The organism is Kineosporia sp. NBRC 101731, from assembly GCF_030269305.1.
Taxonomy (GTDB): Bacteria; Actinomycetota; Actinomycetes; order Actinomycetales; family Kineosporiaceae; genus Kineosporia.
The window spans coordinates 516546-572851 of the sequence record NZ_BSTC01000002.1; the positions used below are offsets into that span (position 1 = coordinate 516546).

At 67.6% G+C, this 56306-nt stretch carries 57 protein-coding genes and 1 pseudogene (2 of these 58 cut by a window edge); 24 read left to right on the forward strand and 34 right to left on the reverse strand.

All coding sequences use genetic code 11. The features are described from left to right. Positions 1-169: the end of a cysteine desulfurase-like protein gene (locus QSK05_RS09470; protein WP_285596139.1), read on the forward strand. Its footprint begins 1037 nt before the window's first position; 169 of the gene's 1206 nt are visible here — the last part of the coding sequence; the start codon falls outside the window, past its left edge; it ends in the stop codon at positions 167-169. A gap of 61 nt (positions 170-230) precedes the next feature. Here QSK05_RS09470 and QSK05_RS09475 read toward each other — a convergent pair whose 3' ends face one another. Next, positions 231-893, reverse strand: coding sequence for a TetR/AcrR family transcriptional regulator (locus tag QSK05_RS09475; protein WP_285596500.1), 663 nt, complete (start codon positions 891-893; stop codon positions 231-233). A gap of 197 nt (positions 894-1090) precedes the next feature. Here QSK05_RS09475 and QSK05_RS09480 point away from each other — a divergent pair, with 197 nt between their 5' ends. Beyond that, positions 1091-2605 (forward strand): MFS transporter, encoded by a 1515-nt coding sequence (locus QSK05_RS09480; protein WP_285596141.1) that lies wholly within the window; start codon positions 1091-1093, stop codon positions 2603-2605. A gap of 106 nt (positions 2606-2711) precedes the next feature. Here the strand turns inward: QSK05_RS09480 and QSK05_RS09485 are convergent, their stop codons facing one another. After that, on the reverse strand, positions 2712-3563 hold the full coding sequence (locus tag QSK05_RS09485) for an alpha/beta fold hydrolase (RefSeq protein ID WP_285596143.1): 852 nt from the start codon (positions 3561-3563) through the stop codon (positions 2712-2714). Positions 3564-3645: 82 nt separating this feature from the next. On the opposite strand from QSK05_RS09485, the gene QSK05_RS09490 reads away from it, so the two are divergent. Next, on the forward strand, positions 3646-4230 hold the full coding sequence (locus QSK05_RS09490) for a DinB family protein (RefSeq protein ID WP_285596145.1): 585 nt from the start codon (positions 3646-3648) through the stop codon (positions 4228-4230). Between the two features lie 63 nt (positions 4231-4293). Here QSK05_RS09490 and QSK05_RS09495 read toward each other — a convergent pair whose 3' ends face one another. Beyond that, the gene (locus QSK05_RS09495) at positions 4294-4887 is read right to left on the reverse strand and encodes a TetR/AcrR family transcriptional regulator (protein ID WP_285596147.1); all 594 of its coding nucleotides are present in this window, start codon (positions 4885-4887) and stop codon (positions 4294-4296) included. Positions 4888-5017: 130 nt separating this feature from the next. Between QSK05_RS09495 and QSK05_RS09500 the strand changes: the two genes are divergently transcribed. Together QSK05_RS09500 and QSK05_RS09505 are read left to right on the forward strand one after the other, a co-directional pair. Next, entirely contained in the window at positions 5018-5773 is a 756-nt protein-coding gene (locus QSK05_RS09500) for an SDR family NAD(P)-dependent oxidoreductase (protein WP_285596149.1), read from the forward strand. A gap of 127 nt (positions 5774-5900) precedes the next feature. Next, complete coding sequence (locus tag QSK05_RS09505) at positions 5901-6998, forward strand: glycoside hydrolase family protein (RefSeq protein ID WP_285596151.1); 1098 nt, start codon at positions 5901-5903, stop codon at positions 6996-6998. Positions 6999-7080: 82 nt separating this feature from the next. Here QSK05_RS09505 and QSK05_RS09510 read toward each other — a convergent pair whose 3' ends face one another. The 11 genes from QSK05_RS09510 to QSK05_RS09560 all read right to left on the reverse strand — a co-directional run bounded on the left by QSK05_RS09510 (position 7081) and on the right by QSK05_RS09560 (position 14273). After that, complete coding sequence (locus tag QSK05_RS09510; RefSeq protein WP_352300742.1) at positions 7081-7422, reverse strand: hypothetical protein; 342 nt, start codon at positions 7420-7422, stop codon at positions 7081-7083. A 55-nt stretch (positions 7423-7477) separates the two neighbouring features. Continuing rightward, on the reverse strand, positions 7478-7642 hold the full coding sequence (locus tag QSK05_RS09515; protein ID WP_285596155.1) for a hypothetical protein: 165 nt from the start codon (positions 7640-7642) through the stop codon (positions 7478-7480). 23 nt (positions 7643-7665) lie between these two features. Further along, positions 7666-7821: a hypothetical protein gene (locus QSK05_RS09520; protein ID WP_285596159.1), complete on the reverse strand. Its 156-nt coding sequence runs from the start codon at positions 7819-7821 to the stop codon at positions 7666-7668. Between the two features lie 93 nt (positions 7822-7914). After that, entirely contained in the window at positions 7915-8127 is a 213-nt protein-coding gene (locus tag QSK05_RS09525) for a hypothetical protein (protein WP_285596161.1), read from the reverse strand. A 113-nt stretch (positions 8128-8240) separates the two neighbouring features. Then, the gene (locus tag QSK05_RS09530) at positions 8241-8981 is read right to left on the reverse strand and encodes a tyrosine-protein phosphatase (protein ID WP_285596164.1); all 741 of its coding nucleotides are present in this window, start codon (positions 8979-8981) and stop codon (positions 8241-8243) included. A gap of 47 nt (positions 8982-9028) precedes the next feature. Beyond that, entirely contained in the window at positions 9029-10618 is a 1590-nt protein-coding gene (locus QSK05_RS09535) for a methyl-accepting chemotaxis protein (RefSeq protein ID WP_285596166.1), read from the reverse strand. A 188-nt stretch (positions 10619-10806) separates the two neighbouring features. Beyond that, positions 10807-11550, reverse strand: a complete 744-nt coding sequence (locus QSK05_RS09540; protein WP_285596169.1) for a HAMP domain-containing protein — start codon at positions 11548-11550, stop codon at positions 10807-10809. A gap of 154 nt (positions 11551-11704) precedes the next feature. Next, entirely contained in the window at positions 11705-12514 is an 810-nt protein-coding gene (locus tag QSK05_RS09545) for an NAD-dependent epimerase/dehydratase family protein (protein WP_285596171.1), read from the reverse strand. A 161-nt stretch (positions 12515-12675) separates the two neighbouring features. Next, entirely contained in the window at positions 12676-13464 is a 789-nt protein-coding gene (locus QSK05_RS09550) for an alpha/beta hydrolase family protein (protein ID WP_285596173.1), read from the reverse strand. 177 nt (positions 13465-13641) lie between these two features. Next, positions 13642-14037, reverse strand: a complete 396-nt coding sequence (locus QSK05_RS09555; protein ID WP_285596175.1) for a hypothetical protein — start codon at positions 14035-14037, stop codon at positions 13642-13644. Further along, a complete protein-coding gene (locus tag QSK05_RS09560) occupies positions 14034-14273 on the reverse strand; it encodes a hypothetical protein (RefSeq protein ID WP_285596177.1) in 240 nt (79 codons plus the stop codon). The genes QSK05_RS09555 and QSK05_RS09560 overlap by 4 nt, the downstream gene beginning before the upstream one ends. Positions 14274-14540: 267 nt before the next feature. Here QSK05_RS09560 and QSK05_RS09565 point away from each other — a divergent pair, with 267 nt between their 5' ends. The 3 genes from QSK05_RS09565 to QSK05_RS09570 all read left to right on the forward strand — a co-directional run bounded on the left by QSK05_RS09565 (position 14541) and on the right by QSK05_RS09570 (position 16599). After that, positions 14541-15119: a Uma2 family endonuclease gene (locus tag QSK05_RS09565; protein ID WP_285596182.1), complete on the forward strand. Its 579-nt coding sequence runs from the start codon at positions 14541-14543 to the stop codon at positions 15117-15119. 554 nt (positions 15120-15673) lie between these two features. Further along, the gene (locus QSK05_RS36285) at positions 15674-16078 is read left to right on the forward strand and encodes a ricin-type beta-trefoil lectin domain protein (RefSeq protein WP_352300596.1); all 405 of its coding nucleotides are present in this window, start codon (positions 15674-15676) and stop codon (positions 16076-16078) included. 176 nt (positions 16079-16254) lie between these two features. Next, on the forward strand, positions 16255-16599 hold the full coding sequence (locus QSK05_RS09570; protein WP_285596184.1) for a hypothetical protein: 345 nt from the start codon (positions 16255-16257) through the stop codon (positions 16597-16599). Positions 16600-17098: 499 nt separating this feature from the next. On the opposite strand, the gene QSK05_RS09575 is transcribed toward QSK05_RS09570, so the two are convergent. Next, entirely contained in the window at positions 17099-17968 is an 870-nt protein-coding gene (locus tag QSK05_RS09575; protein ID WP_285596186.1) for a recombinase family protein, read from the reverse strand. Between the two features lie 139 nt (positions 17969-18107). On the opposite strand from QSK05_RS09575, the gene QSK05_RS09580 reads away from it, so the two are divergent. Then, positions 18108-18350 carry a helix-turn-helix domain-containing protein gene (locus QSK05_RS09580; RefSeq protein WP_285596189.1) on the forward strand — a complete coding sequence of 81 codons (243 nt, stop codon included), beginning with the start codon at positions 18108-18110 and terminating at the stop codon, positions 18348-18350. A 111-nt stretch (positions 18351-18461) separates the two neighbouring features. On the opposite strand, the gene QSK05_RS09585 is transcribed toward QSK05_RS09580, so the two are convergent. The 3 genes from QSK05_RS09585 to ychF form a co-directional block, all read right to left on the reverse strand. Further along, the gene (locus QSK05_RS09585) at positions 18462-19286 is read right to left on the reverse strand and encodes a hypothetical protein (RefSeq protein WP_285596191.1); all 825 of its coding nucleotides are present in this window, start codon (positions 19284-19286) and stop codon (positions 18462-18464) included. A 311-nt stretch (positions 19287-19597) separates the two neighbouring features. Beyond that, the gene (locus QSK05_RS09590) at positions 19598-19981 is read right to left on the reverse strand and encodes a hypothetical protein (protein ID WP_285596193.1); all 384 of its coding nucleotides are present in this window, start codon (positions 19979-19981) and stop codon (positions 19598-19600) included. Positions 19982-20325: 344 nt separating this feature from the next. Beyond that, positions 20326-21429, reverse strand: a complete 1104-nt coding sequence (ychF, locus tag QSK05_RS09595) for a redox-regulated ATPase YchF (RefSeq protein ID WP_285596195.1) — start codon at positions 21427-21429, stop codon at positions 20326-20328. 330 nt (positions 21430-21759) lie between these two features. On the opposite strand from ychF, the gene QSK05_RS09600 reads away from it, so the two are divergent. The 5 genes from QSK05_RS09600 to QSK05_RS09620 all read left to right on the forward strand — a co-directional run bounded on the left by QSK05_RS09600 (position 21760) and on the right by QSK05_RS09620 (position 27845). Further along, the gene (locus QSK05_RS09600; RefSeq protein WP_285596197.1) at positions 21760-22914 is read left to right on the forward strand and encodes a DNA recombination protein RmuC; all 1155 of its coding nucleotides are present in this window, start codon (positions 21760-21762) and stop codon (positions 22912-22914) included. A gap of 394 nt (positions 22915-23308) precedes the next feature. After that, positions 23309-23851 carry a biliverdin-producing heme oxygenase gene (locus tag QSK05_RS09605; RefSeq protein WP_285596199.1) on the forward strand — a complete coding sequence of 181 codons (543 nt, stop codon included), beginning with the start codon at positions 23309-23311 and terminating at the stop codon, positions 23849-23851. Further along, on the forward strand, positions 23848-26088 hold the full coding sequence (locus QSK05_RS09610; RefSeq protein WP_285596201.1) for an ATP-binding protein: 2241 nt from the start codon (positions 23848-23850) through the stop codon (positions 26086-26088). Before QSK05_RS09605 ends, QSK05_RS09610 begins: the two co-directional genes overlap by 4 nt. 23 nt (positions 26089-26111) lie before the next feature. Then, positions 26112-26537 carry a response regulator gene (locus QSK05_RS09615; protein WP_285596204.1) on the forward strand — a complete coding sequence of 142 codons (426 nt, stop codon included), beginning with the start codon at positions 26112-26114 and terminating at the stop codon, positions 26535-26537. Between the two features lie 189 nt (positions 26538-26726). Beyond that, the gene (locus QSK05_RS09620; RefSeq protein ID WP_285596206.1) at positions 26727-27845 is read left to right on the forward strand and encodes a nitroreductase/quinone reductase family protein; all 1119 of its coding nucleotides are present in this window, start codon (positions 26727-26729) and stop codon (positions 27843-27845) included. 108 nt (positions 27846-27953) lie between these two features. On the opposite strand, the gene fdhA is transcribed toward QSK05_RS09620, so the two are convergent. Together fdhA and QSK05_RS09630 are read right to left on the reverse strand one after the other, a co-directional pair. After that, the gene (gene fdhA / locus QSK05_RS09625; protein WP_285596208.1) at positions 27954-29171 is read right to left on the reverse strand and encodes a formaldehyde dehydrogenase, glutathione-independent; all 1218 of its coding nucleotides are present in this window, start codon (positions 29169-29171) and stop codon (positions 27954-27956) included. Positions 29172-29304: 133 nt separating this feature from the next. After that, positions 29305-30324: a 4-hydroxy-3-methylbut-2-enyl diphosphate reductase gene (locus QSK05_RS09630; protein WP_285596210.1), complete on the reverse strand. Its 1020-nt coding sequence runs from the start codon at positions 30322-30324 to the stop codon at positions 29305-29307. 54 nt (positions 30325-30378) lie between these two features. Here QSK05_RS09630 and xseA point away from each other — a divergent pair, with 54 nt between their 5' ends. Together xseA and QSK05_RS09640 are read left to right on the forward strand one after the other, a co-directional pair. Beyond that, positions 30379-31632: an exodeoxyribonuclease VII large subunit gene (gene xseA / locus QSK05_RS09635; RefSeq protein ID WP_285596212.1), complete on the forward strand. Its 1254-nt coding sequence runs from the start codon at positions 30379-30381 to the stop codon at positions 31630-31632. Beyond that, positions 31629-31919, forward strand: a complete 291-nt coding sequence (locus QSK05_RS09640; RefSeq protein WP_285596214.1) for an exodeoxyribonuclease VII small subunit — start codon at positions 31629-31631, stop codon at positions 31917-31919. The genes xseA and QSK05_RS09640 overlap by 4 nt, the downstream gene beginning before the upstream one ends. Here the strand turns inward: QSK05_RS09640 and QSK05_RS09645 are convergent. The 3 genes from QSK05_RS09645 to QSK05_RS09655 form a co-directional block, all read right to left on the reverse strand. After that, positions 31916-32470 carry a TetR/AcrR family transcriptional regulator gene (locus QSK05_RS09645; protein ID WP_285596217.1) on the reverse strand — a complete coding sequence of 185 codons (555 nt, stop codon included), beginning with the start codon at positions 32468-32470 and terminating at the stop codon, positions 31916-31918. The two genes, QSK05_RS09640 and QSK05_RS09645, sit on opposite strands and share 4 nt — an antisense overlap. Positions 32471-32472: 2 nt before the next feature. Then, positions 32473-33135 (reverse strand): lysophospholipid acyltransferase family protein, encoded by a 663-nt coding sequence (locus QSK05_RS09650; protein ID WP_285596219.1) that lies wholly within the window; start codon positions 33133-33135, stop codon positions 32473-32475. Between the two features lie 103 nt (positions 33136-33238). Further along, positions 33239-33868, reverse strand: a complete 630-nt coding sequence (locus QSK05_RS09655; RefSeq protein WP_285596222.1) for a DUF4245 domain-containing protein — start codon at positions 33866-33868, stop codon at positions 33239-33241. Between the two features lie 149 nt (positions 33869-34017). Between QSK05_RS09655 and QSK05_RS09660 the strand changes: the two genes are divergently transcribed. Further along, positions 34018-34938 carry a carbohydrate kinase family protein gene (locus tag QSK05_RS09660; protein WP_285596226.1) on the forward strand — a complete coding sequence of 307 codons (921 nt, stop codon included), beginning with the start codon at positions 34018-34020 and terminating at the stop codon, positions 34936-34938. 120 nt (positions 34939-35058) lie between these two features. Here QSK05_RS09660 and QSK05_RS09665 read toward each other — a convergent pair whose 3' ends face one another. Next, positions 35059-36753, reverse strand: coding sequence for a fumarate hydratase (locus tag QSK05_RS09665; RefSeq protein ID WP_285596228.1), 1695 nt, complete (start codon positions 36751-36753; stop codon positions 35059-35061). Between the two features lie 35 nt (positions 36754-36788). After that, positions 36789-37892 (reverse strand): hypothetical protein, encoded by a 1104-nt coding sequence (locus tag QSK05_RS09670; RefSeq protein ID WP_285596230.1) that lies wholly within the window; start codon positions 37890-37892, stop codon positions 36789-36791. Between the two features lie 519 nt (positions 37893-38411). Between QSK05_RS09670 and QSK05_RS09675 the strand changes: the two genes are divergently transcribed. The 3 genes from QSK05_RS09675 (at position 38412) to QSK05_RS09685 (ending at position 40772) form a co-directional block, all read left to right on the forward strand. Further along, on the forward strand, positions 38412-39029 hold the full coding sequence (locus tag QSK05_RS09675) for a carbonic anhydrase (protein ID WP_502879749.1): 618 nt from the start codon (positions 38412-38414) through the stop codon (positions 39027-39029). Between the two features lie 72 nt (positions 39030-39101). Further along, positions 39102-39260: a hypothetical protein gene (locus tag QSK05_RS09680; RefSeq protein WP_285596234.1), complete on the forward strand. Its 159-nt coding sequence runs from the start codon at positions 39102-39104 to the stop codon at positions 39258-39260. 120 nt (positions 39261-39380) lie between these two features. After that, positions 39381-40772: a class II fumarate hydratase gene (locus QSK05_RS09685; RefSeq protein ID WP_285596236.1), complete on the forward strand. Its 1392-nt coding sequence runs from the start codon at positions 39381-39383 to the stop codon at positions 40770-40772. A 207-nt stretch (positions 40773-40979) separates the two neighbouring features. Here QSK05_RS09685 and QSK05_RS36615 read toward each other — a convergent pair. The 4 genes and pseudogenes from QSK05_RS36615 to QSK05_RS09705 form a co-directional block, all read right to left on the reverse strand. Continuing rightward, a pseudogene (locus QSK05_RS36615) lies at positions 40980-41261 on the reverse strand (aggregation-promoting factor C-terminal-like domain-containing protein); the annotation flags it as partial. Positions 41262-42536: 1275 nt separating this feature from the next. After that, a complete protein-coding gene (locus QSK05_RS09695; RefSeq protein WP_285596240.1) occupies positions 42537-43253 on the reverse strand; it encodes an aggregation-promoting factor C-terminal-like domain-containing protein in 717 nt (238 codons plus the stop codon). Between the two features lie 443 nt (positions 43254-43696). After that, positions 43697-45037 carry an RNA 5'-3' helicase PhoH2 gene (phoH2, locus tag QSK05_RS09700; RefSeq protein ID WP_285596242.1) on the reverse strand — a complete coding sequence of 447 codons (1341 nt, stop codon included), beginning with the start codon at positions 45035-45037 and terminating at the stop codon, positions 43697-43699. A 328-nt stretch (positions 45038-45365) separates the two neighbouring features. Continuing rightward, positions 45366-46133: an isoprenyl transferase gene (locus QSK05_RS09705; RefSeq protein WP_231485385.1), complete on the reverse strand. Its 768-nt coding sequence runs from the start codon at positions 46131-46133 to the stop codon at positions 45366-45368. Between the two features lie 202 nt (positions 46134-46335). Here QSK05_RS09705 and trhA point away from each other — a divergent pair, with 202 nt between their 5' ends. Next, a complete protein-coding gene (gene trhA, locus QSK05_RS09710) occupies positions 46336-47109 on the forward strand; it encodes a PAQR family membrane homeostasis protein TrhA (RefSeq protein ID WP_285596245.1) in 774 nt (257 codons plus the stop codon). Positions 47110-47116: 7 nt separating this feature from the next. Here the strand turns inward: trhA and abmR are convergent, their stop codons facing one another. Further along, the gene (gene abmR, locus QSK05_RS09715; protein ID WP_285596248.1) at positions 47117-47632 is read right to left on the reverse strand and encodes an ATP-binding transcription factor AbmR; all 516 of its coding nucleotides are present in this window, start codon (positions 47630-47632) and stop codon (positions 47117-47119) included. 149 nt (positions 47633-47781) lie between these two features. Here abmR and QSK05_RS09720 point away from each other — a divergent pair, with 149 nt between their 5' ends. Next, positions 47782-48027, forward strand: coding sequence for a DUF397 domain-containing protein (locus QSK05_RS09720; protein ID WP_285596249.1), 246 nt, complete (start codon positions 47782-47784; stop codon positions 48025-48027). On the opposite strand, the gene QSK05_RS09725 is transcribed toward QSK05_RS09720, so the two are convergent. From QSK05_RS09725 to QSK05_RS09740, 4 genes are all read right to left on the reverse strand, one after another. Beyond that, complete coding sequence (locus tag QSK05_RS09725) at positions 48024-50132, reverse strand: thioredoxin domain-containing protein (RefSeq protein ID WP_285596251.1); 2109 nt, start codon at positions 50130-50132, stop codon at positions 48024-48026. The genes QSK05_RS09720 and QSK05_RS09725 overlap by 4 nt on opposite strands. A gap of 104 nt (positions 50133-50236) precedes the next feature. Then, positions 50237-51148 (reverse strand): glycosyltransferase family 2 protein, encoded by a 912-nt coding sequence (locus QSK05_RS09730; protein ID WP_285596253.1) that lies wholly within the window; start codon positions 51146-51148, stop codon positions 50237-50239. A gap of 5 nt (positions 51149-51153) precedes the next feature. Beyond that, positions 51154-51993, reverse strand: a complete 840-nt coding sequence (locus QSK05_RS09735; RefSeq protein ID WP_285596255.1) for a CDP-alcohol phosphatidyltransferase family protein — start codon at positions 51991-51993, stop codon at positions 51154-51156. Continuing rightward, entirely contained in the window at positions 51990-53747 is a 1758-nt protein-coding gene (locus tag QSK05_RS09740; protein WP_285596257.1) for a CDP-alcohol phosphatidyltransferase family protein, read from the reverse strand. The genes QSK05_RS09735 and QSK05_RS09740 overlap by 4 nt, the downstream gene beginning before the upstream one ends. A gap of 515 nt (positions 53748-54262) precedes the next feature. Between QSK05_RS09740 and QSK05_RS09745 the strand changes: the two genes are divergently transcribed. Next, a complete protein-coding gene (locus QSK05_RS09745) occupies positions 54263-55750 on the forward strand; it encodes a CDP-glycerol glycerophosphotransferase family protein (protein ID WP_285596259.1) in 1488 nt (495 codons plus the stop codon). Between the two features lie 16 nt (positions 55751-55766). Further along, positions 55767-56306, forward strand: the 5' portion of a protein-coding gene (locus tag QSK05_RS09750) for a glycerophosphodiester phosphodiesterase (protein WP_285596262.1). The gene runs 276 nt beyond the window's last position; 540 of the gene's 816 nt are visible here — the first part of the coding sequence; the start codon lies at positions 55767-55769; its stop codon lies off the right edge, out of view.

The window sequence follows — 56306 nt, forward strand, 5'->3', positions numbered from 1 at the left end:
CGCCGATCGCGGCGTCAACGTCCCGGCCGGTTCCTTCTACGCCTACGAACCGGCCCGGCACCTGGGACTGGGCCCGGCCGGCGGCCTTCGTATCAGCCTGAGCGCGTACAACAACGACGACGACGTGAACCGGCTGCTGGCCGGGATCCGCGAGTTCGTCAGCCGCTGAGCCGGCCCAGGTACGACGGCCCGGCCGGCGCTCTTACACAGAAGCTGGCTGTGGGGTGTGGCTAGCGCTTACCCGACGAGACATGGGCGCAACGCATGACCTCGAGAAAACCGTCGGTGTCGAGCTGGGTCGCCGGTAGCCGGTCACGTTCGGGGCAGGCCCGCAGACCTTCCAGGACGATTTCGAGCGGTCGCCGCCAGAGGTCGGGCTGCACCGCCCGGCAACCGTCCATCACCGGGCCGAGCATCAGCGGGATCATGCCCAGGTCGTAGGTGGTGACCTCGGGGCGGACGACCCCGGCCTCGCGGGCCCGCTCCACGATCCGGTCGAGCAGCGGCATCAGGTCGGCACGACAGGCCGTCATGGCATCGCTGGTGACGTTGTGCATCAGGAACTCCTTGAGCCCCCGGTTACCGGCCTGGAGCTCCAGCGACTGGGTGACGAAGGAGACGAGCCCCCGCCACGGGTCCGGGTTCTCGAGAGCCGCCCGGGCGATGCTCATCACCTGGTCCATCTCCTCCGCGAACAGGGCCTCGAGCAGCGAGTCCTTGTCGGGGAAGCGCCGGTAGACCGTGCCCACGGCGACATCGGCCGCCTCGGCGAGCTGGTCGTGGCTGACGCCGAGACCGTGCTGGGCGACCAGCGTGCGCGCAGCCTGGAGGATCCGCTGACGGTTGCGCTCGGCATCTTTCCGCAGCGGCCGACAGGTCTGCGCCCGGTCCATGACCACGGGGCCAGTGTACGTGGGACGGCCCGTTCAGGCGAGATAAGTGGAGAGTTCATTTCTAAGTTGACAGATCTCTCCACTTACCGGGTAAGGTCTCACTGTTCTCAAAGTCGAGATCCTTCTCCACTTATTCCGCGCGGCCGGCGAGTCCGCCTGCGGAACAGCCAGACTTTTCTTCCCAGAACAGGACCCTCATGGCGTCTGTAGAAAGCGTCGATCGCGCGGCCTCACAGGGCAGCGCACTCGACGGCGAACCGGATCCCCGCAGATGGTGGGCCCTCGGGATCATCGCCATCGCCCAGCTGATGGTCGTGCTCGACGCGTCCATCGTGAACATCGCCCTGCCCTCGGCCCAGGCCGACCTCAACATCAGTGACGCCAACCGCCAGTGGGTCGTCACCGCGTACACGCTGGCCTTCGGTGGCCTGCTGCTGCTCGGCGGTCGCATCGCCGACTACACCGGCCGCAAGCGGATCTTCCTGATCGGCCTGATCGGCTTCGCGGTCGCCTCGGCCCTCGGTGGCGCCGCGACCAACGACGTGATGCTGTTCGGCGCCCGCGCCCTCCAGGGTGTCTTCGCCGCTCTCCTTGCCCCGGCCGCACTTTCGCTGCTGCAGGTGAGCTTCACCGACGCCAAGGAACGCGCTCGCGCGTTCGGTGTCTACGGTGCGATCTCCGGTGGTGGCGCCGCGATCGGCCTGATCCTCGGCGGCGTGCTCACCGAGTACGTGAGCTGGCGCTGGTGCCTCTTCGTGAACGTCCCGATCGCCGTGCTCGCCGCGATCGCCGCGATCGGTGTGGTGCGCGAGAGCAAGGCCCACGGCGACACCCGTTACGACGTGCCCGGTGCGGTGCTGGTCAGTGGTGGCCTGGCCTCCCTGGTCTACGGCTTCACCCAGGCCGCCGAGGCGGAGGACGGCTGGACCGACACGAGCACCATCACCTGGCTGGCCGTCGCGGCCGTGCTGCTGATCGGTTTCGTGGTCTGGGAGACCCGTACCCGCCACCCGCTGCTGCCGCTGCGCGTCGTGCTCGACCGCAACCGGGGCGCCGCCTACGCGTCGTCGCTGCTGATCGGCGCCGGCCTGTTCGCGATGTTCCTGTTCCTGGCGTACTACTTCCAGCAGAACCTGGGCTACAGCGCGATCAAGTCGGGCTTCGCCTTCCTGCCCTTCAGCGTCGGCATCATCGTTTCGGCCACCGTGGCCAGCAGCCTGATGCCGAAGGTCAACCCGCGGATCCTGCTCGTGGTCGGCGGAGTGCTGGCCACGGCCGGGCTGGCGCTGCTCACCCGCATCGACCTCGACAGCAGCTGGCTCACGCTGGTCCTGCCGGCCGAGGTGCTGATCAGCCTGGGCATGGGCCTGTTCTTCGTGGTCTCGGCCAGCCTGGCGCTGACCAAGGTCGAGGAGCACGACGCCGGTGTCGCCAGCGCCATGCTGAACACCAGCCAGCAGATCGGTGGTGCGCTCGGTACCGCGCTCCTGAACACGCTTTTCGCGAGCGCCGTGACGAGCTGGATGACCGACAACGCCGGTTCCGGAAACGGCAACGTGCAGCAGCTGGCCAGTGAGGCTGCGATCCACGGTTACCACGTGGCGTTCTGGGTCGGCTCGGCCTTCATCGCGACGGCCACGATCATCACGCTGCTCATGGTCAACGCCCGTAGCAGCGACCTCAGCAACGAAGGCGCCGTGCACGTCGGTTAGCGCAGGTCGGTTCGTGCATGTCGGTTGGTGCATGGCCACGAAGCCTTCACCGCACGAGGCCGGATGGATCGATGACGCGGGTGAGCCCCTCCGGGGGCCACCCGCGTCATCCAGTTTGCCGGTCCACCTCGGCGGTGAAGGCCAGCAGGACATCGGCGAGCGGGCCGGTGACGGCCGCCGGCAGTGCGTGCCCCAGGCCGGGAATCGTGACCAGTCGCGCGCCGGCGATGGTCTCGGCGATGTGCGCGGCGTGCGGGGGCGGGTTGATCGGGTCGTTCGGGGCCTCCACCACCAGGGTGGGAGCCTTCACGGTGACCAGTTCCGGCCCCCGGTCGAGGCCTTCCTGATCGGCCCGGGCGTGGGCGGTCGACGACCGCTCGTGGCCGGTGTGATCGATGATCGCCTGTTCCAGCCGCCGGAACTCGTTCTCGTCGAACGGGATCATCGGGCCGTTGAGCAGCCGCCAGTGCTCGACCCGGAAGGCCATCTCGTCCGCCGGGCCGCGCTCGTCGCCCAGATGCCCCCAGAGCTCGAGCAGTTCCGAGCTCGGCCCGGGAAGTTCGCCCGTGTCCCAGGCGCTGAGCGCTGCGGTGGCGAAAACGCTCGCGCTGAGCACTCTTTCCGGGTGGTCGAGCAGTACCAGCTGCACCAGGGTGCCACCCAGGGACATGCCGACGAGATGCGCCTTCTCCAGTCCGAGCCCGTCGAGCACGCCCACCACGTCGGTCGCCAGATCGGTCAGCGCGTAGGGATGCTCGTCGAAGGCCCAGGTCGAGCGGCCGGTGTCACGGTGGTCGTACCGGATCACCCGGTGGCTCGCCGCCAGCCGGTCGACCAGCGAGTCCGGCCAGCCGACACCACTGGCGTTGGCCCCCATCACCAGCACGATCGGCGTACCCGAGCCCCGTTCGTCCACCCACAGCTCGTAGTCCGGCGTGACCTGCACCCGATGCTCCATGCGTTTCACGCTAACAACGGTGGGCGGCGAGGGCACGTGTAAAACCCGCCTCCCCCGGGGCCGGCCCTGTCACGATGGCCGCATGACCGGGGACACGAAGAGCCAATTACGTGAGTACCTGCAGGAGACACGGGACGCACTGATGTGGAAGCTGGAGGGCCTGTCGGAGTACGACCTCCGGCGCCCCCTGGTACCGACCGGCACGAATCTGCTGGGACTTCTCAAACACGTGGCCGTGGTGGAAGCCGGATACTTCGGCAGCGTTTTCGGGCGGCCCTTCGCCGACGAGCCGTTCGCCTGCCTGGCGGACGATGCCGCACCCGACGCCGACCTGTACGCCACGGCCGACGAGACGCCGGACCAGCTCCGCGACCTCTACCGCCGGGTGCAGGCACATTCCGACGCCACGATCGAGGCCCTCGATCTCGACGCGACCGGCACCGTGCCCTGGTGGCGGCCCGGGAGTAACACCGTCACCCTGCACCGGATCCTGATCCACATGATCTACGAGACCGGCCGGCACGCGGGCCAGGCCGACATCGTGCGGGAGCTCATCGACGGCTCGGCCGGGCGCCTCCCGAGCAAGACCAACCTGCCCGACGTCACCACCGCGGAACGGGCGGCCCGGCGCGACCGGATCGAGCAGATCGCCCAAAGCTTCGCCTGACCTGCACGATTGAGGACGACGACCAGCTCGGGACTGTTCGTCGTCCTCAATCTTCGGTTCTTCTCAGTTCTTGACCACACCGCTCAGCGGCCACCACTGCGGAAGCATCTGCACGTAGATCCGCATGAAGTCGTCGATGCCGAGCTCGGGGCGTTCCAGCCAGCCCGCGATCGCACCGACGGTGCCGTCGGCCACCAGACGAGCGGCGATGTCGGCGGCCACCTCGTCGGGGATACCGCTGACCGGCACCTCCACGCGCACGCGGGCGAGCGCCAGCAGCAACTGGCTCGACTCCAGGAAGTGCGACCCCAGCATCGAGCGCAGACCGACCTCCGAGGTGTACGCAAGGTCACGCCGGTAGATGTCGACGTTCTTCTCGATATGCCTCATCACCCCGACGGTCACCTCGGTCACCACCTCGCCCAGGTCCCTGCCGGTCTCGTCCAGCAGGGCCTGACGCAGCTCGTCGAGGTCCGACAGCAGGGCCTGACGCAGCAGCTCGTCCGGCGAGGAGGCGTGCTCGTAGAACGTCGATCGGTGGACGCCCGCCTCCCTGGCCAGCTCGGACACGCTCACCTGCGTGACGGGGCGCTCCTGGGCCAATCGGAGCACGGCCTGGTGCAACCGCTCGCGGCTCCGGCGTTGCCGTGCGTCCATTCGTGAACCCTCCCGGGAATGTTTATCCGACAGTCGTCGGTTATCTTGATGTCAACACAACACATTGCAAGGGGCGAACGAACTCCCCAGACCGGCCGTTCGTCCCTTCGCCCCGAGGACGGAGAACATCATGGCCACTTACGACGTAGCGGGCCGCTCGGCGATCGTCACGGGCGCCGGTTCCGGCATCGGGCGGGCCATCGCCCTTCTGCTGGCGGCCAACGGCGCCAGTGTCATCGTGTCGGACATCAGTGCCGAGCACGCCGACCTGGTGACGAAGGAGATCATGGCTGCCGGTGGCGTGGCCCAGGCCTTTGTCGGCGACGTCAGCGATGTCGCCTCGCACCCCGCGATGGTCGACGCCGCGAACGCCCTGGCCCCCCTGAAGATCGCCGTGAACAACGCCGGCATCGGCGCCCCGCCCGCCCCGATCGCCGAGTACGACATCGAGAAGTGGAAGAAGGTCGTCGAGGTCAACCTCAACGCCGTCTTCTACGGCCTGCACGCCCAGATCCCGGCCATGATCTCGAACGGCGGCGGCTCGATCGTCAACATGGCCTCGGTGCTGGCCTCGGTCGGCATCGCGAACAACTCGGCGTACGTCACCACCAAGCACGGCCTTCTCGGCCTGACCAAGAACGCCGCCCTGGAGCACTCGCCGCAGGGCGTGCGGGTCAACGCCGTGGGCCCCGGCTTCATCCACACCCCGCTGGTGGACGCCACCCTCGACGCCGACGCCCAGAAGTTCCTGGCCGATCAGCACGCCCTGGGCCGGCTGGGGACGTCGGAAGAGGTCGCCGCACTGGTCGCCTTCCTGGCCTCCGACGCCGCGAGCTTCATCACCGGCAGCTATCACCTCGTCGACGGCGGATACTCGGCGCACTGAGCACATTCTGCACGACCGGGGAACCCCTGGCTCCTCAGCCGGGCCTTCCCCGGTCGCAGAACTGTTGAGGCACCGTTAGGCCTTTTGCCTCACCGGGCTTAGCGCGAACCCTCCTACGCTCCACGACGTGACTCGCCGGAACCAACGCCTCGTCGGAATCATCGCCGCCATTGCCCTGGTCATGGGGGGCTTCGGCTACCTCGGACTGCGTTCGCGCTCCTCGAACGCAAACGCCGCCCAGGCCTCGCTGGTCGCGGCCGACCTGCCGCAGGCCGCCTCCACGACCACCTCGTCCGCCCCCACGGCTACTTCCACCGCATCCGCAGATGCGCTCAAGAAGAAGGCCGCGGCCGCCCGCAAGCGCGCGAAGGCGCTGCGGGAACGGATCGCCAGGGCCCGCAAGGCCGCAGCGACGAAAACGCCCACGGCGGCTCCCACTCCCACGACCGGCACGGGTACTGGTTCCGGCCCGGACACGGTCGGCTCGGTGAAGAAGGGCGCCGCTCTCTGGAAGCAGGACAGCATCACCGCCTCGCTGAAAGACTCGGGTGTCAGCTGGTTCTACAACTGGTCCCCGGAACCGCAGGGGGTGAGCGCCCCCGCCGGCGTCGACTTCGTCCCGATGATCTGGGGCGCCGACTCCGTCACCAGCGCCAACCTGGCCGCCGCCCAGAAGAACGGCAACACCCTGCTCGGCTTCAATGAGCCCGACCTGGGTGAACAGTCGAACATGACGGTCGAGAAGGCCCTCGAACTGTGGCCGCAGCTGGAAGACACCGGCATGCGCCTCGGCAGCCCGGCCGTCGCCTGGGGCGCCGACCAGGACGGGCAATGGCTCGACAAGTTCATGGCCGGGGCCAAGACCAAGGGTTACGACGTCGACTTCATCACGCTGCACTGGTACGGCTCGGACTTCACCAGTGCGAACGCCACCGCCCAGCTGAAGTCGTACATCGAGGCCGTGCACCGCAAGTACGGCAAGCCGATCTGGCTGACCGAGTACTCGCTGATGAACTTCGCCGCCGGGGCCCAGAAGTTCCCCTCGGCCGCGAACCAGGCCGAGTTCGTGACATCGTCCACCAAGATGCTCGAGAGCCTGAGCTACGTCGAGCACTACTCCTGGTTCGCCTTCCCGACCTCCACCAACGGTCAGGACGAGACCGGCCTGTACCGGCCCGACGGCTCCGCCACCCAGCCCGGCGAGGCCTACCGGGTGGCCGGCTGACTCCGGCCGATCCCGACCGACCTCTAGACCCGGCCGTCGAAGCCTCCCCTGAAGGGGCTTCGGCGGCCGGTTGCCGTTGGGCTCAGAAGGTCTGCACGAGCTCGATCAGCCCCACGATGTTGTCGTTGAACTCGTCGAGATCTTCTGCCGGGATCCAGTATTCGAGAATCGTCCGGCCACCGACCTGATGCACCGGGTACCGTTCCAGGTACTCGCGGCGCACCTCGAACCGCGTCACGTGACCAGCCCCGGACGCCGGTACGTTCCAGTCCCGGGCGATCCTCACGGCGTAGTCCTCGTTGAGCACCGGGTAGAAGATCGGCTGGTCCGGCAGGCGTGGGGGCCAGCGCTTCCAGCCGCTGTCCCGCACCAACTCGAGCTCGGCCGGGCCGGTCGGCCGCCAGAGCGTCACCGTGGTGTCCATGTTCACGTTCACGTTCACCGACGTTATGCGCTCGGACGCAGGGATTTCCAACGCATTACGGCGCGTCCTCGGGGTGGAGGTAGCTCTCCAGGTCGGTATTGTCGCGAGGTGGTAGCGGAATCGGTTTCAGCGGGGTGAGGTTCTTGGGGCAGTGAATGCGGCCGGGCTCACCCATGACGCCGTCCCCGAACACCCCACCCGTCAGCACGTCGACGCCCATACCGGACATTCTGCCGGGTGAGATCAGGCGGCGAGGGCGCGTTCCCAGAATCTGCGGGTGCGCTCGTCGAAGGCGACCAGCACGCACCGGGCGACCGCACTCTGTGCGCCGCGCAGGGCGTCCACACTGATCCGGCAGGGTTCGAACACCGGGAACCCGCAGGCGCCGACCTCGTCCACCTCAGCGGTGATGCCCCGACTACCACCTCGATCTCCATGGAGGTCATGGTGGCCGACGGTGGCGCAGATGCTATTCAGGCAGAACCGTTGTGATCAGGCCTGGTCGGGCGCCGCCATGTGGTCACGGATCGCCCTGAGCTTGCCCAGTCGCGTGGACGGGTCGTCGATTGCGATCGAGCCCGTGTGCGCCTCGACCACGGCGCTCGGCTTCCACTGCAGGGCCGTCGACTCGTTCGCCGAACCGCGAAGGCGACGGGCCAGATGACGACCGCGCTGACGAGGACCGGTGTTGTCGTGCTGAGCCAAGAGCCTGTACCCCTCACCATTTCTGCCACCAGCCTCGGAAGGGCGGTGCACATTCGTAACAATAGTGCATCGAATGCGTAAAGGATCAAGGGTTGGGTCAGTTTGATCCCGGTTCATCCGTGGGTAAGGACTCCTCTCCAGGTCATCACCCGGTGACGGACCTGGGGAGAAAGGTGCAGCTCCTCCAGGCGCAGCCCTTCGAAAGCCGCCAGGAGGGCCCGCTCCGCCGTCGTACCGTGCTGCCCCAGGAGCTCGTCGATCAGGATCAGCTCACGCTGTGCATCGGTGGTGAGGGCGAAACCTCCACCCAGCCGGGCCGTCTGCAGGTAGTCATCGGCGACGGCCTCCGGCCGTACCCCCGCCGCGTGCAGAAGAACCATGGCCGTCAGACCCGTACGGTCACGCCCGCTCATGCAGTGGAACAGCACACCGCCCTCGGGCGCCTCGGCGAGGGCCGTGAGCACCGCTCCCATCCGTTCGGGCATGGCCGCCAGGTGAGGAAGGAACACCAGCGGGGTCCCGTCCAGACCGCTGTCCTCGAAATAAGGCCAGAACTCGCGGTTCTCCGCCCCGTCGAGATCGACCGCCACCGTCGTCAGCCAGTCCGGCCGGTCGTGGACGTCCCGGGCTCTCTCCCCCGGCGTCCGCAGATCGATGACCGACCGGATCCCGGCCTCGTACATCTGGTCCCACCCGCTCGGCGTGACCCGGTCGACGATCTCGGACCGGAAGAAGACGCCGTAGGGCGTCTCCCCACCGCCCGTGCGCGGGAGGCCACCCAGATCTCGGGCGTTGACCAGCCCGTCCACCCGCAGTATCCGTGAGGATTCACGAGATTCACGAGATTCAGACATGGTGGCATCCTACGAATGCCCGACCGCCGAGGGCCCTGACTCCTGCGTCAGAACTGGAACCCAGCCGTGAGAGTGCGCAGGTCACCGGCTATCCGGGAGAGGTCTGCCGCGGTCTGCCGGGTGGTCTCCACGCTCTCACCGGTGCGTTCACCGGCCCGCGCGACGGAGGCGATCAGATCGGCGATCGAACCGCTGCCCTGGGCCGCCTCGTTGATGCTGCGCCCGATCTCGCTGGTGGTGGCCGACTGTTCCTCGATAGCGGCCGCGATCGTGCTCTGGGTGTTGTTGATCTGTTCCATGATCTGGCCGATGCCTTCGATCGCCTGCACCGAGGCACCGGTGTCGGACTGGATCGCCTGGATCTGCTCGGCGATCTCCCCGGTGGCCTGGGCGGTCTGCTGAGCCAGCTGCTTGACCTCCTCGGCGACCACGGCGAATCCCTTGCCGGCCTCCCCGGCCCGGGCCGCCTCGATGGTGGCGTTCAGCGCCAGGAGGTTGGTCTGCTCGGCGATCGCCTTGATCGCCTTCACCACGTCACCGATCGCCACCGACGACTCCCCGAGCTTGCTGACCGTGGCGTTCGTCTGCTGGGTCATCTCGACGGCCTCCGCCGCGACCTGGCTGGCCGTCGAGGTCGAGCGGGCGATCTCGGTGATGGATGCCGACATCTCCTCGGCCCCGGCCGCTACCGTCTGGACGCTGCCGGAGACCTCGGCCGCGGTCGCCGACGCCGACTCGGCCAGGGTCGCGGACTCCGCTGCGGCCACCGACAACCCGTCAGCGGTTACGGTCATCGTCTCCGAGGTCGACGCCAGCGACGTGACCGTGGCCGAGATCGCCCCGAAGGCCTCGCTCAGCCGGTCCAGGGCCGCGTTGAGCGCCACCGCCATGAGGCCCACCTCGTCGCGGCCGGTCACCGTGAGCCGTTCCGTCAGCCGGCCGGCCGCCACCGACTGCAGCACCGTCACGGCGTTGCCCAGCGGCCGGGCGATCAGCCGGGCGACGATCAGGGCCAGACCGACGCCGGCCAGCATGGCGATCAGGGTCAGGGTCAGCAGGGTCAGTCGTGAACGCGTGTAGGTGCTCGCGGCCGCGTCGGTGGCCTGGTCGGCTCCGTCCGAGTTCAGTGTCGACAGATCCAGCAACATCGCGCTGGCACTGTTGTAGGTGGTGGTGGCCTCCTGGCCGGCGAGAACCGCCAGGGCGGCCTGTTCGCGGCCCTGTTCCGCCAGCGAGATCACCGTGTCGCTGGTCTTCACGTACTCGGACCACAACTGGCCGAACTCGTCGTACTCCTGCTGCTCCCGATCGGAGCTGATCAAGGGTTCGTAGATGCTGCGGGAGTCGGCCACGGTCTTCGTGATGTCGTCCAGCTGGGTGCGGGCCTCGGCCAGCGCCGCCGCGGACGGGGCACTGGCCACCTGGAACTGAGCGATCCGGTAGTCAGAGGTGTTGGTGTTCAGCACGTTGACGATCCGCACGCTGGGCAGCCAGTTGTCCGAGATCTCCACCGACGCGCTCCGGACCGACGCCAGTCCCTGCAGGCCGACCCCGACGAGCACACCGGTGAGCACGATCAGAACCCCCACGACCGTGAGGAATTTCAGCCGGACCTTCAGATCCCTGAACCACTTCAAGGCAACTCCCTATGCCCGGCCGCGGCGACGCGGCAGTTTCCTGGCACTCAAAATCGGCGCGACCGGGCCGTGCCTGAGGAGCGGTACGAGATTGAGGACGGAGGTCCCGGGACCGGCGAAACGACCATTTCGCCGCAGACGAGCCCAGTCATCTGCGGAAGACGTTTCCCGCGTGTGACTCTCCCCATTCAGTAAGCGAATTCAGAGACCAAACCGCGAATGCGGCCGGCCAGCAACCCGAGTTCGGCCGCCGACGCCCGCGTGGCCGTGACCCCTTCCGACATGGACGCGGCAGATCCGGCGACCTCGAGGATGTTCGCCGCGATCTCGTCGGATCCGGAGGCGACATCACCGACGCTGCGGCTGATCTCGGCGGTCGTGGCGGACTGCTGCTCGACCGCGGCCGCGATCGTGTTCTGCATGGCGTTGATCTCATTGATCACCGTCGTGACCTCGGCGCTGGCCTCGCCCAGCCGGTGCACGGTCTGCGCGGTGCTGCTCGCCGTGGTCACCGCGGTCTGGGCCACCCCGGCCGCGTTCGAGGCGTTCTGCGCGATCTCCCGGATCGAGGCACTCATCTCCTCCGTGGCGGCGGACATCGCTCCCACCCCCTGGGAGACCCCGCCCGCCGAGTTCGAGACCAGGTCGGCGCGGCTCGCGGTGGTGTCGGCATTCACGTCCAGCTGCGCGGAGACCGATTGCAGATTCTCCGAGGTGGTTCCGAAGACTCCGGAGGCCTCGGCCAGAGCCCGGATGGCGTCACAGATCTGCCGCAGAGCCAGGGTCAGGGCATCGGCCATCTGGCCGACCTCGTCACGGAATCCCGTCTCGACCTCGGCGTTCAGATCCTTGTCGGCGACCCGGCGCAGCGCCTGGACCATCCGCGCGATGGGCACCGTGATGGAGCGGGCGATCAGGACCGAGGACAGCATGAGGTCTCCTCGGCGAGCGGCACCGAGGCGCCCCCGGCGGACACTGGATTGCCCTGTGCCGTCGAAGCTTGATCTTTCCGGACAGGTTCACCCGAACGACCAGAACCGGGCCGAAAAGCACGGCTGTCCCGATCATGGCCTCACTCCGGTCCCATCAGCTCCGGCGCCACGTGGCCCGGGGCTCCCACCCGATCACCTCCTTCGCCCGGCTGATATCGAAAGCCCCCGTATGAAGCGGCAGATCGCGTCGAACTACTGACTGGGGGCTATGCCGGGCCAGCAACTCCCGGGTCGGGGTCGCACTCGTCGTGTCGTCGGCCGCGATGACCAGCACTTCGTAGGGCCCGGTCCCGGGCCGCGGGTTCAGCGACAGCAGGCAGGCCCGCGCGGCGTCCTCCAGAGCGATGTAGCCGAAGAGGTTGTCGACCTGATCGGCCTCCGGGATCGGAACAGCGAGGCTCCGCACCTCCGGCACCGAGAGAATCCAGTGAAAACGAAGTGCCGTGACCGTCATCCCCCGCCGGGCGTACATCTGGCCCGTGCGCTCCAGGAAGTCCTTGGTCAGCGCGTAGGGATCCACGTACTGCAGCGGACTTTCCTCGTCCACCGGCAGATAGGGCTGCACGAGGGGCTCCGGCGACCAGGCCGGCCCGTAGATCGATCCGCTCGACGCCAGCACCGTGGTGCGGATTCCCGCACGCCAGGCCTCTTCCAGGGCGTTGAACGTGGTGAGGGTGTTGATCCGCACCAGCTCGACCGGCTCGATGTTCTCCGGACTCGGAATGGCTGCGCAATGAATCACCGCGTCGCACCCCCGCAGGGACTGCGCGACCGCTCCGGCATCCAGCAGGTCGACCGAACGTCCATCCGTATCCGGTACCAGATCGGCGGGCACGTACTGATGCCCCTCGATCTCGAGCTGCCGGCACACCTCGCGGCCCAGCTTCCCCCGCGCCCCACTCACCCAGACCTTCATACGGCGGCCCCGGACACTGGGCGGTGAACGCGTTCCCCGCGGTCGACTTGGACGGACAGGAGCGTGGGCCGCCCGGTGAGAGCGGGCCCACGCGGCAATGGTGGCTTCACCCCACCAGGGTCGGGCCTGACCAGGAGAAGGTCGAACCATTAAATGAGGGCACGGTCCGCTCCCGACGACACCGCGCTCAGGTAGGGATCCGCCCAGGCACTGATGATCCGGGCCGCCCGATCGGCCTGACCGGCGCCGGTGAGGAAGTGGTTCGACCCCTCCAGGGAGATGAAGCTGCGGGGATGACGGGCAATCTGGAAGATCTCACTGGCATTCTCGATGCCGACGGTGTTGTCGGTGGGCGAGTGCATCACCAGGAGGGGCAGGCGCAGCTCGCGAATCCGGTCCCGCAGTTCGGACGCCCGGACGTCTTCGACGAACGACCGTTTGAGCGTCAGGGCCTTACCCCCGATGAGCCACTCGGCCGAGCCCTCGGCCAGTACCTTCTCGACCACGGCGTCGTAGTGACGTTCCACGCGACTCGGGTCGACCGGAGCTCCCACCGTAGCCACCGCTTGCACTCCGTCGATCTCCCGGGCCGCGGCGATCACCGTGGCACCACCCCAGGAGTGACCCACCAGGAGCTCGACGGGCGCGCCCCGCGCGGCCATGAACTCGGCGGCCTTGCCGGTATCGGCGATCTTGACCGTGAAGGACCCGTCGCCCCAGTCACCCTGCGAGTCGCCCAGACCCAGGTTGTCGTAGCGCAGCATCCCGATGCCCTCGCGGGCCAGGCGCCGGCAGATGCGCGCGGCCGCCGGCGAGTCCTTGCCGAGCGTGAACCCGTGGGCGAAGACTCCCCACCCCCGCACGGGGCCGTCCGGCACCTCGAGCACACCAGCCAGCATGGGCCCGACCGAACTCGGGAACGAAACCTTTTCGATCATGACGAATGATCTACCACGTCAGGCCGCAACCGATGACCTCCAGCACGAGGGGCCGCGTTGGTCGCGAGCTCGATCGGTTCCGACACCAGGCGCGTGATCCAACCCGGGCCTTCCCTCAGACGTTGAACCGGAACTCGACCGCATTCCGGCACGGATCAACGATCTCAGGGCAACCTCTCACAACCCGATGGCCCGCACCCGACGCCCGCACAGCTTGACCATGTCATCCACGTCGGAGGTGAGAACCACGGTCGGCCCCGGAAGTCGTAGAGCCACCTCGGCGACCATGGCGTCGATCGCGTACTTGTGCCCATGCAGTCCCGCGTCCTTCAACAAGGCAGCGCTGCGACGTGCGCTTTCCTTGGTCACCGACTCCACCCTGACCTGAGACAGAAGCCAGTTCAGCCGGGCCTGATCCAGACCGTCGTGCGAGACCTCGATGATCGTGGCGGCGGACATGGCGACATCAACCCCGTCGCGCTCAGCCTGCTCCAGGAGCAGCATCACCTTGCGATCCCGCTTGATCCACAATGAGAAGCCTTGAGAGTCGAGCACCAGCGACTCGACACTCACGCCGCGCTCGCCGACCCCTCACTCCCGCGAAGCAGTGACTGAGCCTCGGCCAGCTCTGCCTCGGTGAAGGCCCCAAATTCCCCCTGATAGCGATCCAGCTCCTCACGCAGCAGCCGGCGCCGCTCGGCACGTTCAGCCAGCTCGGTCAGATAGCCAGAGACGTTGTCGGTGTGCGACTTCAGACTCTCCAGCAGCTCTACCGGCAGCGTGATGGTGACCTTCTTCGTCTTCGCCATACCAAGACCATACCGCAGTGTTACCAACTGAAAGCAAGGAAAAACCGGGCTTTTGGTACAGAAAGCAACGATTGACTACTATACGTTGAACCTAAACTCAGCCAGGTTACGTCACTGATCAACAACCTCGTGCGTGTCCGCCTGATACTGCCCGTGCTCCGCAGAGCCCGCCGAAAGAACCTTGACCTGCAGGAACAGCGCGTACCAGCCGCAGAGGAGCGTAGCTGCGACGCTACGCCAAGTAGCCCGGATGCTATTTTTACCAGCATGACCTCGCTGCCGGAGTGGATGCGCCCACCCCGCCCCGAGGGGTGGTTCGCCGAAGACCTCGACCGCCTTGCGGAAGCCCCGCGCCACACCGAACTGATCGATGGAGCGCTCGTCTTCATGATGTCTCCGCAGCGCTCCTGGCACGGCCGTCTGGTCACTTCGCTGGCGGTCTTCCTGTCGGAACAGGCGCCGGCCGGTCTCGAGGTAGAGCGCGAGATGACGATCCGACTAGACGAACGCAATCGTCCGGAGCCGGACCTTCTGGTCACGACGGCTCCCTACGATCCGAATCGCACCTGGTATGCACCCGAAGCGGTAGTTCTCGTTGTCGAGGTCGTCTCGCCCGAGTCGGCACACCGCGATCGAACGGTCAAGCTGCGCAAGTACGCAGAGGCCGGGATCGCCCACTACTGGCGGATCGAGGAGGAAAGCGGGGCCCCGGTCGTCCACAGCTACGAGCTGGACGCCCCCACCCGCGCATACGCCCCGACCGGAATTCACCGCGACAAGCTGCGCACCTCCACACCGTTCGGGATGGAACTCGACCTCAACGCTCTGGTGCCCGGCCGCAAGTAGCGGACCAGGCACCAGATGAAGCACCGGAATCCGGTCAGACGTTGAACCGGAACTCGACCACGTTCCGACGCCGATCAACGAACTTGGAGTCGGCCTCTCACAGCCCGAGGACCCGCACCCGACGACCGCACAACTTGAGGGCTCACGTTCCGCAAGAGGACAAGCAACGGGGCCAGCGGCTGTCCAACTTCCGGTGTGAGACCGTCGAACCTTGACGATCCTGACCCTATCTAGTCAGACCCGAACGTTTTCTACTCAGCTTGGCTAAAGTCGACTTAGCCGCTTTTGTCAATGCCTTTCCTAAAAGTCACCCAGGTGAAATTTTGATCCCGAGAAATCACCCAACCATGGACTGCAATCGCGAGATGCAGTCTCAAACCTTGTAGAAAATACTCTTGGCCGCTACAGGGCGGGCTGACTGATTCGCGAAGCATCCACATGGGGGAACCTTGATCCACCGGCGCCTAACACTGCTTATTGCCGCCTCGGTCGCGATAGTTTTATCGCCATTAGCGCTTTCCGGCACTGCATCGGCAGAGGCTTTTTGGCGTTGCATGGATGTGCGCAATGCCGGAAAGTCAAACGGCACAGCCGTCCAAGCATACGACTGCAATGGAACCGGAGCGCAGACCTGGGTCTACTCGACAACAAACAAATCCCTACGCAACCCAAATTCCAACCGCTGTCTAGATGGAAATAATATGGCCACCGGCAAGGGGCTGTATATTTGGGATTGCAATGGAACATCTGCTCAAAGGTGGGTTCCGTTCCGGGCTGATTCTACTGGCCGGAGCCCTGGCTACAGGAATCCAGATTCTGGAAAATGCATTGACGCCAACGACCGTCGCAATGGACGTCAGTTCATTGTTTACCCGTGCAACTATTCACTTGCACAGTGGTGGGGTATGGGGCTGTATTCGGCATACCCCTCAAGCATTTCTTCGCCCACTACCACCTGAGTGATCGATTGGGGCTGTAGCGCCACCCGGCCGTCGGCGCTACACCCCAATTTTCGGATTGTTAAACTTGGAACCGGAACTCGATCACGTTCCGACGGCAACAATCAAACCTTTCCCGAACTGCCACCTGCACATCAGGCATCAAGCACACAACCCGCAAGGCCGATAGATGCACCATGAAGCAAACTCCAGCACCATCCATCATTACAGAGCGGTACGCCCGGGCAATTTATAAATTCGCCAACAAGCAATCGGTCTGTCCAACCTGTCTTATATTGGCATATTCACCAGACAAGGACGTAAATACGACGAAGAACGAGCTATATGCCAATATAGCCATCCTTCGAAGATTTTACTCCCCGCAGAATTGCCTCGAAACCATCGAGCACAAAGACAAAAACATTTCCTTTGCGAAAAGGCTAGGACTCATGCTCGATCGAGAGACAATTTTTGCGACGCCGGATGAAGCTGAAACATTTGTCACACTTTGGCTTGACGGCCTGCCAGCGGAGGAGACTTAGAGCTGCGTTGTGCGCCTTTTTACCAACTGACACAACCGCCAATTGATTAACCCAGGAGGACCGCGCGGCACCGGTTAGATTTAATTAAATTGGCTTTTAATGTGGGATGACACGCCTGACGTAGGGCATCTCTAACTGCACTCCGACGCCGGTGATCAAACTCATACGTTCACCCACTACTGACCAGTTGGATTCAGCAGGACGCGCACCCTATTCGACACTGCAAGCATGACCACCTCTGACGATTCCTCACCTCAGCGCCGGCGAACCGGGAAGCAGATCGGGATTCGCCTCTCCGCGTGCACCCGGGACTAGGCCGAGGCGATCACCATCGCAGTTGAGAGCGCTCTTCATGCAGAGGCGATTAAACAGGGCATGGACGAATGCTCTATCTACGCCTCATTTCGCCCCGAAGGTTGGGAGAAGTGGCGCAGGACGATCGACATAGACGATTGAGTCAATGAACGAAAATGGCCCGGCCAATTGGCCGGGCCATTGCCTATTCTTTCCACTGGATATCCACCGAACCGGGCCTGAACATTCGCGACCCGCGTTTCCCGGCTTTCAACCTCACCACACACAGCGCGTCCAGAATGCCGCGCTTCAGCATGAGCGTTGCCGCGTCGAATGCGGCCACTGGATCCGGAGCACGCACCAGATGCAGCACGTGTTTCGCCCCTGCCTGCGAAGATTCTTGCTCAGCCGTACTCAACTCAGACATGATCTTCTCCGAAGCGACTCTGAACCGCCGACCATCGATCAGTCCAGAGTCGTAGTCGCCCTCGACGGTCGCCAGTCGCGCCCGGAGTAGCCGGATCTTGGATGCTGCGCGCTGTGCTGCCTCGTCTTCAACCGCCGGCAGAAGGTCAGTGAGATCGGATCGTCCGAGACGTGCCCGAAGCACGGCAATGACGTAAGCATCTACCGGCTCTCGCGTCCGGTTCGCGTGCCCTCCGCCGTTTCCAACCGCGAATCGGCAGGCATACCGTGCTCCGCTCCAGCCTTGCAGGACTCTTCCGCATACCGCGCAGAGGTACAGGCCAGACCCGAGATGCTTTCGGTCCGTTCCCTGCTGCTTGCGCCGCCTCGGATCGTTGATCCGTTCCTGCACATGATCGAACACCTCGGCCTCGACCAGGGGTGTCCATCGGCTCTCTACCGGAACGATCTTGCCCTGGTAAACCACTCGACCGACGTAGCGCGGATTGGTGAGGATCCCCCGCACAGAGGACTGATTCCACGCGCTACCCGTTCGGGTCGGCACCTCCGAGACAGTGAGCCATTTCGCCAGGGCGTAAAGCGAGTCGCCTGCCGCGAACCTGCTGAAGACTTCCCGGACCGATGCGGCCTCAGCCTCGATCACCGCCATTTCCGAGGTGTACCCGGTAAGCCGTGGCCCCTTGGCGTTGTAGCCGCTCTGCGCACGCTGTGCGTTGGCAGAGCGCCGACGTTAGCGCCATCCGATCAGCGGTACGCACAGCCGCGAACCTCTCCGTACGGTTCGAGATGTGCCAGAACTGGGAGATGTGATCGCGGCGAACGTACGACGCGAGCGCGCCGGCGCCCAGCTCACCCAGGCCCAGCTTGGGGAACGCCTCGGTCTCTCCGGTGACACCGTAAGCAACATTGAGAACGGCAAGCGCACCATCACGGCGAGCGACATTCCGCGACTCTGCTCCGCTCTTGGCATCGGGATCACAGACCTGTTCGCTCGGGCCGACCCAGAAGACCTCCGCGCGATGCGTCTTTAGATCGCCTGCACCCTCTCGACTACCCAAGGAAAGCAGGCGCGGCGCCACGGGAAGCCTCACAGCCTGCCGGGTTCACCTCAATCGAGTCGCGCACGGCGAAGGGGATCTTAGTTAACCCCCAGAGAGCCGAGAGCGGAACGATTCGATGGCCATCCCGCAGACGATGGCAGCAGCCATCGTGACCACCGAAAGATTCTGTCGACTCGCAGGGCCTTTACGTTCTCTTTTTCCCGCAGATGATTCCCACTTCGTTAATGCGTTCAAGTATTCGTTATACGCGACGCTTACGTTACTGCGCAACTTCTTGGCTAAAACCCACGAGACTAGTTGGGCAACAATTAAAATGGCGAACGGCGATGAATGCCGCGCAAAAAGTTCCCAACCGACCCGCCAAAAAATACATGAAAGTAGCAAGATCCCAAAGAGCACCGAAGCCAATATCGCTCGCCATTTCCATCGCCGAAACCGTCGCTCATATCGGCGACGCGTATCAAAGAGATTCTGCTTAATTTCGTCGCGAATCACGCTCGGACTGCCAGCAAAGTCCGATCCATGAACCACTTCGTAGATGCGCGAAGCCAGCAGATCTAATCCTTGCCGACTCTTGTTGTCCACATAGATCGGCATCGCAACTGCCACCGCTATTCCCGCTATGAAGACACCGAATGGCACTGCAGAATTAAAACCTCGAGGCCCACCAGTGAAGGCCCTCTCGAATTGGGATAGGGCCAGACCGATCAAACCGGCACTTAACGAGGTGCCCAACGGGAGGGAGACCCAGTTTACATAGACCTTTGAGCCCTGCCGCAGGACAAATTCATCGACCGGCTTTTGAACGAGGAAGGTTAACCAGTCGTAGATACTTCGCAAGAGCGAAAGTACGCCCCCCGCCATGGGTAGCAGGAGAAGGAATGTCAGAACTTTAGTCGTGAACATAGCGGTGATTCTAGGCACCGTTGCGATCGGCAGAGGATATTTCCCGCAAGGACACTCCGAAGTTTAACTCAGCTTTTCCGTCGCCATTGACTGACGAACGTTCGGCTCGTCGACCCTTTCCCCAAGTTGGCGCCTCACGGGTAGGGATAATCCGATCTTTACTCGTTGCGGTTGGTTCAGCCCAGAGAGAGGCCCAGCCCAGGGTGTCCCCCCTGTCCCCACTGTCCCCAAATCCGTCTGAACTGCATGGATACGCGAGCAAAAAGGGGGAACACCCTAGTGAAGGTGTCCCCTTTAGGCCGGGACGTAGCTCAGCCGCGTTCGGAGAGTCTCTGGATCGCCGTCGTAAGGCCGGCCAACATCTCGTTCTGCGCCTGCTGACCGCTGACCAACGCGTCTACCTTGCCCTCAAGCGTCCCGAGGCGACCCTCAACCTTGTCGACGCGTTCGGTCAGACCATGTTGCCCTACGGCCAGCGCCCCGACTGCGTTCGCGATCTCCCGAAGCGTGCCACTCTGCTCTACCTGAGTCTGGCGAAGAGCGTTCAGGCCACCGACGTGAGCTCGCAGAGCTTCGCTGGCCGAGCTCACCTCGCGGTCGGCCTCGGCCGCCAGGACGCGCGTGCCAGCACTCTCGCCACGAAGCCGACCGATCTCCGACTCCAGCACCTCGACCCGGGCGCGAATCTGCTCCATCTCGCTAACATCATCGACTGTCGCACAGCAACCCGGCCGGCGGACCTGCGATCACGCACACAGCGGAGGTCATCGCACCGCTCGGTGCAGGGCGGGTGCAAAATCGGCTGAAACAGTCGCGGCCCACTGTTTCAGCCGCTCCTCTCCCCTTGGGAAAATCCGGGGAGATGATCTTGGTAGCTGGTCGGGGGCGGAGCAACGCAGACCAACGGCATCCGATAGCCCGACCTGCACAAACGTAAAGACGCTCAGCTGCCAGACGATCACTAACGCTGTTCGGGACTAAGAGGCCGCAGATTCAAATCCCGTGGCCCCAACCGCATCGTCTCAAGCCAGAGGCGCTTCTATTTCTTCGCCGCAGTTGTTGCTCCGTGACGGAACTCGACCACGTCGCCGTCCTGCATGACGTATTCCTTGCCCTCCATGCGCACCCGGCCCTTGGACTTGGCCTCGGCCATCGAGCCGGCCTCCATCAGGTCGTCGAAGCCGACGATCTCGGCCTTGATGAAGCCGCGCTGGAAGTCGGTGTGGATGACGCCCGCGGCCTGCGGAGCGGTCCAGCCCTGGTGAATGGTCCAGGCGCGGGACTCCTTCGGGCCGGCGGTGAGGTAGGTCTGCAGGCCGAGGGTGTGGAAGCCGACCTTGGCCAGCTGGTCCATGCCGGACTCTTCCTGGCCGACGCTCGCGAGCAGTTCGGCGGCCTCTTCGGGCTCCAGTTCGACGAGCTCGGACTCCAGCTTGGCGTTCAGGAAGATGGCGTCGGCCGGGGCTACCAGCTCGCGCATCTTGGTGTGCAGCTTCTCGTCGGACAGGCCGTCCTCGTCGACGTTGAAGACGAAGATGAAGGGCTTGCTGGTCATCAGGGACAGCTCGCGCAGGTGCTCCATCTCGATACCGGCCTTCGCAGCGCCCTTGGCCAGCGTGACGCCCTCTTCGAGCAGCTTCTGCGCGGCGAGGGCGGCGTCGAGCACGGCCTTGTCGGCCTTCTTCCCCTTGACCTCTTTCTCGAGGCGGGGAATGGCCTTCTCCAGGGTCTGGAGGTCAGCCAGCATGAGCTCGGTGTGGATGACCTCGATGTCGTCGGCGGGGTCGACCCGGCCGGCGACGTGGATCACGTCGTCGTCGACGAAGGCGCGCACCACCTGGCAGATCGCGTCGGCCTCACGGATGTTGGCGAGGAACTTGTTGCCCAGGCCCTCGCCCTCGCTGGCACCCTTCACGATGCCCGCGATGTCGACGAACGACACCGTGGCCGGCACCAGCTTCTCGCTGCCGAACACCCCGGCCAGCTTGCCGAGCCGCTCGTCGGGCAGCGGGACCACACCCACGTTGGGCTCGATGGTGGCGAACGGATAGTTCGCCGCCAGCACCTCTGCCTTGGTGAGAGCGTTGAAGAGCGTCGACTTGCCGACGTTCGGGAGACCGACGATGCCGATGGTGAGTGCCACGCGCCCAGGTTACTGGCCACAGGTCGCGAGGCCCGAATTGCGGACGCCCACGAGCACCGGCCGCGGTCCGGTCACCGCACGCGGTGGACGCCCAGGACTGCCTCGCGGCGATACTCACCGGCGTTCTCCGCGACGGGCTGAGCGGTCCGTGGCGGTCCGTGGCGCTTCGTGGCGCTTCGTGGCGCTTGGTGGACAGTGATCGTGGGCATTCCGTGCGCGATCACCGCAACGAACGCACACGATCATGGACTTCGGGGCCGGGGGCTTCGATCGGGTCCGGAATCGGTATCGCCGCCATCACTGTCGGTGGCGCCTGGCATCGTGGCCGTCATGACAACCGCGGTGGGGTTCCTGCTCGGCCTGCTCCTGGGGCTGGCGCTGGCGGCGTTCGGTGCTCGCGCTGCCTTCACCACCCTGCTGCGGGCCCGGCAGGCCTCGCTCGAGGCCGAGCGCGACCTGCTGCGCGAGCGCGTCACCGACCTGGAGGCCACGGCCGGTCAGGATCACGAACTGGTCGCCACCTTGTCACCGCTGTCCGCGACGCTGCAGCGGGTGGAGAAACAGGTGCAGACGCTCGAGCGCGACCGGGTGGAGCAGTACTCCCGGCTCGACGAGCACCTGACCGCCGTCCAGGCGTCGGGTGAGTCGCTGCGGGCCCAGACCGCCGCCCTGGCCGGCGCGCTGCGCTCGCCCACCTCCCGCGGTGCCTGGGGCGAGGTACAGCTCCGCCGGGTGGTGGAGCACGCCGGCATGCTGCCCCGCGTCGACTTCCTCACCCAGGCCACGGGCACCACCCCCGACGGCAACGGCGTGCGCCCCGACCTTCTGGTGAATCTGCCCGGCGGCAAGTACGTCGTGGTCGACGCCAAGGCCCCGCTCGCGGCCTTCCTCGAGGCCAGCGAGAAGGGCGAGGCCGCCCTGAGCGCCGCGGCCGGGGCCCACGCGAAGGCCCTGCGGGCCCACGTCGACGCGCTCGCGGCGAAGGAGTACTGGCTGGCGTTCCAGCCGACCCCCCAGCTGGTGGTGTGTTTCGTGCCGGGCGAGGCGTTCCTGGCCGCCGCCTGCACCGCCGACCCGAGCCTGCTGGAGCACGCGATGGCCCGCCGCGTCGTGCTGGCCACCCCCACCACCCTGCTGGCCCTGCTCCGCACGGTCGCCCTGACCTGGCAGTCCGAGGCCGTGAGCGGCAACGCCCGGCAACTGCTGGAGATCGGCTCCGAGCTCTACCGCCGCCTGGCCGGCCTCGGCGAGCACGCCAGCAAGCTGGGCCGCGACCTGCACCGCGTGGTCGAGGACTACAACGCCCTGGTCGGCACCCTCGAACGCCGCGTTCTCGTCACCGCCCGCAAGATGCAGGATCTCGACCTCGTCGACCACGACATCCCGGCCATCGCGCCCCTGGAGTCCAGCCCTCGCCCGCTCACCGCCGACGAGCTGATCACCGGCCCTCTCGACCGGCCAGATCGATCTTCGTCGCCCTGGTGACGGGGAGCGCCTCACCTCACCACGGGGTGGCCCTCCGCCACACCGCTCGCCTCGTCTTCGATGATGGAACGGGTGAACCAGGGCCAACCCGGCCAGGTCATATGTTCACAACCAGACAAACGCAGTATTCATGACTTTCGTGAAATCCGGTCACCCGACGAACACGGGCTGAAACCTCCGCCCTGACACATCGGCAATCTGCCGGGATCCGAATCTCCCAGGTTCTACAGTTCCTCCGGCAGACCCCTTCTGATCTTGGTATGCCGAGATCAGCGGCCCACGCATTCCCGTACACGTTGCCGGGGGAGTTCCGATGACCACACGTAACTATCGCTTGCCGACACGGCACGCCGAATCTCCCGGGCCCGAGTCGGCACTCATGAGTATTCGCCAGATGACCAGAATTGCCCACCAACGCCTGGATCACGACCTTTCCCTCCTGAGCAAACCTCTGTCGCAGCAGCGGTTCATCGATTTCCTGGCCGGCCTGCTGGGGTTCTTCCAGGTCTGGGAACCGGCCGTGGCAGCCAGTCCTCAGGCCCGCCGGTACCTCACCGGTACAAGCCGCCTCCCCGACCTGACATCCGATCTGACGAGGCTGAACGTCCAACAGCACGAGATCGCCGCGATTCCTGCCTGTTCGGCCGCCTCGGAACTGGTGCGCTCACCAGGCCTGGCCCTTGGCTCGCTCTACGTGATTCTGGGCTCACGGCAAGGAGCCCGCGTCATCGGCCGCGCCGTCAGCAGTGCCCCTTGGGCGCCGCCCGAAGGGCTGGCCTACTTCTCTGACGACCCCCGGGCCAACGCCGCCTGGAACGGCTTGGTGACGGCCCTCCACCAGACCCCGTGGCCCTCGACCGACCCGGAGATCGCGCGCGGAGCACTGAAGACATTCGACGTCCTGCACACCTGGCTCACCCGATCGGCGATCGCATGAGCCAGACCGCGGCTACGGCTGTCCCGTGCGAGGACGAGCCGATTCGCATACCGGGCACCATCCAGCCGCACGGGGCACTGGCAGTCGTTGACATGGCGAGCTTCCACCTCTTGCAGGCCAGCGACAACTTTTACTCGGTTACCGGGCTCGACCTGCGGCCCGGGGAGTCTCGCGGTCTGGCCGACCTGCCCGAGACGGGCACGCTGACGCAAGAGATCCGCGCCTGGCCGTTCCAGCCGAATCACCTCTTCAACGGGCGACTGCGCCTCAGCGACCGCGAACTGAGCGTCACCGCGCACCCGACGCCACAGGGCATGATCCTGGAATTCGAATCCCTGCTGGACACCGATGAGCCCGTCCGATTAGACGTCCGAGACCCTTCCTTCCTCTCGCTCTCACCCCTGCTGGAGAAATTCGTCGAGGTCGGCCAGGTGGACGATCTGGGCGCCACCTTGGTCAGGGAGATCAAAGAATTAACCGGGTTCAGCCGGGTGCTGCTGTACCGCTTCCATCGCAACGGTGACCCTCAGGTCATTGCCGAGTCCAATGACGGGCACCTACCGTCCTACATCGGGCTGAGATTCCCGGCCTCAGACATTCCGGCGCAGGCCCGTCTTCTGTACCTGGAGAACCGGATACGTCAGATGCCCGACGCGAACTATGTCCCCGTCGGCATCACCCCGCTCCTGAGCCCGATCGACGGCCAACCGCTGGATCTGAGCACCGCGGCACTTCGCAGTATCTCCCCCAGCCACCGGCAGTTCGTGCGCAACATGGGTGCGGTGGCGACCATGTCCATCTCGCTGATCAATGGCGGGCAACTCTGGGGCATGGTCTCCTGTCACCATGCGCGGGTCCGGGCCGTCAGCCTCGAGATCCGGGCGATGTGCGACTTCATCTGCCAGATCACCGCTCAGCAGTTCGGTTCGCTGGAATGGGCCCAGCGCGAAGGGCCTCTGGCCCGGGTCCAACGCGCCACCAGCACTCTGACCACTGCGCTCTCACGAGATCAGTCGCTGGAGAAGTGCTTCCTGACGAATGCCGCGACCTGGCTGGACGTCGCGGCTGCCGACGGAGCTGCCATCATCACCGAGCGGGAAATCACCGCTACCGGCCGGACCCCCGATGCGCAGGCACTGGGCGAACTGGTCGCCGGAATCTGGGACACTTCCGCGGCGGTACCCCAGGGATCAATGATCGAACGCGGCCCGGCTTACCGGTACCTGCCGGATCTGGATGTCATTGCACTACCGATCTCGGACAGCAAACCACACTATTTGCTGTGGTTCCGGCAGGCCAGCGAAAGAAGCATCACCTGGGCCGGTGACCGGACGGTCAAGGAAACGATCGGTGCGGACGGGCGAATCCACCCGCGTGTCTCTTTCGAACCGTGGACCGAGCCGATCGGCGATCCGGAACTCGCCTGGGGACCGAGTCACGTCACCGCTGCCACACATGTACGAAATGCGGTGATCTCCCTCCTCCTGCGGGAGACGCTCGCGGCACAGACCAGCCTGAGCAAGCGACTCACCGCGGCCAACACCGAACTGGAGAGCTTCTCCTATTCGGTCGCTCACGACCTCCGGGCCCCGATACGTCACATTTCCCGACGGCTCGCCACCATGCTCCAGTCGATCGAGGAAGAACCCGATCGACCGGGCAACCTGCTTCTTCAGGAGCTGCGGACCACGATCAGGACCGCCGACTGGGGTGCCCGGCTCATCGATGACCTTTTGATGTTCGCCCGGCTCGGTCACGAAGAGGTCGGCTACGCCCCGGTCGATCTGAGTGCTGTGGCCCGAACCCTCACGGAGTTCCTCCAGGAGCAGGCAACCGACCGTGAGGTGACCTGGACCATCGATGACCTTCCGATGGCCTACGGGGATCCGGTGCTCCTTCGGCAGGTTCTCTTCAATCTGCTGGACAATGCTCTGAAATATACGGCGCCATGCCCGCGCGCCGAGATCCGCATTTCCGGCAAAAAGACGCCGGAGGGATTGATCTACACCGTCTCCGACAATGGAGTCGGTTTCGATATGGCCTATGCTGGTAAGCTCTTCGGTGTCTTTCAGAGATTGCACACTTCTGCCGAATTCCCTGGAACTGGGATAGGCCTGGCTTCTGTCCGCCGAATCATCGAGCGACATGGGGGATCCGTGTTTGCACGCAGCCGGCCCGATCAGGGGTCCGAGATAGGTTTCGTCCTTCCCCTGCGGGCCTTGCCGGTCACGTCATGACCCCGGCGCCCCAACACGTCCTCGTGGTGGACGACGATCCCGACGATCGCGAACTGACCATTTCCTGCCTGACCGCGAACCTTCCGGCCGGCATCACCGTGGAAGTGGCCCGGGACGGGGTCGAAGCCCTGGACTACGTCTATCGCCGAGGCGCCTTCAAGACCCGCGACACCCTGGACCCCAACGTCATCCTGCTGGACCTGAAAATGCCCCGGATCGATGGCCACGAAGTCCTTCGCGCGGTCAAGGGCGACCCGAGTGTCCGTCACATACCGGTCGTCGCCTTCACCTCGTCGGAAGCGGAGCGCGACATCCGCCAGTGTTACGAGTCGGGCGCCAACGGCTTCATGGTCAAGCACATCCGACCCGATGACTTCCGGCAGGTCATCCACGATTTCGCGGCCTTCTGGTGCCTGCAGAACCGATCGATCGTGAAGAGTTCCAACTGAATCTGCTCGTCATCTGCTCGGCATCTCGACGCGGAGGTGGCCGGCCACCTCGCTGCGTCCGGGCCGAAGGGCACGATCATCAGAACGTGACGGCGACGGGTCGGCTCGTCGTGCGGCATCCGGGGTGCAACGGGTACGAATACATCCGGACGCCGATGGATAGCTGACCGACCGAAGGACGTAGAAAACGTGGCCAAGATTCTCATGGTGCTCAGCGCGGCCAACAGCCTCACGCTGGCCGACGGCACCTCCCACCCGACCGGCTACTGGGCCGAGGAGGTCGTGCGCTCGCACCAGGTACTGACCGAGGCCGGCGTTGCGGTCGACATCGCCACCCCGGGAGGCCGCACCCCGACGGCCGATCCGGTGAGCCTGCCGGACGACGACGAGAACACCCCGGTCTTCCGGGCCTATCTCGACGAGCTCGGTGACCAGCTTCAGCACCCCCATGACCTGGGCCGGGTCTCGGGCCCCGACTACGACGGCGTGTACCTGCCGGGTGGGCACGCCCCGATGACCGACCTCATCGACGACGCCGACCTGCGGCGCCTCCTGGGCCGGGCGGTGAAGAAGAACCAGGTGGTGGCCACGCTGTGCCACGGTGCGGCGGGTCTGCTGAGCATCGATGCGTCGGCGCTGAAGGGCCGCCGGATCACCGCCTTCACCGACGAGGAGGAGAACCAGGGCGGGCTGGGCGACCGTTCGCCGTGGTTCCTCGAGAGCCGCCTGGCCGAGCAGGGCGCCGAGCTGGCCACCGGCCCGGCCTGGAGCGACACCGTGGTGGTGGACGGAAAGCTGATCACCGGCCAGAACCCGGCCTCCAGCGCCAGTACGGCCCGGGCGGTGGTCGAGGCACTGAAGGACATCCCCAACGGCACCGCTCTCGACCTGCACGGCGCCGCGCACATCCAGCGCTACCGCGAGACCCGGGGCGCGGACGGGCACGAGTGGCGTTACGGCACCACGATCCTGCTGCTCGACAGCGTGGGCAACAAGTCCGGCCAGTCGCGCACCCACGCGCTGATCTACCGCCGTTTCGATGATGCCTACCTGATCGTGGCGTCCAACGGCGGCACGGACGCCCCGCCCGCCTGGTTCCTCAACCTGAAGGCGAAGCCTGATACCCAGATCCAGGTCGAGAACCAGGTCGTGCCGGTCCGGGCCCGGGTGGCGACCCCGGACGAAAAGCCCGCCATGTGGGCCGAGATGACCGACGCCTGGCCGGATTACGACGACTACCAGGCTCGCACGGACCGCGAGATCCCGATCGTGGTGCTGGAGCCGACGGGTGCGGCCCGTCCGGCCTGACCGACCCGACCCGACGAGAACCCGGCTTTGAGGACGCGGGCCACCCCCTCGTCCTCAAAGCAACGGTTATCGGGGTGGTCGCCTACGAGAGGCGACCACCCCGATCACTCAGGCGGAAACCATGCCGTGCGGATCGATCACGAACTTCTTCGCGGCGCCCTGGTCGAAATCGGCGTATCCCTGCGGGGCCTCGTCGAGGGAGATGACCGTGGCGTTGACCGCCTTCGCGATCTGCACCTTGTCGTTGAGGATCGCCTGCATGAGCCCGTAGTTGTACTTCATCACCGGGCACTGACCGGTGACGAACGACAGCGACTTGGCCCAGCCCGTGCCCAGCGAGAGCGACAGCGAACCGATCTTGGCCGCCTCGTCGATACCGCCCGGATCGCCGGTGACGTAGAGCCCCGGAATGCCGAGAGCGCCTCCGGCGGCGGTGATCTCCATCAGCGAGTTCAGCACCGTGGCGGGAGCTTCCCCGGAAGCGCCCTCCCCGTGCCCGCGGGCCTCGAAACCGACCGCGTCCACTCCGCAGTCGACCTCCGGAACACCCAGGATCTGCAGGATCTGGTCTTTCGGCTCGCCCTTCGACACGTCGACCGTCTCGCAGCCGAAGCTCCGGGCCTGGGCAAGGCGTTCCTCGTTCAGGTCACCCACGATGACGACGGCCGCACCCAGCAGCTGAGCGCCCGCGGCGGCCGCCAGGCCGACCGGACCGGCACCCGCGATGTACACCGTGGAGCCGGGTTTCACGCCCGCGGAGACCGCTCCGTGATAGCCGGTCGGGAAGATGTCCGACAGCATCGTCAGGTCGGTGAGCTTGGCGAGCGCCTGGTCCTTGTCGGGGAAGCGCAGCAGGTTGAAGTCGGCGTAGGGCACCATCACGTACTCGGCCTGCCCACCGACCCAGCCACCCATGTCGACGTACCCGTAGGCCGCGCCCGGGCGGGCCGGATTCACCGTGAGGCAGATCCCGGTCTTGCCCTCCTTGCAGTTACGGCAGCGCCCGCAGGCGATGTTGAACGGCGTGGAGACCAGGTCACCGACCTTGAGGAACTCCACGTCGGGCCCGACTTCCGCCACCTCGCCGAGGATCTCGTGCCCGAGCACGAGGTTGGGCGGGGCGGTGGTGCGGCCTCTGACCATGTGCTGATCACTGCCGCAGATATTCGTGACGGCGACCTTGAGAATGACGCCGTGACGGCATTTCCGGCCGATGTTGTCGGGGTGCACCCCGGGGCCGTCCTGCAGTTCCAGTTTCGGGTAGTCGATGTCCTGGACCTCGACCTTGCCGGGGCCCACGTACGCAACGCCTCTGTTGCCTGCCATCTGTGATCAACCTCTTCGTCGAACGACGGCGAACGGACTCCCCCATCAGAACACGGGTCTTTCGGGCCGGCCATGGCAAAACAGAAGAGCCGCGCCGTCCGGTCGGACAGCGCGGCTCTGGACGGACGAAAACTCAGTCCTGGGCGGCCTTGGCCTTCGCCTTGATGTCGCGGTGCAGTTCGCGCGGCAGCGAGAACATCAGGTCTTCGTGCGCGGTGACGACCTCTTCGGTCTGGCCGTAACCCCGCTCGGCCAGCCAGGCCAGCACGTCTTGCACCAGGATCTCCGGCACCGAGGCACCCGAGGTGACGCCGACGGTGGTGACACCCTCCAGCCAGGCCTCGTCGATCTCGGTGGCGAAGTCGACCCGGTAGGAGGCCTGGGCGCCGTACTCCAGCGCGACCTCGACCAGGCGCACCGAGTTCGAGGAGTTGCGCGAGCCGACCACGATGACCAGGTCGGCCTCGGGGGCGATCTTCTTCACCGCGACCTGACGGTTCTGCGTGGCGTAGCAGATGTCGTCGCTCGGCGGGTTCTGCAGGTTGGGAAACTTCTGCCGCAGGCGGCGGACGGTCTCCATGGTCTCGTCGACCGAGAGCGTGGTCTGGGACAGCCAGACCACCTTGTCCGGGTCGCGGACCTCGATGTTGTCCACGTCGTCGGGGCTGTTCACGATCTGGATGTGCTCGGGGGCCTCACCCGCGGTGCCCTCGACCTCTTCGTGCCCGGTGTGACCGATCAGCAGGATGTCGAAGTCGCCGTCGGCGAACCGGACGGCCTCCTTGTGCACCTTGGTGACCAGTGGGCAGGTCGCGTCGATGGTCTTCAGCTGGCGGCGGTCGGCGGCCTCGCGGACGGCCGGCGACACCCCGTGGGCGGAGAAGATGACGAGGGCGCCCTCGGGCACCGCGTCGGTCTCGTTGACGAAGATCGCGCCCTTGTTCTCGAGCGAGGTGACGACGTGCCGGTTGTGCACGATCTCCTTGCGCACGTACACCGGCGCCCCGTGGACCTCCAGGGCCTTCTCGACCGCCACGACGGCCCGGTCCACACCGGCGCAGTAACCGCGCGGGGAGGCCAGCAGGACCCGCTTGGTGGCGGCGGGCGCGCCGTCGGACGTGGGGGCCGTGGAGGCGATGCTCGATGCAGTCACGCCTCCATGGTAAGTCGCGAATCGGGAGAGTCCGCTGTGGGCTAGCGTGATCGGGTGAGCAATACGCCCCGGAAGATCCCGGCTACGGCGGGTGAGACCACCGCGGAACAGCCCTGGCCGGTGCGCCTGTTGTCGTCCAAGCTCACCGACTATGTGTCCAGGTCACCCGCGGTCTGGGTGGAGGGCCAGGTGGTGCAGCTCACGCGCAGACCCGGCCAGACCACCTGCTACCTCACGCTGCGCGACCCGGATGTCGACCTCTCCTTCAACGTGTCCGTGCATGTCCGGGTGCTCGACGCGCTCCCCACACCGCTGCAGGACGGGTCCCGCGTGGTCATGCGCGCCCGCGCCCAGCTCTTCCCCCGCCGGGGCTCGCTCAGCCTGTTCGCCGAGCAGATCCGCCCGGTCGGTGTCGGGGAACTCCTCGCCCAGCTGGACCATCTGCGGCGCCTGCTCACCGCCGAAGGGCTGTTCTCGGCCGACCGCAAGCGCCCCCTGCCGTTCCTGCCGAACGTCGTCGGCCTGATCTGCGGCCGGGCCTCGGCCGCCGAGCGCGACGTGGTGGAGAACGCGCGGCGCCGATGGCCGGCGGTGCGGTTCGAGATCCGCGCGGTCGCGGTGCAGGGCCCGAAAGCGGTTGAGGACGTCGTGGGCGCCCTGCGCTCGCTCGATGCGGATCCGACGGTGGACGTCGTGGTCGTCGCGCGCGGCGGCGGCTCGGTGGAGGATCTGCTCCCCTTCAGCAACGAGGCCCTGCTCCGCGTGGTCTCGGCGTGCCGCACGCCGATCGTCAGCGCGATCGGCCACGAGGTGGACAAGCCCTTGCTCGACCTGGTGGCCGACGTCGCCGCCTCGACCCCGACCGACGCGGGCAAGCGGATCGTGCCCGACATGGAGGCCGAGCTCAACGGCATCCGCCAGACCCGGCGCCGGGCCCGCCAGGCCGTGACGTCACGGCTGCAGCGCGAGGCCGCGACGATCGCCTCGCTGCGCTCCCGGCCGGTGCTCGCCGATCCGCACCGACTGCTCACCGACCGGTCCGACCTGGTCACGAACCAGCGGGAGCGGGCCGCGCGGGCCCTGGCCAACCGCCTCTCCCACGCCCACCAAGACGTTGGCCACCTGCGTCAGCGAGTACGGGCTCTCTCCCCCCTGGCCACGATGGAACGCGGCTACGCCGTGGTCAGCGGGCCCGGCGGGCAGGTGGTGCGCTCGGCCGGCGAGATCTCCCCCGGCGACCCCCTCCGCATCCGCGTGCACGAAGGCGAGTTCGCGGCCGAAGCCAGGGCGTTAGGGTCGCAGTCGTGACACCCAGCCAGAAGAAGACCACGGACGACCCGCTGGAGAAGGCGGCGGCCGAAGCTGCCGCCCTCGACGCCGAACTGGCGGAGCTGTCCTACGAGCAGGCTCGCGACGAACTGGTCGGGGTGGTCCGGCGACTGGAGAGCGGGGCGGAGACGCTGGAGGAGTCGCTGGCTCTCTGGGAGCGGGGCGAGGCTCTGGCCCGGCGCTGCGAGACCTGGCTGGCCGGGGCGCAGGCCAAGCTGGACGCCCGGCTGCCCTCCGAGGCCGAGGCCGACCAGGACAGGCTCTAGCTCAGCTGCGCTTGCACGGCCTTCTCGACCAGGGAGTCGACCTGGGTGTCGAGCCCGGCCGGTTCCAGCGTGAGGCCGGCCGCGAAGGTGGCGATGCCGTGCACGTGGGTCCAGATCAGCAGGCCGCGCTCGCGGGGATCGTCCACCGCCGGCGAGGCCTGCGCGACCATGGCCGCCATCGCGTCCAGCAGGGGCAGCCAGACCACGCGCAGCGAGTAGCCACTGCCCCGGTGCAGGTCGTGGCGGAAGATCAGGCGGAACATCTCCGGGCGGGCCTGCGCGAAGCCGACGTACTCGTGCGCCGCGACGCGCAGACGTTCCCGGGCCGGCTGCGGGCCGGTGAAGACCCGTTCCATCTGCGCCGTGAGATCGGTGAGACCAGACTTGGCGACGGCGGCGAGCAGGAGCTGGTGGGTGGGGAAGTAGCGCCGCGGGGCGCCGTGCGAAACCCCTGCCTGCCGGGCGATCTCGCGCAGACCCAGGCGATCGGGCCCGGTGCTCTCCAGCAGTTGCACGCCGACCTCGACCAGACGGTTCTCCAGCCCGGCCACCCTCAACCCACGGCTTTCTTCACCGCGGTCGCGTACACGTCAACGTATTCCTGCCCGCTGTGCGCCGCCAGGACACCCATCAGGTCGTCGGTGAGCTGGCGCACCGTCCGCCCGTCCCGATCCGGCCCCTTGGCCCCGGAAAGGTCCATCGGAGGGCAGAATTCAATGCACACCCGGCCCGGCCGCCAGATCCGCGAGCCGGGCGGGTTCACCCGGTCGGTACCGCGCAGAACCACCGGCACGATCGGTGCGCCGGTCGCCAGCGCCACCCGGACCGCACCGGTCCGGCCGCGGTGCAGACGCCCGTCCGGCGAGCGCGTCCCCTCCGGGAAGATGCCCCAGACACCGCCGTCGGCAAGAATTTTCACGGCTTGATCGAGAGAGGACGCCGCCCGCGCCGGGTTCGCGCGGTCGACCGGGATCTGCCCGGCGCAGGTGAAGAACCAGCGCTGGAGCCGCCCCCGGGTGAAGTACTCGGACTTGGCCAGGAAGGTCACCCGTCGCCGGGCCACGAGGATGAGGAACAGTGAGTCGGAGAACGAGAGGTGATTGCCGGCCAGGATCACCGGGCCCTTCCGCGGCAGGTACTCCCGCCCCGTCACCACGGGCCGCCCGAAGAGCCACACGAACGGCGCCAGCACCGCCTTGAGCACCCTGAACACCACGCGCAGCCTCCGTACGATCGGTCGAGTAGACATTGTCTACTCGAGTTCGTGAGCGAGGACAAGGCCCCGGGGAAGGAGGGGATGGAAGTGAGCGAAAGGGGGGTTACTTCAGGGCAGCGGCTACGGCCGTGGCGAACTGGTCCATCTCGATCTCGGCGGCGGTGCCGGTGACGATGGTGGTGATGTCGTCGTCACCACGGTGGACCAGGCTGATGGTGCCGCGGTCGGTGCGACTGCGCACGACCCACTCGACCCCGCCGATGGTCTCGGTGCCGGTCTCCTTGCCGTCGGTGACCTGCCGGGACTCCCAGGCCTTGGTGACGTTCCGGGCCTGCTGCACCCCGGCGTAGGTGCCGCTCGGCGTGGTGTAGGTCAGCTGCCAGGTGGCGATGTTGTTGGTGGTGCCGCTCTCCAGGCCGGCGGCGCGCGGCGTCCAGCCCTGCGGCACGTCCGGCTGCACCGGGGCGAAACCCACCGAGGGCTGAGCGCCGAGGGCGGCCGAGGCGACGTTGATGTCACGGGTGGGGATCTGGTTGGGGTGCGGCACGAGCAGCAGCAGGACGAGCACGATGCCGACGATGACCGCCATCGAGATGATCATGTCGCGCGGGCGGGTACTCATGGACGCGCGGCGGTGCTCCGCACTGCGGTCCGCCGCCGACCCGACGACCTGCGCCGGTGCCGCTTCCTGGGGGGACGAGGCCGGTGTGCTGGTGCTGGGCGTCTCGGTCACGCCTCTATGGTCGCGCCCTCGACCCGTAAACGCGCAACCGGGTGCTCCCGACACACCCCGGGTCGATCTTTCCTGGGTTTTTGCGGGTGCCGGTGGCCTTAGCCTGGTGCGGGGCTCAAGGGTGGCCCCGTGATCGCGAGGAGGCGGCGTTGGACGAGGTTCTGGTCATCGGTGAGGCTCTGGTCGACATCGTTCATGCGCCGGGGCGACCCCCGGTGGAGCATCCCGGGGGCAGCCCCGCCAACGTGGCGCTCGGCCTGGCCCGGCTCGGGGTCGGCACCCGATTGCTGACCCGGATCGGGGACGATGCGCGGGGCCGTTCGATCGTCGATCACCTGCGGGGTTCCGGTGTGGAACTGGCCGAGGGGTCGATCACGCCGGACGCGACGTCCACCGCTACCGCGCGGCTGGACGCCGAGGGGGTCGCCAGCTACGACTTCGCACTGCGCTGGGCCCTGTCTGACATCGTTGTCAGCTCTGGCACCAGGGCCATTCACACCGGCTCGATCGCGGCCACCCTCTCCCCCGGCGGCGAGGACGTGCTGCGGCTGGTCGAGGAGAATGCCGGGCGCGCCGTGATCTCGTACGACCCGAACGCCCGGCCCGCACTGATGGGCTCGCGGGAGGCCGCACGGGAGCGGATCGAGCGCATCGTGCGGGCTGCGGACGTGGTCAAGGTCAGTGACGAGGACCTGGAATGGCTCACCCCCGGCGCCGATCCGATGCAGGTCATCGAGGCCTGGCGAGCCAGTGGCCCGGCGCTGGTCGTGCTCACCCGCGGGGGCGAGGGCGCGGTCGGGGTCACGGCCACCGGTGTCGTGGAGGTCGCCGCCCCGAAGATCACCGTGGCGGACACGGTCGGCGCCGGCGACTCGCTGATGAGTGGGCTGCTGCACGGCCTCGACCGGGCCGGCCTGCTCCACCCCGCCACGATCGGACAGCTACGTACGCAACCGGCCGAGAACCTCGTCCCCCTGCTGGCCCATGCCGTGAAGATCGCCGCCTACACCTGCACGCAGGCCGGCGCCCAGCCCCCGACCCTCAAGGAGCTGGACGCCTACCGGCCCTGATGCGGTGACCACGATGGTCGGCCGCCTCCTGGTTCGTGATCATGCCGTTCCTCCCCGGCCGGAGGCTGGGGGATGACATGATCACGAACCAGGGAGCTCCGGTGAACAGGCCTGGCTGCGTCAGCGGACCTCGAGCCCGGGACGGCGCTGGATCGTCATCGCCATCGGCTTGGTGACCTCGGCGAAGAAGTCGTTGCCCTTGTCGTCCACGACGATGAAGGCCGGGAAGTCCTCGACCTCGATCTTCCAGACGGCCTCCATGCCCAGCTCGGCGTACTCCAGCACCTCGACCTTGCGGATGCAGTCCTGCGCCAGGCGGGCGGCCGGCCCACCGATCGAGCCCAGGTAGAAGCCTCCGTGCGTGGCACACGCCGAGGTGACCGCGCCGGAGCGGTTTCCCTTGGCCAGCATCACCATCGAGCCGCCGGCCGCCTGGAACTGCTCGACGTAGCTGTCCATCCGGCCCGCGGTGGTGGGCCCGAACGAGCCGGACGCGTAGCCCTCGGGGGTCTTGGCCGGGCCGGCGTAGTAAACCGCGTGATCGCGCAGGTAGGACGGCATCTCCTCACCGGCGTCCAGACGCTCCTTGATCTTGGCGTGCGCGATGTCGCGCGCCACCACCAGCGGGCCCGACAGCGAGAGCCGCGTCTTCACCGGATAGCGGGACAGCTCGGCGCGAATCTCGGCCATCGGCCGGTTCAGGTCGATCTCGACTGCGTCGTCACCGGAGTCGTTCAGGTGCTCGTCGGTGGTCTCGGGCAGGTAGTGCGCCGGATCGGTCTCCAGCTGCTCCAGGAAGATGCCCTCGGCGGTGATCTTGCCGAGCACCTGACGGTCGGCGCTGCACGACACCGCGATGGCCACCGGGCAGGAGGCACCGTGCCGGGGGAGCCGTACCACCCGCACGTCGTGGCAGAAGTACTTGCCACCGAACTGCGCGCCGATGCCGAACTGCCGGGTCAGCTCCAGCACCTGCAGTTCCAGATCCAGGTCGCGGAAGGCGTGGCCGGTCGCCGAACCTGACGTCGGAAGGTTGTCGAGATACTTGGCGCTCGCGTACTTGGCCGTCTTCAGGGCGAATTCGGCACTCGTGCCGCCGACCACGATGGCCAGGTGGTAGGGCGGGCAGGCGGCGGTGCCGAGCGAACGCAGCTTCTCGTCCAGGAACTTCATCATCCCGGCCGGGTTCAGCACCGCCTTGGTCTCCTGGAACAGGAACGACTTGTTGGCACTGCCACCGCCCTTGGCCATGAACAGGAACTTGTAGACGGCCTCGTGACCGGGCTCGGTGTCGGAGTACAGCTCGATCTGGGCCGGGAGATTGGTGCCGGTGTTCTTCTCGTCCCACATCGTCAGTGGCGCCATCTGCGAATACCGCAGGTTGAGACGGGTGTAGGCGTTGTGGATCCCCCGGCTGAGGGCCTCCTCGTCGGAGACCGCCCCCGGGGAGGTGAGCACCTGCGTCCCCCGTTTGCCCATCACGATCGCGGTGCCCGTGTCCTGGCACATCGGCAGGATGCCGCCCGCCGCCACATTCGCGTTGCGCAGCAGGTCGAGGGCCACGAACCGATCGTTGGGGCTGGCCTCGGGATCGTCGAGAATGCGCGCCAGCTGGGCCAGGTGGGCCGGGCGCAGGTAGTGCGCGATGTCGTGCATGGCGGTGTCGGCGAGCAGGGCGAGCGCATCGGGCGACACCTCGAGGAACTGCCGGCCGGCGGCCTCGATCGTGCGGACCCCGTCGTTGCTCAGCAGCCGGTAGGGCGTCTGGGTGTCCGGGGTCGTGGGAAGCAGATCGGAGTACGCGAACTCAGCCATGCCAAATACTAAGCACCGAGGAGGACTCGTTGCTGTCAGACCGGCGCGGCGACCACGGTGATGACGCGGTCGATCTCCTCGATGATGGCCCGGGTCGGGGCACCGGACGAGGCGATCCGGCGGATCTCCAGCAGCTTGTTCAGGGTGGCCCGGTCGGCCTGGGCCAGTACTTCCTCGGCCCGCTTCTCGGCCAGCTCCCGCTCGGCCTGCTCCCGGTTCACCGCTCCCCCGTTGAACAGCGTCTCCATCGCCGCCATCACCCGGGTCAGCATGCTGTGGACGGCGTCGGCGGCAAACCCACCGAGCAGGGCGATCGCGGGCCGGGCCAGCCCGGACAGCGCGTCACCCCCGTTGCCCAGCGGGATCAGCTCGGCGATCACCAGCCCCGCGGCCATCCCGAGCAGGATGCGCTGCAGGAAGGTGTGGTCGAACTCGGGGTCGTAGCTGCCCCGGGCGACCTCGCGGCCCGCGCGGTAGAGCGCGGTCAGGCCGGCCCCGAGCGCCGCGGCCGCGAGCAGGAAGAGCTCGCGCAACAACAGGGACCCGAATGCCGGGTCGCTGTCGCCCAGCCCGGTGCCCGCACTCGCCTGACGGGCCTGCGGAACGGCCGCCAGCAGCACGAAGGTCACCAGGAAGACCAGCGTCGCCGTCATCAGCCAGCGCACCAGGGGAACGGTGCTGCCGGCCGGGCTGATACCCGCGAAGACCAGACCCTTGAGGCCTTTCCGGTCGCGCGCCGGGTGCCCGCCCGAGGGACGGGACTGGCGGGGGATCCGGCCGCTGAGCCGGATCGGACGACGCCCCTCGCGGTAACCGTGCAGCAGTTCGAGCGTCGCCGGGCGGGCCGGGGCCACGATCCGGCTCAGCTCCCGGTGGGCACGGACCAGGGACTCGGTCGCCAGCATGCGGTCGGCCTCGCTCGGAGCGGTGTTCCAGCCGTCGGAGTTGAGGTCGACGACCGTACCCATCGTGTGCTGGTCACGGACGGCCTCGAACATCCACGCCTGCGGCGCGGGGGTCAGTCCCAGATCGAGTACGTGGGCGAGCATCACCTCGACCTGCCTGCGCAGGCGCTCGACTTCCTGTCCCTTACCGGCCTCGATGTTTCCGAGGGCGGTCAGTGTTGTCTCGGGAACCACCACGACCCCTTTCACAGGCTCTGAGATCACTGAAAGTAAGGGATTGGTAGCGGATTGTTTCGCATCTTTAGGGTGGCAGGACGAAAGTAGGGTGTTCGGTCCACACCTGTATCCCCCTGGTCAGCCCCTCCACAAAGGTCCCGGGTCGCCCCAACTGCAACCCTGAACACCTGCAGCCACGCACGCCACCAGATCTGAGCGTGGGAAACCGCGCTTCGCGGCGTGTCACCCTCCGCGTGTCACCAGCGGGGGTGACGCGGTGCGCGCGTCGCAATCCGGCGTGTCGGCGTGTCGCGCACCCAACCGGCACTCTCTGCGCGATTCCTCGGACTCCAGCGATCCCGGAGCGGACGTCGATCGCTGCGTGATAGCTCACCGTGAATAGATGCCTGCCGAGCGGAGGGGACACAATGACCTCCGGCCCCGGCAGTAACCGGGCTCCAGGAAGGTGTGGGTAGAGACATGGGAACGACCGACCGCCCGGACGAGACCGGCGGCATGGATGGCGCGGATGACGTCATGCCGGACGCAGCGGGCAGCCTGGCCGAGCTTCTGGCCGGTAATCAGCGCTTCGTGCTGGACGACGCCGCCCACCCGAACCAGGACGTGCACCGGCGGGCCACGCTCACCGGTGGCCAGCGTCCGTTCGCCCTGATCTTCGGTTGCGCCGACTCCCGCGTGGCCGCCGAGATCATTTTCGACCAGGGGCTGGGTGACCTCTTCGTGGTGCGCACCGCCGGCCACGCCGTGGACAACGCCGTGCTGGGCTCGATCGAGTTCGGCGTCGATCTCCTGGGCATCCCGCTGGTGATCGTGCTCGGGCACGACGGCTGCGGCGCGGTGAAGGCCACGATGGAGGCCCACGACAGCGGCAACATGCCCTCGGGTTACCTGCGCACGGTGGTCGAGATGCTCAGTTCCAGCGTGATCAACGCCCGCCGGGCCGGCCACGGTGACGTCAACGCCATCGTCGCCGAGCACTCGGTGCAGGTGGCACGGGAACTGCCGGAACGATCCAGCGTGATCGGGCGCCGGGTCGCCGACGGCCGGCTGGCGATCGTCGCGATGGAGTACGCCCTCTCCGACGGTGCCGTGCAGGTACTCAGCAGCACGATCGCAGACCCCGCGCCGATCTGAAGTGACCCGAACTCCCGAGCCCGTCACTCAGAGCAATTTCGATAGCTTTGAGTGATGGGCTTGAGGACGCGGGTGGCTTCCCTTCCCGGGGACGCGGGCCACGAGGCAGTGGGTCAGTCGCTCCTGATCGCGGGGGTCGGCGTGGGAGCGCTGGCCGCGGCGGCGCTGGGCCGGTCGGTGGTGCACGACCTGACCTCGTTCATGACCCAGCTGACGCCTTTCGTCCCGTAAAAAAACCTTTCCGTGATCATGCAAAATCTCCCCGGAGTTCTAGAACTCTCGATCGGGCCGAGAGGTCAGGAGCCCCACCCCGGGTGGCTGTGACCCGGCGGGCGGGGCGAGGATCGGGGCATGGCCAATGAAGACATGCGCGTCGAGCACGACACGATGGGTGAGGTCCGGGTTCCCGCCCAGGCCCTGTGGGGAGCCCAGACCCAGCGGGCCGTGGACAATTTCCCGATCAGCGGGGTGCGGATCGACCCGGCGGTGATCTCCGCCCTGGCGTACATCAAGGCCTCGGCGGCGCGGGTGAACGCCGAGCTCGGGGTGGTGCCCGCCGACATCGCCGAGGCCGTGGCGACCGCCGCCGCCCGCATCGCCGGGGGTGAGTACGCCGACCAGTTCCCGATCGACGTGTTCCAGACCGGCTCCGGCACCTCGACGAACATGAACGTCAACGAGGTCGTGGCCACCCTGGCGAGCCGTGAGCTCGGCTCCACGGTGCACCCGAACGACCACGTCAACGCCTCCCAGTCGTCCAACGACACCGTACCGACGGCCGTGCACGTGGCCGCGGCCGGCGCCACGGTGAACGACCTGCTGCCGGCGCTCGACCAGCTCGCGACCTCGTTCGAGAACCTGTCCGCCCGCACGCAGCACGTGGTGAAGGCCGGGCGCACCCACCTGATGGACGCCACTCCCGTCACCCTCGGACAGGAGTTCGGCGGGCACGCGGCTCAGGTGCGACGCGGCATCGAGCGGATCATCGACACCCTCCCCCGCGTCGTCGAGGTTCCCCTGGGCGGCACCGCGACCGGCACCGGCATCAACACTCCGCCCGGGTTCGCCGTCGGGGTGATTGCGGATCTGTCTGTCAGCACTGGCCTTCCGATTACCGAGGCCCGGGACCATTTCGAGGCCCACGGTTCTCGAGATGCCCTGGTCGAGCTTTCCGGTGCGCTGCGGGTTCTCGCGGTCAGTCTGACGAAGATCTGCAACGACCTACGCTGGATGTCGTCCGGCCCGAACGCCGGCCTGGGCGAGATCCACCTCCCCGACCTGCAGCCCGGATCGTCGATCATGCCGGGCAAGGTGAACCCGGTGATCCCCGAGGCGGTGCTGCAGATCTGCGCCCAGGTGATCGGCCACGACGCCACCCTGGCCTGGGCCGGGGCCAGCGGGAACTTCGAGCTGAACGTGATGGTGCCAGTGATCTCCCGTTCGCTGCTGGAGCAGATCCGGCTCCTGACAAGGGGTTCCGCGCTCCTGGCGGAACGTGTGGTGGACGGCGTCGAGCCGGACGAGCGCCGCGCCCGCGAGCTGGCCGAGTCCTCCCCCGCCATCGTCACCCCGCTGGCGCGCCCCCTGGGCTACGAGGCGGCTGCGAAGATCGCCAAACACGCCGTGGCCGAACGGATCACGATCAAGGCGGCGGCCATTGCCCTGGGTGTGGTGGAACGCGGCGAGCTGACGGAGGACGAGCTGGACCGGCTGCTCGACGTGAGCACGATGACCCACCCCTGACGCTCCCCTTTTCTTGTTCGTGATCATGCAAATCCCCCAACCTTCGGCCGGGAGGTACCCCCACTCCCCGGCGTTCTAGAACTCAGGGCAGAGGAGTTCTAGAACTCTGGGGAGGTTTGGCATGATCACGGAAGGCTTATTGGGGGGTGACGCGAAGACGGCGCCCCTCGGCAGGAGGGGCGCCGTCTTGTGGGTCGTGCGAAGAACTCAGTACCAGCCGACGGACTGGCTGTGGCTCCAGGCGCCGCAGGGGGTGCCGTAGCGGTCGGCGATGTAGTCGAGACCCCAGCGGATCTGCGTCACCGGGTTGGTCTGCCAGTCGGAACCGGCCGAGGCCATCTTGCTGCCGGGCAGCGACTGCGGGATGCCGTAGGCACCGGACGAGGGGTTGGTGGCCTGGTAGTTCCAGCCACTCTCCTTGGTCCAGAGCGAGTCCAGGCAGGAGAACTCCGACGATGACCAGCCGCGGTCGGCGAGCATGACCCGGGCGGCCGACTTGGGATCGCGCTGCGCGTTGCGCAGGGCCCGCTCACGGCGCTCCGCCGCGGCCTTGATGCGGTCGGCGGCGGCCTTGGCCTGCTTGTACTGGGAAAGCGCGGCCTTCGCCTTGGCCGGCGAGGCCTTCTTCAGCGACTGCTTGGCCTCGGCGGCGTCTTCGGCGGCTTCTTCGGCCGCCTGCGTGGCGGCTGCGAGCTCGGCGGCCTTCTCGTCCTGGGCCTGCTTCTCGGACGCGGTGAGGGTGAAGGCCGCGGCGGCGTTGGCGCCGTTGCCGCCGTCAAGGGGGGACGCAGTGCCCGCGAGCTGGGTGACCGCGACGCCCTCGGCGCCGATGACGAGCGCCATGACCAGCAGCCGGGCGGCGGTGGACTTACCCCCGCCGAAGAGCCGACGGTTCGGCGTCGGTACGGACGTCTCGTCGGGGGCGTAGGCGGGGGCGGTGGATTTTCGGCGCCCGGGGTCGAGGTCGACGGGCTCGACGGTGAGGTCGAGACCCCATTCGGCCGGGTCGACACCGTCGCTGACCGGGGCCTGGAACTCGATCGGCGCGGTGGGCGGCGACGGGAGCAGGTCGGCCTTGCTCGGCTTGGCCCTGCGCTCCGGGGCCGGGATCGCGATCGGCACCATCGGCGGCTGCCGGTCGGGCTGCCGGAAGGCGTCCTGCGAGATCGCGGGCGGCACCGGCATGTCGATGCCGGCCGGACGCCACGGGTCGGTCTGGGGAATGGGGAGGACAGCGGGGGTCGGTGCCACCGCGACCGGGTACCGCGCCTGGAGCGTGGAGCGCCGGGTGGCCTCCGCGCTGCGCAGTGCGCTGGCCGGGGCCGGCGGACGCTGCTGCCGAGCGGCGGGTGCGCCAGAGGGACGACTCCCGCCGGCGGGCCGGCTGGTCGTTCCCCGGCCGGCTCCACGCCGGGCCTCGGCCCTGCGCAGTTCCGAACGCTTGGGATAGCTCTTGGTCTCGCCTTGGACCGAGCTGGGCACCCCTCCTGTGCTCAACCACAGATCCGCGAGGTCTTCATCATTTTCAGACCCAACGGTTGCTGTCACGCCGACTACCGTGGCGAATCGGACCCGAGAGCACAAGTCCCCTGGTGAGGGTTAAGGAAGGTTTGACCTCGATCAGACGTACCGATCCACCCTGGGTGACTTCGCCATACAGAGGGTGAATTTTTGGATCACCTGCCCCACCGGGAAGGGCCGGCCCTCCCGAGGGGAGAACCGGCCCTCCCGGACCTGCGGACGATCCGCGGATCAGAACGTGGGTCAGTACCAGCCGACCGAGCGGCTGTGCGCCCAGGCGCTGCACGGGCTGCCGTAGCGCTCCTGGATGTACCGCAGGCCCCACTTGATCTGGGTGCTGGGATTGGAACGCCAGTCCTTGCCGGCCGAGGACATCTTGCTGCCGGGCAGCGACTGGGGGATGCCGTAGGCGCCGGAGGAGCGGTTCTGGGCGTTGTGGCGCCAGTTGCTCTCCTTGTCCCAGAGCTTCACCAGGCACGTGTACTGGCCCGACTTCCAGCCCCGCTTCGACACCATCAACCGGGCCACGGCCTTGGCCGAGCGAGGGCTGGTGCGGGAGGCCCGGGCGCGGGCCTGGGCCCGGCGCTTGGCGGCGGCCTTCTGGGCTGCCGCCTTCTTCGCCGCCGCCTTCCGGGCCGCGGCCTTCTTCTTCTCGGCGACGACCTCGGCGTCGACCACCGCGGACGCACTCCGGGCGATCCGGGCGTTCCGGGTATCGATGCCGCCCACCGGGGAGGCCGCCAGGGTGGTGGTGCCGCCGGTGAGGGCAATCCGGCCGGTGAGGTCCTGCTCGGCGGCCCGGAGGTCGGCACCGGCCGCGCCACCGGTTCCTGGGGACTGCGGGGCGGTGGCGATCGCCGTACCGGAGACGGCGACAAGGAGAACTGCCACCGAGAGGGTGCGCAGGGCGCTGGGAACCACGTAAGACCTTTCAACGGTGCGCCCTGGGGCACGGCGCATCTTTGTCACCCTGCTTTCGGGCCCGCCGGAACCATGATCGGCACCGCACTGACACCACAGGAGCCCTTGAGGTCAGATCGAGCACGCCTACCCGATTGCGGCAGGACGACGCCGCGATGAACGGCGCGCTCTTTCGTCACTCAGTGAAGCGGGGTGCTGACTGAGTCACCGTGTCGGGTGGCCCGTCGATATTTCAAGCGAACTACAGGGATGGGATTACTCACCGTAGACATTGGTGACGTTTCTATTACTCATCGTGGACATTGGTGAGAGTCGTCACGGACATTCGGGTGACGCTCCTGACCCGCCAGTCAACACCTACTGCCGCAATAACTTTCATGATCACGGACGCTTTCGGTGGCCGGTTCAGTAGCCCGGAGCAACCAGAACGACGTGAGGCCCGGCCGGGACGCTCCCGGCCGGGCCTCACGTCGGAACAACTGTCAGGGCACGAAGTTCTCCAGCAGTTCGGTGACGAGTGCCGCCACCGGCGAGCGCTCCGACCGGGTCAGAGTGATGTGGGCGAAGAGCGGATGACCCTTCATCGCCTCGATCACGGCCGCGACCCCGTCGTGCCGGCCCACCCGGAGGTTGTCGCGCTGCGCCACGTCGTGGGTCAGCACCACCCGGGAGTTCTGGCCGATCCGCGAGAGCACGGTCAGCAGCACGTTGCGCTCCAGCGACTGCGCCTCGTCCACGATCACGAACGCGTCGTGCAGCGAACGGCCGCGGATATGGGTCAGCGGCAGCACCTCGAGCATGCCGCGGCCCATCACCTCCTCGACCACCTCGGGTGCGACCAGCGCCCCCAGGGTGTCGAAAACCGCCTGCGCCCAGGGGTTCATCTTCTCCGCCTCGTTACCGGGCAGGTAGCCGAGATCCTGCCCACCGACGGCGTAGAGAGGACGGAACACCATGACCTTGCGGTGCTGACCCCGCTCGAGCACGGCCTCCAGACCCGCGCACAGGGCCAGGGCGGACTTTCCGGTGCCGGCCCGGCCACCCATCGAGAGGATGCCGATCTCCGGGTCGAGCAGCAGGTCGATCGCGATGCGCTGCTCGGCACTCCGGCCGTGCACCCCGAACACCTCGCGGTCACCGCGGACCAGCTTCACCCTCTTGTCCGGCGTCACCCGGCCCAGGGCGGAGCCGTTCGGCGAGGCGATCACCAGGCCGGTGTGGCACGGGAGTTCCGCAGCCTCCGGCACGTCGAGCGCCTCACCCGCGTACAGCGCGCCCACCTGGGACGCGTCCAGTTTCAGTTCGTCCAGCCCGGTCCAGCCGGAGTCCACGGCCAGGCCGGCCTGGTACTCCTCGGCCGCCAGGCCGATCGCCGAGGCCTTGATCCGCATCGGCAGGTCTTTGCTGACCAGCGTGACCGACAACCCCTCGGAGGCCAGGCTGCGCGCCACGGCCAGGATGCGGCTGTCGTTGTCCGCGTGCCGGAAACCGTCCGGCAGCACAGAGAGGTCTGCGTGGTTGAGCTCGACCCTCAGGGTGCCCCCGTCGTCGCCGAGGGGCATCGGGGCGTCGAGCCGCCCGTGCTTGATCCTCAGGTCGTCCAGCAGGCGCAGGGCCTGCCGCGCGAAGTAACCGAGTTCGGGGTGGTTGCGCTTCCCCTCGAGCTCGGTGATCACGACGACGGGAAGAACGACCTCGTGCTCGGCGAAACGATGAATCGCCTTCGGGTCCGACAGCAGGACCGACGTGTCGAGAACGAACGTCCGGTCACCTGCCTCGGGCGCGTTCGCAGAGGCCTGGGTGAAACTCGCGGGCAATGCCACGATGACTCCCCTCGCTGGAGGATGACGAACGTCCCGCCTGGCAACGACATATTGCCTGGCGGCAAGCGACGCTACGCGAGGTACCACCGTCGCTATCCGGACCGGGTCACGTCAACCCATTGCACGTAAACGGTTTTGACGGGGTCGGTGTCATAACTGCGGTGAGGCCGGAAAAGACGTGCCCGCTCTCGGAATTCCGCGAATCACGATCACGGGCGGGTATCTTCGCTATCACGGTTGAGTTACGGGGAGTTGAACAACAAAGGCGACCGCAAAATGAGGGACGCCTGTGAGCCAGGGCTCACAGGCGTCCTCACGTAGGTTCGGTCTAAGCCCCGTAGCGACGCTCCCGCTGGGCGTACTGCCGCAGGGCCCGGAGGAAGTCGACCTTGCGGAAGTCGGGCCACAGCGCCTCGCAGAACGAGAACTCGCTGTGGGCGCTCTGCCAGAGCAGGAAACCCGACAGCCGCTGCTCGCCGGAGGTGCGGATGACCAGATCCGGGTCGGGCTGGCCCTTGGTGTAGAGGTGCTCGGCGATGTGCTCGACGTCGAGAAGCTCCGCGAGTTCCTCGATCGTGGTGCCGCGGGCGGCGTGCTCGGACAGGAGTGACCGCACGGCGTCGGCGATCTCGCGGCGGCCGCCGTAACCGATGGCGATGTTCACGGTCCGCGGGCAGTCGACCCCGCGGGTCTGCTCCTCGAGCTCCTTGAGGCGGGCGGACGTCGCGCCCGGCAGCAGGTCGAGCGCGCCCACCGGGTTCACCCGCCAGCGGCCGGTCGCGGCGATCTCCCCCGCGACCCCCTCGGAGATCTGGAAGAGCGCCGCGAGCTCCTCGGGCGAGCGGCCGGTGAGATTGTCGGTGGAGAGCAGCCAGAGGGTGACGACCTCGACCCCCACCTGGTCGCACCAGCCCAGGAACTCGAGGATCTTCGCGGCCCCGGCCCGGTGCCCACCACTGGCGTCGAGCCCGGAGTTCTTCGCCCAGCGCCGGTTACCGTCGAGAATGACCCCGATGTGGCGCGGGACGGCGTCGGGCTGCAAGCCCCTCATGACGTTGCGCTGATAGGCGCGGTAGACGAGCCGGCGCAGTCCCATGAACCTCACGGTAGCGCTGTCCCGAGGGTGGGTTGTAGCAAAGTGCCCGTTCTTCAAGCAGACGGCGCACTCCCGAAACCGGAAAGTGACATTGATTCATGTCAAGCACGGGCCGCCCGATGCGTCAAGGGGTCTGGCACCCCGAAATCCTGAGTGGTGCGCCCACCGCCAATCCCCAAGGTCCGCCGCTAGTCTCGGTGTGATGACGGATCACCACGAGCAGGCCCCGAGCCTCGGCGCCCAGGACGAGCCCACCGGCCGCACCGGCCGGATCGAGGCCGGCGTGGAACGCATCGGCGACCGGCTCGAGGCCGGCCGGGAACGCATAGAGAACAAGCTCGTCGAGCTGAAGCCGCGGATGCGGGGCTGGCTGCACGCCGGCACCTTCCCGCTGTCGGTGCTGCTCGGCGCGATCCTGGTGATCCTGGCTCCGGACGAGCGCACCCGCGTCTCCACGGCGGTCTTCGCCGTCACCGCGTCCATGCTCTTCGGCGTCAGCGCGCTGTACCACCGGGGCGGCTGGAGCCCTCGCACCAGCTCCTTCTTGAAGCGGTTCGACCACGCCAACATCTTCCTGATCATCGCCGGCACCTACACGCCGTTCAGCGTGCTGCTGCTGCCCTCCGGCCCGGCCCGGACCCTCCTGTGGATCGTCTGGACCGGCGCCTTGCTCGGCGTGGCCTTCCGGGTGCTCTGGGTCGGGGCGCCGCGCTGGCTGTACGTGCCCGTCTACATCGCCCTGGGCTGGGTGGCGCTGGCCTACGTGCCCGCCCTGCTCAAGGGCGGCGGCGTGGCGGTGTTCACCCTGGTCGTGGTGGGCGGCGCGCTCTACACCATGGGTGCCGTGGTCTACGGCCTGAAGAGGCCCAACCCGAGCCCGCGCTACTTCGGGTTCCACGAGGTGTTCCACGCCTTCACCGTGCTGGCGTTCCTGGCCCACTACACGGGTATCAGCCTGGCGGCGTTCAACTCGTAGTCGGCGTTCAACTCGTAGTCGTCGCCGGTCCGGCCCGGCGCACCTTCTCCACCTCTTCCATGGCCGTGCGCAGGTCTCCGAGCCAGGTCGAGGTGTTGTCCCCGACCAGACGCACGCACCAGGCCAGCGCGTGGGCGCGCGAACGGGCGACCCCGGCGTCCACCAGGGTGTCCAGCACCAGCCGCTCGGACTGACGCAGCCGCGTCATCACCGGCACGGCGAGACTGGTGAAGACCTCGGTCTCCTCCCCCGAGGTCACCGCCCAGGCGACCTTGCGGCCGAACCGGTGCTCGGCCTCGCGGGCGATCTGGATGCGGCGCTCCCGGGTCTCCTCCCGGAAGCGGGCGATGCCACCGGCCGTGGCCTCCTTGAAGGCCGGACCGTCGTCGGTGGCCTCGGGCGCGGCAACGGTCAGCCGCACCATGATCTCCTCGCGGTCGGTGACGACCTCCGCCGCGGGCTCGTTCCACTCGGCCGGCAACCGGGCGCCGAACCAAGCCTTGACTGCTCCTGCTTCATCCATACCAGCGATGATTACTTGATTACACAGCCGATGCAAGCGTGTAATCACGCTTCTTCCCTGAGCAGAGATGCTGCCCCGGCATGGCATCGATGTCACTCGCCGTGCCTACAAGCGATCATCAAGCGCAACCGGAGCGCTACCCTGTGCGCATGACCACACAGCGCAGCGGCGAGGTCACAGATCTGAGCGTGGTGATCGACCCTGCCACCACGACCTGGGTAGCCGGCCGCTCCCAGGAAGGCCTGGACGACCGCCTCGAGGTTGCCGTGCTCGAGCCCGGCAACCGGGTCGCCGTCCGCGACGTCACCCACCCGGCCGGGCCCGCCCTGGTGTTCAGCAGCGCCGAGTGGCAGGGCCTGCTCGGCGGCCGGCCGAGTCTGGTCGACCTGCGCTAGAAGTCTTCGGTCGCCGGCACTTCCGGGGCCAGCTGCTTCTCCAGATCCGCCACGGTGGTCGCCGGCAGGTGGCAGGCGAAGTCATGGCAGACGAAGGCCTGGGCCTCGCCCGACCTCGCCAGCGGGCGCCCGGCCAGCAGCGGCACTCCCGGTGCGTCCGGCACTCCGGCGCTGATCACGGCCCCCGGTGCGGTCGAGGCCAGGGCGGCGAGGTGGAGATCCAGGCGCACCGGGTCGTCCTCGTACCCGACGATCGCGATCTCCCGGGGCCCGTCCAGCCGCGCCACCGACACGGCCAGCCCCCAGCCGAACGCCTGCGGGGCATGCCCGCCGACCGCGCCGGTGGCGGCCAGGCACCGCTGCGCCGCCTCCCGCGCGCGCGGCGAACCGGTCAGCGCGGCGTAGCTGAGCAGTGCCCCAGCCGCCGCGGAAGCGCCTGAGGGGTAGGCATTGTCGGTCGGATCGGCCGGGCGGCGCAGGGCCCGCAGGGCCTCGTCGGTCGAGTCGGACGCGGTGTCGTGCACCCCGTCGTCGTCGATGAACTGGGTCATCACCACCTCGAGCAGGTTCCCCGCGGTGGCCAGCCAGCGCACGTCACCGGTGACGTGGTGCAGGGTGAGCAGGCCCTCGGCCAGGTCGGCGTAGTCCTCCAGCACCCCGACGGCGGCCCCCGGGTTGCCGTGCCGGCTGGCCCGGTGCAGCCGGGGTAACCCCCCAGTGCTGTAAAGGTGCACGCGGAGCACCAGATTCGCGATCCGCCCGGCGGCCTCCACCAGGTCGGGCCGGTTCAGCAGGGCGCCGGTCTCCGCCAGCGCGGCGATGGCCAGCCCGTTCCAGGCCGCCACCACCTTGTCGTCCCGTCCGGGCTGCGGACGGGCCGTGCGCACGGCCCGCAGCTTCTCCCGCAGGCCCTCCCAGCGGGCGGCGGTGAACGGGTCGGCCCAGACGTCCTGCGCCAGCTGGGCCGTGGACGCGCCGTGCTCGAAGGTGCCCGGCCGCCCCACCCGTAGCAGGGCCGCCGCCCAGACGCCGTCTTCCGGGCCGAGGTGGGTCAGCAGGTCCTCGGGCGTCCAGACGTAGGTGCGCCCCTCCTCGCCGTGCCGCTCGCCGGTCTCCTCGTCCACCACCTCGGTGTCCGCGTCGAGCGAGGAGGCCAGCCCGTGCTCGTCGGTGAGCAGCGCGGAGACCATCCAGTCGCAGGTCTCCTGCGCGATCCGGGAACCCACCGCCTCCCCCGTCAGCCGCCACCAGTGCAGGTACACCCGGGCCAGCTGGGCATTGTCGTAGAGCATCTTCTCGAAGTGCGGCACCACCCAGCCGGCGTCCACCGAGTAGCGCGCGAACCCGCCCGCCACCTGGTCGTACATCCCGCTGCGGGCCATCGCCCGCAGGGTGCGACCGGCCAGGTCGTGGGCCGCCCGGCCACCGGGGCTGCGTGGCTGCGCGGCGGCATACCGGATCAGGAACTCCAGCACCATGGACGGCGGGAACTTCGGGGCGCCGCCGAAGCCCCCGTGCACGGGGTCCTCGGAGGAGACGAGCTTCTGCAGGGCGCTGGTGAGGGTGTCCCAGTCCGGCGGTGACGCCCCGGCGCTGCTCGGGATGGCCTGGTCGGCGAGGGCCTTGGCGATCCGGGCGCCGGCCTCCAGCACCTCGCCGCGGCGCTGGTTCCAGGTGTTCGACACCGCGGTCAGCAACTGCCGGAACGAGGGCATCGGGCCGCGCGGCACCGGCGGGTAGTACGTACCCGCGTAGAACGGGCGGCCCTGCGGGGTGAGGAACACCGTCATCGGCCAGCCGCCCTGACCGGTGAGGGCCTGGGTCGCGGCCATGTAGGTGGAGTCGACATCGGGCCGCTCCTCGCGGTCCACCTTGACGTTGACGAACAGCTTGTTCATCAGGTCGGCGACCTCGGGGTCCTCGAAGGACTCGTGCGCCATGACGTGACACCAGTGACAGGCCGCGTAGCCCACCGACAGCAGGATCGGCGCGTCGCGGCGGGAGGCCTCGGCGAAGGCCGCCTCGCCCCACTGCCGCCAGTCGACCGGGTTGTCCTTGTGCTGTAGCAGGTACGGGCTGGTCGCGTGCTCCAGTCGGTTGGCCACAGCGTCAAGGTCTCACGCCCACCACGACATCGCCGCCGGACACGCGACGAGGGCGGGCCGTCACCGTGGTGACGACCCGCCCTCGAAGGCAGTACCTAGATGACCTAGATGATCGGTGGACGACCGGCCTTGGTCATGGCCCAGATCGCCTTCCACTTCATCTGGCGACGCGGGCCGCAGGCCTGGGTCAGCCCCTGCCAGTAGCCGCGCATCATCTCCAGGGCGTCGTCCTTGGCCCGCAGCCGGATCGCGGAGATCGCGAACCAGGTGCCGACGTAGATCAGGCCGACCGGCAGCGGCAGGTTGCGCCGGGCCAGCCAGACCCGGTTCCGGGCCGAGAAGCGGTGGAACACGGCGTGCCGGGTCGGGGCGATGACCGGGTGGTTGACCACCAGGTCGCCGTCGTAGCGCACCCGGTAGCCGGCGTCCCAGACCCGCCAGGCCAGCTCGATGCCCTCGTGGGCGTACCAGAACGGGGCGGGCCAGCCGTCGGCCACCGCGAAGATGTCGCGGCGCAGGGCCACCCCGCCTTCCCAGACCGCGGTGACATCGCTGCTGCGGTAGGGGTCACCGACCCGCAGGCGCGGGGTCCAGCGACGGGGCGAGGGCAGACCGTCCGGGTCGGCTACCCGCGGCTGGATCAGGCCCAGGCTCGGCTCGTCGGCGAACTTCTGCGCGATCACGGCGAGGATGTCGGTACTGGGCAGGAAGGCGTCGTCGTCGAGGAAGAACAGCAGCTCCCCCTTGACGTAGGGCACGCCCGCGTTGCGCCCGGCCGGGATCCCGAGGTTCTCCGGCAGGCCCACGCCGCGAGCCCCCTCCGGCAGGCCGGTGGGCTCCCAGCCGTTGCCCACCACGACCACGTCGGTGACCACGCCGCGCTGGGCCAGGACCGACTCCACGGCGCGGTTCAGCGCCTCCGGACGGGTGCCCTGGCTGAGCAGCACCACGCCGTAGTGCGCCACCGGAAGGGGCTTGACGGCCTTCTGCCGGCCGGACGGGTTGGGTTCGGTCATCGCGCTCACCGCAGCCGGGCCGAGGAGAGCACTGCCGCCAGGTGCCCGACGACCGTGATCGACACCGCCAGGAGCAGGGCGACCAGCAGAGCACCGGTGGCGGTGTGGTTACCCGCGACCAGGTCGACGACCGCGGCGGCGAACACCAGCAGGGAAAGCTCCACGGAATGGAAGACCCGGTGGAAGGGCAGCAGTTTCGCGACGCGACGAAGCGTGCGGACCGATCCGGCGGAGGGCACGCGAACTTGTTCCGCGTCTTTCATCGCCGACATGCCGGCGTAGTGCCGTGACACGTGTACCAGGTCGTTCTCCACCTTGTTGAGGGCCACCAGCAGAGCCAGCAGCGCACCGAGGAACAACGCGGGGTCGGCGAGCGTGGCGAGCAACCCGGCCCACCAGCCCTCCCCGCCGTCGACGATCGAGGGACCGGAACCGAGACCGCCACCGGCCGCGACCCGGATACCGAGGGCCAGCGCGATGCCGCACTCGGCCACGTAGTGCCCGACCCGGTCGAGGTAGACACCCACCGGCGAGGACGTGTTGCGCCACCGGGCGACTTCACCGTCCGAGCAGTCGAGCAGCATCTGCAGCTGTACGAAGATCACCGCGAGCAGGGCACCGGCGAAGCCGGCCCAGGCGGTCGACACCGCCGACAGCGCCGCCGCGGTGATCATCAGCCAGGTGACCTGGTTGGCGGAGAGGCCGAGAGCCAGGAGCGGCCGGGTCAGGTACGGCGAGATCTTCCGCAGGTAGACGTCGGCCACCCAGTGCTCGGCGGCCGCCCGGTTCCGCACGTGCTCGGGCTGACCGACCCGGCGGATCTCCGCGATGCTGGGCCCGCTCATCGCGTGACTCCGATCCATGATTTGAGACTGGTTGAGACCGAGGCCACGGCGACCACGGCGGTGAGCGCCCAGAGACCGCCGGTGACCCAGTCCTCGACATCGTCGATGGGCAGCAGCAGACCGGGCAGGAAGATCAGGACGAGGAACGCGGCCATCCGTAGATCGGCCCCGATGACCAGCTGGGACTCGGTGGCAGCGCCTTCGCGCACTCCGTAGGCCTGCAGGTAGTGGGCCACGGCGATGACCGCGACGAGCATGACGACGGCGCCGTGCTGGGCCCCGACCGCGGTGCTGAGCAGGTACACGACCGCAATCTCGATCACCGAGACCAGGGCCGGGGCGATCACGGCGGCCCGGCCGCGCAGCCGCTGGAGGGCGGCGCCCAGCCAGGGGCCGGTGTCGGCGGCGACGGCCGGGACCAGGTCACCGGCCAGCGACCGGCCGCGGGAGGCGAGCGCCGTGAGCATGTAGGCGCCCGCGGCCAGGCCGAGCACGTTCAGGCCGATCAGCGTGGCCTTCGGGCTCCACAGGGCGGCGCCCAGCGAGATCAGCAGGAAACGCTCGCCGATCGGGAAGTGACCGAGCCGCTTGAGCCAGCCGCCCACCCCGAACGTGTCGGTGGACGAGATGAAACCAGACGGCACCCGGACGTTCTCGGTCGATGTCACCCAGTGCACCGGCTCCGGGCGGACATCGCCCTCCAGCTGCTTGCGGCGCAGCGACCAGGACAGGTCGGCCAGGCTGCGGAAGGTCTGCACACCGATCGCCAGGGCCGCCAGCGGCCACAGGTCCTGGTCGGCGCCCGCACCGGCCAGGGCCAGGGCGAAGACGACGGCGAACTCCTTGATGCGGTCGGTGCTGGCGTCGAGCCAGGCGCCGAACCGGGAGAACCGGCGACGGTAGCGGGCCAGTTCACCGTCCACGCAGTCGACCACCACGCACAGCTGCAGCAGCAGCGCGCCGATGACGGCCGGGAACCGGTCGCCGGTGGCGATCAGGCCGGCCGCGATCAGGCCGAGCACGAACGAGCCGGCGGTGACCTGGTTCGGTGTCAGGCCGAGGCGTTCGGCCGGCCCGGTGAGTCGCCAGGACAGCTTGCGCAGCACGAAGGTGGAGAAGAAACCGTCGCCCCCGCGGGCGGCCTCGCGCAGCCGGACACGGCGCTCGGGAACGGTGGCCAGGGCCTGCTGCGCCGCCATGGCCTCGACCGCGTCGGTGGGCCGGGCCCAGACGTAGCCGCCCATCAGCACGGGCTTCACCTCGACACCCGCACCGGGGAGCCGTCGGGTGAGCTCGAGCAGGAGCCCGTCGGGGTCGTGCGGGTCGAGCTCATGGACGAGGCCCGCGGCGGCGGGGCGGTCGACCGCGTCGATACGGAGGACGTCGAGAAGCTCGGTGCCCCCGGCGCCGGTCGTGCTCTCGGCGGCCAGAGCGCCGGTCAGCACCCGCGGATCGTCCAGTACCGCACCTAGAACTGTGCCGTTGGTCACCAGATCAACAGGGATCAGCGCGACCGGGCGGCGCGGGACCGCATTGGAACCGACCCCGTTCGGCGGCGTGCCGTCGTCGTAGGTCGGGTGCCCGGGAACGGGCTGCCCGGCCACCGCCCTCGCCAGAGCGGTGAGCCCGTCGGCGCTGCCGACCGTGACCACCTGCTCGTCGGCGACCACCAGGCCCTGCTCTGCGAGCGCGGCTCTGAGGGCCGCGGCGCGGGACGGGGAATTCGGGCGAAGTTCCAGGAAAACGATGTCCATAGCCGCCCTACCCGGCGCCGTGACGACCTCGCCGGGAGCGGGACGTGCGGATTCCGGTAGTGTTGAAGTCTCGGCGGCCCCGTCACTCACAGTGACAGCATTGCCGGTACGGTGCCGTAGCCCCGTTTCGGCCGATCGCCCTCGCGCATCCACCCTCTGAGGTCCGTTCTGTCGGCTCGAGTCGAAGAACATTAGCACTGCGTTCATGTGCCGGTCCCCTCACAGCATGGTCCCGTTCCCTTGCCCAATAAGCAAAAACGACCACGGAGCGTGAAGTCCGATCGGCACAGCTGTGACACAGGGGGCAAAAATTTACTGAGGGCGATGTTGCCGAAGCCCGGATTCTGCCACCGGACCGTGTAACGATCTGAACCCGAATCAACGATCCGGCAAACGGGCCGAATCTCCGGATGAGAACAAAGGCGTGGACCGCGCATTATGCTTCCGGCCGGTCCCTCGTCCGTACGACCGATTCACGAAAGGGCACCAGACCCCCGATGGCGCTGCCGAAATCTGTGTCCAACTTCCTCCGTTCGCCCAACCCGGCAACGATCGGGGCCCTGGCGAACACGATCAACAACAAGCGCCGGGACATGGGACGGCGCAAGCCCGCACGGGGTCCGCGCCTGAACCGTGTGCCGGAGGGACCCGCACCCGCAGCCGAGGTGGTCGTCTACTTCGCCGAGGACAAGCGGAAGATGTACCAGCTCGACCAGTGGCTGCCGGTGTTCGAGGAACTCCACCAGCGCCACCCGGTCGTGATCGTGCTGCGCTCCAAGCAGTCGTTCAACAACCTCAGTGAGCGCACCCCGCTGCCGACCGTCTACACCCGGCGTCTGGCCGACGTGCTGGAGCTGTACGACGAGCTCGACCCGAAGGTCGCGATCTACGTCAACAACGGTGTCGCCAACTTCCAGTCGCTGGCGGTTGCGTCGATCCTTCACGTGCACGTGAACCACGGCGAGAGCGACAAGGTCAGCATGGTCTCGAACCAGGCCAAGGCCTACGACCGGGTGTTCGTCGCGGGTGAGGCCGCCGAGCGCCGTCACGCGGCCGCACTGATCAACTTCGACTACTCGAAGCTGGTGCGCACCGGCCGTCCGCAGCTGGACCTGAAGTTCGAGCCGGTGCTGGCGCCGTCGGAGCGCAAGACCGTTATCTACGCCCCCACCTGGGAGGGCGAGAACGACTTCAACAACTACACCTCGGTCGACCTGTACGGCGTCGAGATCGTGCGGCAGTTGCTGGCCACCGACGGCGTGCGGGTGGTCTACCGGCCGCACCCCCGGGTCGCGAGCAGCACCACGCTCGAAGTCGTCGGCGGACACCGCGAGATCCTGTCGATGATCGAGAAGGCGGCCGATGCCGACCCGGAGGCGGGTCACGCGACCGCGATGGAGGGCTCGATCCTGGCGCTGTTCCAGGAGTGCGACGCCATGGTCACCGACGTCTCCAGCGTCGGCCTGGACTTCCTGTACCTGCGCAACGACGCCCCGCTGTTCATCACCGACCGCCGCGACAACCCGGCTCAGCTGGCCGTGGACGCCCCGATCAGCGGCGCCTCCGACGTGATCGACAGTGCGAGCATCGCCGACTTCGGCGCGGTGGTGGCCGCGCGCCTGGCGTTCGACTCGCGCATGGAAGACCGCATCTCCAAGCGGCGCTTCTACTTCGGCGACATTGCGCCGGGCGAGAGCACCCAGCGCTTCCTCGACGCGGTCACCAAGGTCGCCGCCCGGCGCGACGAGATGGTTGCTCTCCTGCCGCACCGCCAGACCCACGCCTCGGCGGCCGCTGCGGCCACCGGTGACGCGGTCGGCGACGTCTCGCAGGAAGAGGTCGAGGCGAACTACGAGCAGCGCTCCGAGGAGATGGAGAGCCAGCTCGAGAACCAGGAGCACGAAGCCGCGGAATCCGCCCGCTACGCCGACGAGGAACTGATGGACGCGGTGGTGGACGAGGGTGCCCCGACACCGGTGGGGGACGCGGCCGGCGGCAGGTGAGGCGATGATCGATCCCATGACGGAACAGAGCACCCCGGCGCCGTCGCCCCCGGGCCCCTTCGGGCCCGGGCTGGCGATCGCCTCGCACCGCGGTTTCGGCAAGAACGTCGACGGCTGGCCGGAGAACTCGCTGCCGGCCTACCGCGAGGCCCTGCGGCACAAGGTGCCGTGGCTCGAGGTCGACGTACGCCGCACCCGCGACGGGGCGCTCTTCGTTCACCACTGGCCGAGCGTCGGGGTGGACGACGGCCGCTTCGTCTCCGACCTGAGCGGCGACGACGCCCGTAAGGCCGGCCTGCTCGCGCTGGACGACCTGCTCGAGGTGGTGCCGGACGGCGTCGGGGTGATCTTCGACGTGAAGACCGCACTCGAGGACGCTCTGCTGAAGCCCTCGGAAGACACCACGGCTCTGCTGCTGCCGGTGCTGGACGTGCAGCGCACGAAGCGCCCGATCGTCGTCACCTCGTTCGACCCGGCGTCGCTGCTCTTCATCGGTCAGGAGCTACCGGGTGTGGCCCGAGGGCTGATCACCTGGATCTCGTTCCCGATGCGCAAG

Coding starts and splice junctions, on each gene's coding strand:
- QSK05_RS09705 (WP_231485385.1), bottom strand. CDS start 46,133: ATGGGACTGCGCCGGCTCGTCTACCGCGCCTATCAGCGCAACGTCATG.
- QSK05_RS09540 (WP_285596169.1), bottom strand. CDS start 11,550: ATGCTGTCCTCGGTCCTGATCGCCCGCTCCATCACGGTGCCCATCGCG.
- trhA (WP_285596245.1), top strand. CDS start 46,336: ATGACGGATCACCACGAGCAGGCCCCGAGCCTCGGCGCCCAGGACGAG.
- QSK05_RS09570 (WP_285596184.1), top strand. CDS start 16,255: ATGAAGCAAACTCCAGCACCATCCATCATTACAGAGCGGTACGCCCGG.
- QSK05_RS09550 (WP_285596173.1), bottom strand. CDS start 13,464: ATGATCGAAAAGGTTTCGTTCCCGAGTTCGGTCGGGCCCATGCTGGCT.
- QSK05_RS09600 (WP_285596197.1), top strand. CDS start 21,760: ATGACAACCGCGGTGGGGTTCCTGCTCGGCCTGCTCCTGGGGCTGGCG.
- QSK05_RS09575 (WP_285596186.1), bottom strand. CDS start 17,968: ATGGCGGTGATCGAGGCTGAGGCCGCATCGGTCCGGGAAGTCTTCAGC.
- QSK05_RS09720 (WP_285596249.1), top strand. CDS start 47,782: ATGACCACACAGCGCAGCGGCGAGGTCACAGATCTGAGCGTGGTGATC.
- QSK05_RS09735 (WP_285596255.1), bottom strand. CDS start 51,993: ATGAGCGGGCCCAGCATCGCGGAGATCCGCCGGGTCGGTCAGCCCGAG.
- QSK05_RS09475 (WP_285596500.1), bottom strand. CDS start 893: ATGGACCGGGCGCAGACCTGTCGGCCGCTGCGGAAAGATGCCGAGCGC.
- fdhA (WP_285596208.1), bottom strand. CDS start 29,171: ATGGCAGGCAACAGAGGCGTTGCGTACGTGGGCCCCGGCAAGGTCGAG.
- QSK05_RS09675 (WP_502879749.1), top strand. CDS start 38,412: ATGCCGGACGCAGCGGGCAGCCTGGCCGAGCTTCTGGCCGGTAATCAG.
- QSK05_RS09565 (WP_285596182.1), top strand. CDS start 14,541: ATGACCTCGCTGCCGGAGTGGATGCGCCCACCCCGCCCCGAGGGGTGG.
- QSK05_RS09510 (WP_352300742.1), bottom strand. CDS start 7,422: ATGGACACCACGGTGACGCTCTGGCGGCCGACCGGCCCGGCCGAGCTC.
- QSK05_RS36285 (WP_352300596.1), top strand. CDS start 15,674: ATGGATGTGCGCAATGCCGGAAAGTCAAACGGCACAGCCGTCCAAGCA.
- QSK05_RS09730 (WP_285596253.1), bottom strand. CDS start 51,148: ATGACCGAACCCAACCCGTCCGGCCGGCAGAAGGCCGTCAAGCCCCTT.
- QSK05_RS09490 (WP_285596145.1), top strand. CDS start 3,646: ATGACCGGGGACACGAAGAGCCAATTACGTGAGTACCTGCAGGAGACA.
- QSK05_RS09515 (WP_285596155.1), bottom strand. CDS start 7,642: ATGGGCGTCGACGTGCTGACGGGTGGGGTGTTCGGGGACGGCGTCATG.
- QSK05_RS09695 (WP_285596240.1), bottom strand. CDS start 43,253: ATGCGCCGTGCCCCAGGGCGCACCGTTGAAAGGTCTTACGTGGTTCCC.
- QSK05_RS09495 (WP_285596147.1), bottom strand. CDS start 4,887: ATGGACGCACGGCAACGCCGGAGCCGCGAGCGGTTGCACCAGGCCGTG.
- QSK05_RS09585 (WP_285596191.1), bottom strand. CDS start 19,286: ATGTTCACGACTAAAGTTCTGACATTCCTTCTCCTGCTACCCATGGCG.
- QSK05_RS09480 (WP_285596141.1), top strand. CDS start 1,091: ATGGCGTCTGTAGAAAGCGTCGATCGCGCGGCCTCACAGGGCAGCGCA.
- QSK05_RS09485 (WP_285596143.1), bottom strand. CDS start 3,563: ATGGAGCATCGGGTGCAGGTCACGCCGGACTACGAGCTGTGGGTGGAC.
- QSK05_RS09590 (WP_285596193.1), bottom strand. CDS start 19,981: ATGGAGCAGATTCGCGCCCGGGTCGAGGTGCTGGAGTCGGAGATCGGT.
- abmR (WP_285596248.1), bottom strand. CDS start 47,632: ATGGATGAAGCAGGAGCAGTCAAGGCTTGGTTCGGCGCCCGGTTGCCG.
- QSK05_RS09610 (WP_285596201.1), top strand. CDS start 23,848: ATGAGCCAGACCGCGGCTACGGCTGTCCCGTGCGAGGACGAGCCGATT.
- QSK05_RS09665 (WP_285596228.1), bottom strand. CDS start 36,753: ATGGCTGAGTTCGCGTACTCCGATCTGCTTCCCACGACCCCGGACACC.
- QSK05_RS09740 (WP_285596257.1), bottom strand. CDS start 53,747: ATGGACATCGTTTTCCTGGAACTTCGCCCGAATTCCCCGTCCCGCGCC.
- QSK05_RS09605 (WP_285596199.1), top strand. CDS start 23,309: ATGACCAGAATTGCCCACCAACGCCTGGATCACGACCTTTCCCTCCTG.
- QSK05_RS09560 (WP_285596177.1), bottom strand. CDS start 14,273: ATGGCGAAGACGAAGAAGGTCACCATCACGCTGCCGGTAGAGCTGCTG.
- QSK05_RS09500 (WP_285596149.1), top strand. CDS start 5,018: ATGGCCACTTACGACGTAGCGGGCCGCTCGGCGATCGTCACGGGCGCC.
- QSK05_RS09685 (WP_285596236.1), top strand. CDS start 39,381: ATGGCCAATGAAGACATGCGCGTCGAGCACGACACGATGGGTGAGGTC.
- QSK05_RS09530 (WP_285596164.1), bottom strand. CDS start 8,981: ATGTCTGAATCTCGTGAATCTCGTGAATCCTCACGGATACTGCGGGTG.